Here is a 56,413-nt window from a genome sequence, read left to right as displayed (position 1 = left end):
CAGGCGTTCTTCATGTGCGGTGGCATTGAGGACCTCAAGGCCAACGCCAAGGAGCTCGGCGTCTCCTGAGTCTCCTGACTCGTGGAGGGGGGCGGGTGCGTCCCGCCCCCCCTCTGTACGCCCCGTAGAATTGACCCAACACCCGGCAGAACCGCCGGGTGGTGACCCGAGGAGCCAACCTTGGCTGCTGAGCTGCACGTCGAGCTGGTCGCCGCGGACCGGCAGGTCTGGTCCGGCGAGGCCACCCTGGTCGTCGCGCGCACCACGTCCGGCGACATCGGCGTCATGCCCGGTCACCAGCCGCTGCTCGGTGTGCTGGAGTCGGGCCCGGTGACCATCCGTACGAGCGAGGGCGAAACCGTCATCGCAGCGGTGCATGGTGGATTCATCTCGTTCGCCGACAACAAGCTGTCGCTGCTGGCGGAGATCGTCGAGCTGGCGGACGAGATCGACGCACAGCGCGCCGAGCGTGCGCTGGAGCGCGCCAAGTCGGACGAGGACGACGCCGCAGAGCGGCGCGCCGATGTCCGGCTGCGTGCGGTGGCGGTGCACTGAGCACCCCGCCGACAGTCGTAGCCCTCAGCCGCGGCCCGGGCTGGAATTCTCCAGACCGTGTCGCGGCTGAGGCAATGCAGGTGCAGGAGCAGGTGGGAATCCGTTTCGGGACGATGCGAGGAGGTCGGTGGACATGTTCCTCGCTCTGCTTGTGAGCGGCCTGGTCGTCGTCACACTGGTAGGGATCGGGCTGTTCGTCTTCGGTCTGCGCCGACGGCTGATTCAGCGCTCCGGCGGCACCTTCGACTGCAGTCTGCGCTGGAACGTCCCGGAGGAGACCGACCTCTCCGGCAAGGGCTGGGTGTACGGCGTCGCCCGCTACAGCGGTGACCGGATCATGTGGTTCCGGATCTTCTCGTACGCCCCCCGCCCCCGCCGTGTCCTTGAGCGCTCCGCCATCGAGGTCGTCGCACGCCGCACGCCCGAGGGCGAGGAGGAGCTGGCACTGCTCTCCGATGCGATCGTGCTCGGCTGTCACCACCGCGGGACGCGGCTGGAGCTGGCGATGAGCGAGGACGCGCTGACCGGTTTCCTCGCCTGGCTCGAGGCGGCGCCGCCCGGGCAACGAGTCAATGTGGCTTAAAAGAGGCGTCTCGTTGGGCGGGGGTCCCCCCGGACGAAGTCTGGGGGAGGGTCAACGTAGCTTGAGAGTGTGACAAAGCCCGGGAGAACGAATCTCCCGGGCTTCGCTGTCAGCGGGTGCTATCCAAGACCGCTGTTGATCGCGCCGACCAGCTCTCCGTTCGTCGTGTCACCGCTGAATTCCCAGAAGAACGCGCCTCCCAGGCCCTGCCCCTTCGCCCAGCTCATCTTCGAGGTGACCGTGGCGGGGGTGTCGTAACTCCACCAGTTGCTGCCGCACTTCGCGTACGCCGTACCGGCGATGGTCCCGGTGGACGGGCAGCTGGTCTTGAGGACCTTGTAGTCCTCGATGCCCTGCTCGTACGTCCCGGGTGCGGGCCCTGTCGCGGTGCCGCCCGGCGTCGCCTGGGTGACTCCGGTCCAGCCGCGTCCGTAGAAACCGATGCCCAGCAGCAGCTTCGCGGACGGCACGCCCTTCGCCTTGAACTTGGCGATCGCCTCGGCGGAGTTGAAGCCCGCCTGCGGGATGCCGGCGTACGAGGTGAGCGGGGAGTGCGGGGCGGTCGGGCCCTGAGCGGCCCAGGCGCCGAAGAAGTCGTACGTCATCACGTTGTACCAGTTGACGTACTGCGCCGCGCCGCCGTAGTCCGCCGCGTCGATCTTTCCGCCGGACGAGGCGTCCGCCGTGACGGCCGCGGTGACCAGGTTGTTCGTACCGAACTTGGTGCGCAGTGCGGAGGCCAGGTTCTTGAAGGCTGCGGCGCCGCTGGTGTCACAGGACAGACCGCAGGCGTTCGGGTACTCCCAGTCGATGTCGATGCCGTCGAAGACATCGGCCCAGCGCGGGTCCTCCACCAGGTCGTAGCAGGACTGGGCGAAGGCCGCCGGATTGGCTGCCGCCTGGCCGAAGCCGCCGGACCAGGTCCAGCCGCCGAAGGACCAGAGGACCTTGATGTTCGGGTACTTGGCCTTGAGCTTGCGCAGCTGGTTGAAGTTGCCGCGCAGCGGCTGGTCCCAGGTGTCGGCGACGCCGTCGACGGCCTGGTCGGCGGTGTACGCCTTGTCGTAGTCGGCGTAGGAGTCGCCGATGGCGCAGCGTCCGCCGGTGACATTGCCGAAGGCGTAGTTGATGTGGGTGATCTTGGAAGCGGAGCCGGAGGTCACCAGGTTCTTGACGTGGTAGTTGCGTCCGTAGACGCCCCACTCGGTGAAGTAGCCCAGCTTGACGGTGGAACCGGGGCCGGGGCCCGGGTCGCCGCCTCCGCCGGTGGTGCGCACTGCGCGGGCGCCGCTGACCGGTCCCGTCTGGTCGGCGGTGTCACGCGCCTGGACGGTGTACGAGTAGTCGGTGCCTGCGGTGAGGCCGGTGTTCGTGTACGTCGTGCCGGTCACTGTCGCGATCTTGGCGCCGTCGCGCAGTACGTCGTAGTTCTTGATGCCCTTGTCGTCGGTGGCGGCGGTCCAGCTCAGCGCCACCGATGTGTCGGTGATGCTGCTCGCGGACGGGGTGCCGGGGGCGGACGGCGGGTTGTCGCCGGGGACGCTGCCGCCGTCACAGGATGCGCCGTTGAGCTTGCAGCCGGAGGGGGCGCCGGGGCCCGCGCCGTTGAAGCCGAAGGAGACGGAGGCGCCGGGGGCGAGAGTGCCGTTCCAGCTCTTGTTCTTGGCGGTCCAGTGGGTGCCGGAGCTGGTGACGTCGGCGTCCCAGGCGGAGGTGACGGAGGTGCCGGAGGGGAAGTCCCACTCGACGGTCCAGGAGCCGAGGGAGGTGGTGCCGGTGTTCTTCACCGTCCACTTGCCCTCGAAGCCGGTGCCCCAGTCCTGGGTCTTGGCGTAGGAGGCCGTGGCGGATGTGGCTGCCTCGGCGGGGGCGGCGAGGCCGACCATCGCGGCCAGGGGGAGAAGCAGTGCGGTCAGTCCCGCGACGGCTCTGGATCTGACTCTGAATCTGGTTCTGTGCAGTGGGGGTTGCGTGTTCACGGGTGCTCCTCGAGGAGGTCCGGACGTTTCGGGGGTGGTCCGTGCGCTGCGCACCCTGCGTGGCTCACCGCAGTGTGTGTGTGCGGTGAGAGTAGGAAGGTCTGGACCAATCGTCAATAGGTCCAGACCATAGGTGTAGCGGGTGGGGGAGAAGGGAAAATCAGATGCCCAACTCCTGTGCCAGGACGGCCGCTTGGACCCTGCTGCGCAGCTCCAGCTTGCCGAGCAGCCGGCTCACATGGGTCTTCACGGTTGCCTCCGCCATGGCGAGGCGTCCGGCGATCTCGGCGTTCGACAAGCCCTCGCCGATGCACGAAAGCACCTCGCGCTCGCGCCGGGTGAGCACATCGAGGACCGCGGGGTCGGGCGCGTTCGGCTTCCGTACGGGCGTCGGCGCGGCGAACTCCGCGATAAGGCGGCGCGTGACGGCCGGTGCGATCAGACCCTCGCCGCGCGCCACTGTGCGTACCGCCTCCAGCAGATCCGCGGCGTCGGTGTTCTTCAGCAGAAAGCCGGCGGCACCTGCCCGCAACGCCCCGAAGACGTACTCGTCCAGATCGAACGTGGTCAGTACGAGAACGTCGGCGAGCTGTTCGGAGACGACCTGCCGGGTCGCCGACACCCCGTCCAGACGCGGCATCTGAACATCCATCAGCACCAGATCCGGGCGCAGTTCGCGGGCCAGCCGCACCGCTTCCTCGCCGTCCGCCGCCTCGCCCGCGACCTCGATGTCCGGTGCGCTGCGCAGGATGAGGACCAGACCGGCGCGTACGGCGCTCTGGTCCTCCGCGACCAGTACCCGGATCGTCATGCCCCGCCGTTCCCTTCGTCGACGGGCAGTTCGGCCCGTACCCGCCAGATCTTGCGGCGGCCGTCGACCTCGCCGTCGACCGCGCCCTCGCCGTCGGTCACCGGTCCCGACTCGAACTCCCCGCCCAGCAGCGCCACCCGCTCCCGCATCCCGACCAGACCGGCCCCCGAGCCGGGCGCGCGCGGGCCGGGCCGGTTGCCGAACGGGCTGGTCACCTGCACCGTCAGGGTCTGCTCGTGCTGGCCCAGGGTGACCCCGACCCTGCCGGGCGACGCGTGTTTGAGGGCGTTCGTCAGCGACTCCTGGATGATGCGGTACGCCGCGAGCTCGACCGGCGCGGGCAGCGCGAGGGCGTCCCCGCGGGTGTCGTCGAGCGTGAACTCAAGACCGCTGGACGATCCGTTCGTGCCCGCCTGGGCGAGCAGCGCGTCCACGCCGGCCAGCGTGGGCGCGGCCGCCGGCTGCGTGCCGCCGCCGCTGTCCCGCAGCAGCCCGATCAGCCGGCGCATCTCAGCCAGTCCGTCGACGCTGTTCTCGCGGATCACGCCCAGTGCGTCGCGCGAAGTCCTCGGGTCGTCGAGGGAGAGCGCGGCCGTGGAGTGGATGGCGATGGCCGAGAGATGGTTGGCGACCATGTCATGCAGCTCGCGGGCCATCCTGGCCCGCTCGGCGGTCACCGCCTGAGTGCGGTCGATCTCGGCGAGCAGAGCCGACTGCTCGGCGCGCAGCTGCGCCGCTTCGGCGGCGTCGCGATGGGTGCGTACGCTCACGCCGGTCCAGGCCGGGGCCACGGTGACCACCGCGAAGACCAGACCGAGCAGCACCGCCTGCGCGTCCTGGAACACGACGAGCGCGGTGACCGTCACGGCTGCCGTGGCCACCATCGACACGGCGGGGATACGGCGCGCGGCAGCGGGCGTGCCGTACAGAACGGCCGCGTAGACCAGATCCGTGAACATCGCGATGGTGGCGACATTCCCGTCGGTGAACTGGTCGGCGAGCATCGCCACACAGCCGATGGCCAGCGCGGTGTTCGGCATCGTCCGGCGCAGCAGCTCCGCCCCGCTCATCACCGCCAGCGGCAGCAGCAACACCGCACGCGGGTCCACGCCGTGCCCGGCGCGGGTGTCCAGACCCAGCGCCCACAGCACCAGGCCGCCGAGGAATCCGGCCACGGCGATGAGCACGTCGTCGCGGTGCGGGCGCGGGAGAGCGGTCACGGACCCATCAAACACGGCGTACGGCCCGCGGGCCTCCACGTCCCGGCTGATGGCCGGATACATCGAAGGATGCAGTGCCACTTCGTCACTGGCGACGACGATCGGCGGCCGTACGGACGGAAGGCTGGAGGGGAACCGAGAGGAGAGTGCCGTGATCGTCACGCTGATCGTGATCTGCGAGGTCGGCTTCTGGGTGCTGCTGGCGGCAGGGCTCACCGCCCGTTATCTGCTGAAGATGGCGCGGTTCGGCGCGGGCCTGCTGCTCCTGGAGCCGCTGCTGGAGGTCGTGCTGCTCGTCGTGACGGCGATCGACCTCAAGAACGGCGCCGAGCCGGACTGGAAGCACGGACTGGCCGCGCTCTACATCGGCTATACCGTCGCGTACGGCCACTACACAATCAAGTGGATCGACGGGCACGTGGCCCACCGCTTCGCGGGCGGCCCGCCCCCGCACAAGCCGCCGCGCTACGGCACGGCCCGCGCCAAGCACGAGGGCAAGCTGTGGCTGCGCACGTTGCTGGCCGCCGCGGTCGCCGTCGCCCTCCTCCAGATCGCGATCTGGTACGTCGGCGACGCGAGCCGGACCGGTTCGCTCAGCTCCTGGCAGCTCACGGCGCTCCGGGCGGCCGCAATCCACGGCCTGATCGCTCTCACCTACACGATCTGGCCGAAGAAGGGGCCGCGCGAGCCGGACGCGAATGCCGAGCGCGAACCGGTCCGGGTCGAGCGCTAGCGCTCCCCGCCCGGCACCCAGAGCACGTCCCCGACCTCCTTGTTCGCGGTCCTCGCGAGAATGAACAAGAGGTCGGAGAGACGGTTGAGATACGTCGCGGTGAGCGGGTTCATCGCCTCCCCGTGCACCTCCAGCGCGGCCCACGTCGAGCGCTCCGCCCGCCGTACGACCGTGCAGGCCTGGTGCAGCAGCGCCGCCCCCGGCGTACCGCCCGGCAGGATGAAGCTGCGCAGCTTCTCCAGCTCCTCGTTGAAGCGGTCGCAGTCCGCCTCGAGCCGGTCGATGTAGAACTGCTCGACCCGCAGCGGCGGATACTTCGGCTCCTCCGCCACCGGCGTCGACAGATCCGCGCCCACGTCGAAGAGATCGTTCTGCACGCGGACGAGGACCTTCACCACCTCCTGCGGAAGCTGCCCGAGCGCGATGGCGGTGCCGAGCACCGCATTGGCCTCATTGGCGTCGGCGTACGCGGCAATCCGCAGATCGGTCTTGGCGGTGCGGCTCATGTCGCCCAGGGCCGTTGTGCCCTGGTCGCCGGTACGGGTGTAGATACGCGTCAGATTGACCATGGAGCCGAGCCTACGCCTGGGGGAAATGGTGCTCAATTACGCGGTACGGGCCCCCTGATGAGCCGCACCGGTGTGATGTCCGTCATCTGAGACGTGACGCGCATCTCTTCACCGCCACACGGCACCTCACGAGCGCTAACCTCCGCCGGAGAGCAGAAATGTAAACAGGTGTTAAGGGGTGCCGCAGTGGCCAGGAAGCTCGCCGTCATCGGGGCCGGACTCATGGGGTCCGGTATCGCGCAGGTCTCGGCCCAGGCGGGCTGGGAGGTCGTGCTGCGTGATGTCACCGACGCGGCTCTGACCCGTGGCACCGACGGCATCAAGGCCTCGTACGACAAGTTCGTCGCCAAGGGCAAGCTCGAAGCGGCCGACGCCGAGGCGGCATTGGCGCGCATCACCACGACCACCGATCTGGACGCCGCCGCCGACGCTGACATCGTCGTCGAGGCGGTCTTCGAGAAGCTCGAGGTCAAGCACGAGATCTTCCGTACGCTCGACAAGCTCGTACGGGACGACGCCGTCCTCGCCTCCAACACCTCCGCCATCCCGATCACGAAGATCGCCGCGGTGACGGACCGTCCGGAGCGCGTCGTCGGCGCCCACTTCTTCTCGCCCGTGCCGATGATGCAGCTGTGCGAGCTGGTGCGCGGCTACAAGACGAGCGACGAAACCCTCGCCACCACGCGGGAGTTCGCCGAGTCCGTCGGCAAGACCTGCATTGTCGTCAACCGCGACGTCGCCGGGTTTGTCACCACCCGCCTCATCTCGGCGCTCGTCGTCGAGGCCGCGAAGCTGTACGAATCGGGCGTCGCGTCCGCCGAGGACATCGACATCGCCTGCAAGCTGGGCTTCGGCCACGCCATGGGGCCGCTCGCCACCGCCGACCTGACGGGCGTGGACATCCTGCTGCACGCCACGAGCAACATCTACACCGAGTCCCAGGACGAGAAGTTCGCACCGCCGGAGCTGATGCGCCGGATGGTGGACGCCGGTGACATCGGGCGCAAGAGCGGGCAGGGCTTCTACAAGCACTGACCCTCATCGACCGGTTTGGTATCACCCTGAGGGGTGAATTCGGTATCGGTTCGCTTACAAGGCGCAACTGCTCCGCCCATGCGGCAGTCAGTTGTTGCAATACAAGAGCAAACCAGCAGAGCAAACCAGAAGAGATCACAGGGCACTGACGCACTCACGGGGAGCGGATATGCACATCAGGGGCGACCACGCCGAGCTGGTCGTCGGGGGCCGCCTCGACGTCCGCAGCGCGGCGGACGCCCGTACGGTCCTGCACTCGGCCGTCGACGACGGAGACGGCGACCTCGTGCTCGACCTGACCGACCTCGACTCCTGGGACGCCACCGGTCTTGGGGTCATCATGGGCGCACACCGCCGGGCCGGCCGGTGCGGTCGCCGGCTGGTGCTGCGCGGCGTACCGCCACAGATGCAGAGACTGCTCGTCGCCACCAGGCTGCACCGGATTCTTGCCATCGAAGGCGGCATCGCGGCCGAATCGCTTCCTCGGGTGTGAACCGTACGACGCTCGCAATCCTCATGAGACTGTGACGTCACGGGCGGGGCAGCACCCCGCCCCTATGGAGATACTGAGCGAAGGTCTATGGTTCGGTCGCCCGCCGAATTGAAAGACCCATGCGGTGGGCACCGGACCGAAGCGACAGCGGGGCGTGCAGAAAGCCGGGAGGGACAATCCGCACGCGGCTCCGCCACCAGAACCCAAAAACACCTTGGCGGGGACGAAGCTAAGCGAATCGCATCTGGGGGGCTTGGACCATGGACAACGACAGTTTCGGGGAGGGCGCGGGCCAGGCCCGGCCCCCGCGCGACACCGGCGCCCCGGACTTGAAGAAGTCGGCACCGGCGCTCGCGCGCACCGTCCAGCTTGTGGCGGGCGACTTTCTGCTGACCGTCAATCCCGTCGACGGCAGCGAGATAGAGCCTTGCCCGCCGGGAGAGCAGCCCACGCGACCTGCCCGGCGGAGCGCCTCCGAGCGCGCCGAGCGGCAGCGTGCGGCGCAGCCTCCCGTACCGCCGGGGCCTCCCGCACCGCGGCTCCCGCTGCTGGAGCGCGGCGAGGAGCGTGAGCGGCTGGTACGGCTGCTCGGCCACGGGCGGTCGGTCCGGCTCACCGGACCCGCCGGCTCGGGGCGCAGTGCCCTGCTCGACATCGTCGCCGAGGACTGCGCGAACCTCGCACCCGACGGAGTCGTACGCCTCAACGGCCATCACCGCACCCCCACCGAGCTGCTCCACGAGCTCTTCGCCGTCGTCCACAGCGCACCGCTGCACCGGCCCGACCGTGCCGCGCTGCTCGCACACGTCCGGGACATCGGCGCGATCGTCGTCCTCGACGACCTGGAGTTCGGCGGCGCCGCCCTCGGCGAGCTGCTCGACGCAGCGCCCGAGTGTGCCTTCCTCGTCGCAGCCACTCCCGACGTCGCCGCTCCCGCGGCCGACTCGCACCTCGAAGAGGTCTTCCTTTCAGGACTCGGCCGCAGCGCCTCGCTGGAGCTGCTGCAGCGCACCGTGGAGCGGCCGCTCACCGAGGACGAGTCGAACTGGGCGGGCGACCTCTGGTTCGAGTCGGAGGGCCTGCCGCTGCGCTTCGTCCAGGCGGGCGCCCTGCTGCGGCAGTGCGACAGCCTGCGCGCGGACCCCGAGACCATCGACGACTACACGCCTTTCGACGGCGTCCAGGAAATCGACGTGCCGCTGCCGACGCTGGGGGAGGGGGCCGCGCCCGCGGCACTGCTCGCCTCCCGGCTGAGCGAGTCGGCCCGCGAGACCCTGCGCTTCGCCGTCGCGCTCGGCGGCGAGGTCCCGCACCAGGCCCATCTGCCTGCGCTCGTCGGGGACACCCACGCGGACGCCGCACTCGGCGAGCTGATGAGCTGTGGCCTGCTCTCCCCGGTCGGCTCCCGCTACCGGCTCGCGGCCGGTGTGATGGCGCAGCTGACGGAGAAGGGTTACGCCGACGACGCGGCCGCACACGCCCACACCGCCGCCCAGCACTACACCTGGTGGGCCGGGCACCCCTCCGTCACCCCCGAACGGGCCGTGGCCGAGGCGGGCGCCGTCCTCGTCGCGCTGTCCATGCTGCTGCCCGGGCTGGGGGCACCTCCCGGGCGGAGCTCCGGGGGCGAGGCCGGACACCCCAGCGCGGCCGTACTGCTCGCCCGCAGCGCCGCGCCCGCCTTCGCGGCGGGGCTGCACTGGGCCGCCTGGGAGCGGGCCCTGCGGGTCGGCTCCGAAGCGGCCCGACTCGCGGGCGAGGTCGCCGAAGAGGCGTACTTCCACCATGAGCTGGGCGTCCTCGCACTGTGCACCGGCAACGTGGAACGTGCGCGCGCCGAGCTCGAAGCGTCGATCGGCATGCGCGGTGCGCTCGCCGACAAGCGCGGCACCGTCGCGGGACGCAGGGCGCTCGCACTCGTCGAGGACCGCTCGGGCGGACCCGTCGCAGGCGGCCGCACCCCCGCGGGCGAGGAAGTTCCGGCCGCGCGGCACGAGGAGTCGGCGTCGCCGCCCGGGGGCGTACCGTCGCCCGTACTGCCGCTGGGCAGGAGCATCGGACCCGGCCCTGGGGCCGTGGGACAGCCCAGGGAGGCGGAGGAGCCCGCGACGCTGCTGGCACGGCAGACGCCGCACGCGGGCGGCGGGAATTCCGGCCGCCGCAACATCTTCGGCGGTGCACGGCGCAACCTGGTCGCCGCGGGCGCCGGCGCGCTGCTCGCCGCGGTGCTCGGCACGGTGGTGACGCTCGGAGCGACCTCGGACCACCAGGACCCGCCGGGCAGCAAGGTCAGGAACGGCCAGTCCGCGAACGAGGACGACGGCAGCGACGGCCTGGACGCGGACGTCCCCGCCGACGGCTCGACCAACAGCCCGGGCGGCGCACCCGCGGAGGACCCGAAGAACCCGGACCCGGTGACGCCGGGGGCGAGTTCGTCGACGGGTGGCGCGTCGACGCCGGGCGGGAAGCCGTCGTCGAGTTCGTCCACGCCGAGTAGGCCGACGACGTCCGGTAGGCCGACGACGCCGACGAAGCCACCGACGACCAAGCCGACGCCGACGAAGCCTCCGACGACTCCGCCGACCACGCCGCCGACGACCACCCCTCCGCCCAGTTCGCCGCCGCCGTCGACCTCGCCGCCGCCTGCCGGTGGCAGCGAGGGCACGGCCAGCGCCCCCATGACCACCAGCGCGGCCCCGTCGGACTCCAGCAGCGCACCGGTCATCTGACGGTCATCACCCAAAACGCCGGACGGGCTGCAATGTGCAGCCCGTCCGGCGTTTGAGGACTGGGGGTCCGGGGCGAAGCCCCAGGTTGCGCCAGTGTCAGAACAGCCTCAGCTTGTCGTCTTCAATGCCCCGCAGCGCGTCGTAGTCCAGCACCACGCACCCGATCCCGCGGTCTGTCGCCAGCACCCGTGCCTGAGGCTTGATCTCCTGCGCCGCGAACACGCCCTTCACCGGGGCCAGATGCGGGTCCCGGTTCAGCAGCTCCAGATAGCGCGTCAGCTGCTCGACCCCGTCGATCTCGCCGCGCCGCTTGATCTCGACGGCCACCGTCCCGCCGTCCGAGTCGCGGCACAGAATGTCCACCGGGCCGATGGCGGTGGGGTATTCGCGGCGGATCAGGCTGTAGCCCTCGCCCAGGGTTTCGATCCGGTCCGCGAGCAGCTCCTGCAGATGCGCTTCCACGCCGTCCTTGATCAGGCCGGGGTCCACGCCCAGTTCGTGCGAGGAGTCATGGAGGATTTCCTCCATCGTGATGATCAGTTTCTCGCCCGCTTTGTTGATGACCGTCCAGACGCTGTCGTCGCCCTCCTTGAGCGTGCAGGGAGGGGACATCCAGTTCAGTGGTTTGTACGCCCTGTCGTCCGCGTGGATCGAGACACTGCCGTCTGCCTTGACCAGGATCAGACGGGGGGCGGAGGGCAGGTGGGCCGTGAGCCGGCCCGCGTAGTCCACGGAGCAGCGGGCGATGACAAGACGCATGGTCGGCAACGCTACTCGACGCACGCCGGTGCGCGCGATTCGCCCACCCGGCGCCCACCGCCACCCTGCTCGAGGCCCTTCGGGCCGCCTGCCCCATTTTCGCCCTGTTCGTTATTGGCCGGTTGTGCTCCCAATCTCCTGGTGCGCTCCGGACGGCGCACTTACCGTGGAAGCAGGAGGTTGTCGGTCGTGCACTCTGCGTCGTCATACGTCGTTCGTATGTCGTCGTTGTCCGTCGTCCTCCTTCCCTGCCCGTAAGACCCCGTTCACGGGGTCGCGAGAGGAGAACCCATGTCGCTCGACGTCTCACCGGCGCTGTTGGAACAGGCCGAGCGAGGCGAGGTCGATGAAGCTGCATTCGTCGACTGCGTCCGGACCTCCCTGCCCTACGCATGGGAGATGATCAGTTCTCTGGTGGCTCAGCTGAAGGTGGACGGCGGCGACTTCGCCGACAACCAGACGCCTCCGCCGGACGAGCAGGCACGTGGTCAGCTGCTGCGCGCGCTCGCGAGTGACGCCATTCGCGGTGCGCTCCAGCGGCACTTCGGGGTGCGCCTGGCATTCCAGAACTGCCACCGCGTCGCGGTGTTCCCGCTGGACTCCTCGGTCGATGAGCGGCTTGGCCGCTTCACTTCCGTACGTGCCCAGTTGCTCAACCAGTCGCCCGGACTCCGCGACTGCTGACGTCTTTTGCTGCCGCTCCGCATCGCGGGAGGTGCTACAGATGTCGGAGCGGCAGCACCTCCCGTGCGGCAGTGATCGCCGCGTCAGCTCAGCAGGGGGAGCACTTCCGTGCCGAGCCGCCGCACGTTCTCCTCGGTGGCGGCGAGATCGCCGGAGCCCTCGGCGAGCAGGGCGAAGCGGGTGATGCCAGTACGTTCCGCGGTGGCCGCGATCCGGTCCGCGGCGAGCCGCGGCGGGCCCACCGGGTGCAGCCCGCACAGCAGTTCCGTGTATGCCACCGGGTCCCGCATGGTGCGGTGCCGTCCGTCGACCGTCACATGGGCGTCCAGGCCCCGCTTGAGCCAGCCCGGCATCGCCTTGACCAGAGTCTCCATGGCCTCGGCCCCGCGGTCCCCGATCTGGGCCACGCCGGCCGACACATGTCCCGCGTGCTCGACCTCTTCGGGTGAATGTCCTGCGGCGAGTGCGTGCGTACGCCAGAGTGCGACCATGTCCGCCTTTTCCTCGTCGCCGCAGTGCATCCCGAGCAGCATCGGCAGTCCGCGCCCGGCGGCGAGCTTCACGCTTTTCGGGGACGTACAGGCGACGATCACCTCGGGGCCGTCGGGCGGGCCGCCGATCAGCTCGTCCGGCCTTGGTACGACCGGGACTTCACGGAAGGTGAATCGTTCCCCCTCGGCGGCGACGCGGGGTTCGCGCAGCCAGCGCAGCAGCAGGTCCAGGGACTCGGGAAAGTCCTTCTCGTACGCCGCGAGACCGGTGCCGAAGACCTCCAGATCGACCCAGGGGCCGCCCCGGCCCACCCCCACGGAGAACCTGCCTCCGCTTGTGAGGTGCAGCAGCGCGGCCTGCTCGCCCAGCGCCACGGGATGGACGTTCGGCAGCACGCTCACGGCCGTGCCCACGCGGATGCGGCGGGTGCGGCCGAGCAGCAGCGCGGCGAGGGTCACAGCCGACGGGCACACGCCGTACGGCACGAAATGGTGCTCGGCGAGCCAGACCGAATCGAGCCCGGACTCCTCAGCGACCTCGGCGGACCGCACCGCTCGGTGCAGTGCCTCCCCCTGCCCCTGGCCCGGGAATTGGGCCGCCAGTACAAACGTTCCCACGCGCATCGCCTTTTGCCTCCTTGCGGCCGACGCGTCACTCCCCCTGCCGGCAACAACGTCTGACACGTGCCAAAGGCACGGCCGATCGTGAAGTTGTTGCGATTTTCCGGTAACTGCCCCCTGTGGGTGCCACGGTCTCACGCTGTGCGGTACGTGTACCCCCGGCCGCGGCCCGTAGGCTGGATGGGAACTGTCCTGACTTGCCCCGTGAGGTGTCACGTGTCCCCGCGCCGCAACCGCCCCCGAGGCGGCGAGAAGCCGACCGAGCAAGCCAGCGAGCCGGGCGAGAGGTACGGCGGCTTCGGAGGGAGCGAGTCCTGGCAGGGCGAGGAGTGGTCGGTCCGCCATGTCGCTGGCGCAAGTGCCGGGGGCAAGCGGTACCGCTGCCCCGGCTGCGATCAGGAGATCCCCTCAGGGGTGCCGCATGTGGTCGCCTGGCCGGAACACGGTGGCGTGGAGGACCGGCGGCACTGGCACAAGGCGTGCTGGAACGCGAAGGACCGCCGCACCACGCGGGTGCAGCGGTCCCGTAACGCGCCCAAGTACTGAAGAGCGCTCAGACGTCGCGCTTCTGGAGCGAGAAGAAGGCTCCCGCCATCGCCACGGCCGTCACCCCGAGCAGGATCCACATCGGGGTCCAGCCGGTCGGGCCCGTGTCGGTCAGCGCGGCCTCGCTGTAGAACGCGATGAGCAGGCTCGGGATCGCGTAGTCCAGAAGGGCCTGCTGCACGTCCTTGAGCGACTGCGAGAACATGAACATGGCGGCCACCAGCGGCAGCAGCATGACGCCGATCATGATGGTGATCGCGCCCGCCGAGTGCCGGATGATCGTGCCGACGGCGAGGGCCAGCAGCCCGAGCGTGGCGACGAACAGGCCCACGCCGACCGTCGCGCGGAACCACTCTTCACTGGTCGCGGCAGTGCCCGTGCTGACGATGCTGTTCTGCAGCGCGCCGACGAGCGCGGCCAGGACCGTGGTGAGGGTGAAGACGAGCCCGAAGAAGACGATCGACTTGGCGGCGAGCACGCGTGCGCGGCCGGGGCACGCCGTCAGGGTCGTACGGATCATGCCCGTGCCGAACTCGGACGCGATCGTGAGCACACCCAGCGTGACCACGCAGATGGAGCCGAGCAGGACACCGTAGAAGCCGAGGAAGAGAGGCGACTGGCTCTCCAGATCGGCGTCGGATGCCGACACGGCCCACGCGGCGAGCAGACCGATGCCGACCATCAGCACGATCATGACCCCGAGCGTCCACATCGTGGAGCGTACGGAGCGGATCTTGGTCCACTCGGAGGCGAGCGCGTCTCCGAGGTGGGCGCTGCGCACCGGGATCGGCGAGGAGTACGCCCCGGCGGGCGCGCCGTGCTGCTGGTACGTCGCCTGCTGCTGGTACGGGGTGCTCATCGGGCGTCCTCGGGCTTGGTCAGGTCGGCGGGGGCGGCGGCCGGGGGCATGGCAGGCGGAGCGGCGGGGGCGACAGGCCCGGCGGGCGCGCCGGGGGCCATGGGCGCGGCGTACGGGTTCTGGCCGGGCTGGGGCGGCGGCGGGGCGTACCAGCCCTGCTGCGGCACCTCGGGCATCTGCGGCATCGGCGGGGCGTACCCCATCGGCTGCTGCTGCATCAGGCCCGACTTCTCGTCGGCCGTCGAGCGGTAGTCGACCGCGCCCTGCGTCATCCGCATGTACGCCTCCTCCAGCGAGGCCTGGTGCGGCGAGAGCTCCCACAGCCTTACGTCCGCGGAGTGCGCGAGATCGCTGATCTGCGGCAGCGGCAGCCCGGTGACCCGCAGTGCGCCGTCCGGCTCCGGCATGACCTGCCCGCCGGCCTCGGTGAGTGCGGCGGAAAGCTTCTCGCGCTGCTGCGGCTCGGTCTGGGGCGTACGCACCCGGGCGAAGTCCGCCGAGTTGTGCGAGATGAAGTCCTTGACGCTCATGTCCGAGAGCAGCTGTCCGCGCCCGATCACGATCAAGTGGTCGGCGGTGAGCGCCATTTCGCTCATCAGGTGCGAGGAGACGAAGACGGTTCGGCCTTCGGCGGCGAGCTGCTTCATCAGATTGCGGACCCAGAGGATGCCTTCCGGGTCCAGGCCGTTGACCGGCTCGTCGAAGAGCAGTACCTGCGGGTCGCCGAGCAGCGCGGCCGCGATGCCGAGGCGCTGGCCCATGCCGAGCGAGAAGCCCTTGGAGCGCCTCTTGGCGACTTCCTGGAGACCGACGACACCGAGTACCTCGTCGACCCGGCGCGCGGGGATGCCGGAGAGCTGCGCCAGCGAGAGCAGATGGTTGCGCGCGCTGCGGCCGCCGTGCACCGCCTTGGCGTCGAGGAGGGCACCGACCTGGCGGGGAGCGTTCGGCAGCTGCCGGTAGGGGCGGCCACCGATCGTCACCTGGCCGGCGGTCGGCTGGTCGAGCCCGAGGATCATGCGCATGGTCGTCGACTTGCCCGCGCCGTTGGGGCCGAGGAACCCGGTGACGGCGCCGGGCCGCACCTGGAAGGAAAGGTTGTACACGGCCGTCTTGGCGCCGTAGCGCTTGGTCAGGCCGACTGCCTCGATCATTCTCCAGCCCCATCGACTTTCGGGTCGTCGGGGCAGAGGCCGCTTGGCCGTACGCCCCCGTAAGAGTTAGGAGGATATCCGGGCTTTGACGGTTCCGGCCAAGCCGTAACGCTACGGTCTCGGCGGAAGCGAGTCGTCGGCGTACGGCAGAAAGTCCGTCCGCGGCAGCACCCAGCCCTCTTCGGCGAAGATTCGCGTGCCCTCCTCACGCAGCGCCCGGTCCGCGCCCGCCTTCGTCACCCAGGCCGCCGGACCGGGTCCCAGCAGCTCACGCAGCCGGGGCGAGGCCGCAAGCAGCGCCGCGAGCAGTGCGGACTGGTCGCCGCCGCCGGGGCGGGGCGTGCCGTCCGGGTCCGCGAGGACGCCGTGCGCACTGAAGTAGATGTACGCGCCGTCCAGCCGCTCCCCGGACGGCATCGTCATCGCGAAGGCGTCACCCGGCAGCAACGCCCGCCGGTAGTTGGGGAATTCGGTGTCGTCGAAAGCTGCGAGCTGGGTGGAATCCAGCCATGTGACGACGAGGACCGTCTCCGCGTCCCGGTCTGCGTACGGCGTGCACGCCACATAGCCGGCCGCACTGATGTGGCCCGAGCAGCCGGCACGGATGCCGCGCACCCGCACCGGCACCATCGGCACGGTCGCGGGGATGCCGAGCCGGGTGAGCTTGTGGCCGACCTGTCCCGGCGAGGCGTTCGAGCCGACCGCGATGACGGGGTGACGGCGTCCCGTGACCACCTGGCCGAGGCCGGAGAGCACCTCGTCCACGCTCCGCTGCCGCGCCTGCTCCTCGCTCTCATCGACGTACCAGTCGCCGAGCCGAACCGGGCGTACGTACAGCCGCAGGAGCTCGCCGCCGCTGAGCAGCGAGGGCTCGGTGACGGGCCGGCCCGGATAGCTCAGGGGCTCCTTGAGCGGCACAGGGTCGGGGCCCAGCGCTTCGAGGCTTCGGTCCTTCACGGCAGACGTCCCTTGACCCGCGCGGTGATCGCTACGCATCCCTCTTCTTGAGCACCAGATAGCCGCCGATCAGCGCCGCGATCACCCACAGGACCATGATCCCCAGCCCGCCCCACGGCCCGTACGGTGCCTTGTCGCTGCCCATCGCGTCCGGAACCACCTGCATGATCTTGGACCCGGCCTGGTCGGGGAAGTAACGGGCGACCGTCTTCGCCTTCGGTACGGACGCGAGGATCTGCGAGACCAGGAAGAAGAACGGCATCAGGATGCCCAGCGACAGCATGGAGCTGCGCAGCATCGTCGCCACACCCATCGAGAACAGGGCGATCAGCCCCATGTACAGCCCGCCGCCGACGACCGCCCGCAGGACATTGTCCGCGCCGATCGTCGTGCGGTGATCGCCCAGCAGCGCCTGCCCCAGGAAGAAGGAGAGGAAGCTCGTCGCCAGACCGACCACCAGCGCCAGCGCGGTCGCCACCGCGATCTTGCTGAAGAGGAAGGTGGCGCGCTGCGGCACGGCGGCCAGCGAGGTGCGGATCATCCCGGAGCTGTACTCCGTGCCGACCACGAGCACCCCGAAGACCACCATCGCCAGCTGTCCGAGGACCATCCCGGAGAAGCTGATGAACGTCGGGTCGAAGGTGAGCTGCTCCTGGCGGCCCAGGTCGTCGAAGGTGGACTTCAGCAGCGCGCTGAGCGCCGCCCCCATCGCGACGGTGACGACGAGCGCGCTCACCAGGGTCCAGGTGGTCGAGGAGACCGTACGGATCTTGGTCCACTCGGACTGCAGGACCGCGGGTACCGAGGCCATGGGTCAGGCTCCCTTGCTGCTCTGGTAGCTCTGGCCCCACTGGGGAGCCGGGGGCTGCACCGGTGGCGGTGCCCCCTCGTGCGTGGAGTGCGCGTGGTACTCCACCGACCCTGCTGTCATCTGCATGAACGCCTCCTCCAACGAGGCGCGTTGCGCGCTCAGTTCATGGAGCACCAGCTGGTGCTGGGCGGCCAGCTCACCGAGCTGCTCGGCCGTGGCGCCGTCGACCTCCAGCATCCCGTTGCCCGACTCGACGGCGACGAATCCCGACTCGTGGAGCACATCGCGCAGCCGCTCCTGCTGGGGGGAGCGAAGCCGTACATAGCTCCTGGAGTTCTGGTGAATGAAATCCGCCATCGACGTGTCGGCCAGAAGTCGCCCCTGCCCGATCACGATCAAGTGGTCGGCGGTCAGCGCCATTTCGCTCATCAGATGGGAGGAGACGAAGATCGTGCGTCCTTCTGATGCCAGAGTCTTCATGAGATTGCGGATCCAGTGAATTCCTTCGGGATCCAGGCCATTGACCGGCTCGTCGAACATCAAGATCTCCGGATCGCCGAGCAGCGCGGAGGCGATTCCCAGCCGCTGGCCCATACCGAGCGAGAAGCCCTTGGACTTCTTCTTCGCCACCGACGTCAGCCCGACCGTGTCCAGGACCTCGGCGACACGGGAGGCGGGGATGCGGTTCGACTGGGCAAGACAGAGCAGGTTGTTGTACGCGCTGCGCCCGCCGTGCATCGCCTTGGCGTCGAGCAGCGCACCGATGTACTTCAGCGGCTCCTGGAGGTCGCGGTAGTGCTTGCCGTCGATCCTGACCGTTCCGCTGGTCGGGTTGTCGAGATCGAGCATCATCCGCATCGTCGTCGACTTGCCCGCGCCGTTGGGGCCGAGGAAGCCGGTCACCACACCCGGCCGGACCGTGAAGGAGAGCTGGTCGACCGCGGTCAGACTGCCGAAGCGTTTGGTGAGGCCCTCGAGCTCAATCATGCGGCCACGCTAAGCGCGCCCAGTGGCCTGCGCCACCGGAGTTCTTGTACGCGCGAGTGCCCGGCGCCGCAAGGGCACCGGGCACTCGGAGACGTACCGCAGAGGACGAGCCTTGCGGCTCGGAAACCCGGCGGGACCAGCGGGACTAGCGGGACTGCTGTGCCGGGACGCCGCGGGAGATCGGCTCGTCGTCGGCGGGGGTGCCGGCCGCGGCCACGGCCGCACCGGTCAGCGTGGCCAGCATCTCGCGGACGTTGGTCAGCTGCGCGTTGATCGAGTCGCGGCGGTTGGTGAGCGCCGCCAGCTCGCGCTCCGATTCGCTGCGGATCCGGTCGGCCTTGGCGTTCGCGTCGGCCACGATGTCCTCGGCCTGGCGCTGCGCGGTCTCCACCGTCTGACGGGCCCGGCGCTCCGCGTCCGTACGCAGCTTCTCGGCCTCCAGGCGCAGCTGCTCGGCGCGGTGCTCGATCTCCGCCAGGCGCTTCTCGGCCTTCGCCTGACGCGAAGCCAGGTCGCGCTCGGACTGCTCGCGGCGCTTGGCAAGGTTCGTCTCGAAGTCCGCGGCGGCCTGGGCGGCCTTGGCGCGGGTCTCCTCGAACAGTGCGTCAGCCTCTTCGCGCTTGGACTGCGCGTCCTTCTGCGCCTCGCCACGCAGTGTAGAGGCGTCGCTCTTCGCCTTCTCGACGATGCGGACGCCCTCGTCCTCGGCCTTGGACTTGCGCTCGGCGGCGAACGACTCGGCGTCGTTGCGCACCTGCTGGGCGGCGGACTCGGCGAGCTCACGGTGCTGCTCGGCCGCGCGACGGGCCTCCTCGCGCAGGTCCTTCGCCTCCTCCTCGGCGAGGCGGAGGATCTTCTCGACGCGGGCACCGAGACCGGCGTACGACGGCTCCGCGTCGTTGACCTGGGCCTGGGCGTTCTGCGTCTCGAGGTGGAGCTCCTCGATGCGCTTTTCCAGAGAGGTGATTCGGGCGAGAGCACTGTCACGGTCGGCGACGAGCTTGGTAATGCGGTCATCCACCTGACCGCGGTCGTAACCACGCCGCACGAGCTCGAAGCCGAAGGGGGAGGAAGTGTCGCTCATGGGGTTCCTGTCGAATGAGACCGGTGAGGTGTTAGGGGGAATCCTAGGGGTCAAAGCGGCGTGTCATCGAGCGGATGCCCGTTTGATCTGGAGAATGTCCAGCCTTTTGAGTGGCTAGCTCTCGGATGACTTGCCACTCGAACGTGTAACCCCTGCTGTCGCACCTGCTTTCACGCCGCCGCCCTCCTTGCTACCCCCGGACGGCGCCTCGAAAGACTCCAACGCTTCAAGCACGTCCTGGACACGCGAAATCTCCGCCTGAATGTCCTCGCGCCTGCGGACCAGGACATCGAGCTCGCGCTTGCCCTCGCCGACCAGTCGGTCCGCCTCGGCCTCGGCCTCGGTCCGCAGCCGCTCCGCCTCGCGGATCAGCTCGGCCTTCTTCTGCCCGGCCTCCTTGAGCAGGCCCTCCGCCTTCTTGACCGCGGCGATCCGGACCTTGCTCGCCTCCGAATTGGCGTCGGCCATCAGCTCCTTGGCCTTCGCCTCCGCCTCGGCCTGCTGCTCGGTCGCCGCCCTCACCAGCTGGTCGACGCGCTCGCCGGCCGTCCTCACCTGCTCGGAGGTCTCCCGGCGGGCACGCTCGTGCAGCTCCTCGATCTCGGCATCGACCCGGGCCCGCAGCTCCTCGCCGCGCTCCCTTATGGCGGTGGCGTCCCGGCGCGCGCCGACGAGCAGCTCGTCCGCGTCCGTACGGGCCTGCTCCACCAGGGTGTTGCCCTCGACCGTCGACTCGGCGATCAGCCGCTCGGCCTCCTTGCGGGCCGCGCCCACCATCGTGTCGGCCTGCTCCTCGGCCTCGGTGGCCGCGCGCAGCGCCTCCTCCTGGGCCTTGTTGATGAGCTGGTCGGCCTGCTCGGCGGCGTCCGCGCGGCGCTTGGCCGCGGCCACGCGTGCCTCGTCGAGCGTACGGTCGGCCTCCTCGCGGGCCTCCGCACGCATCCGCTCCGCCGCCGCCTCGGCCTCCGCCTTGACCTTCTGGGCCTCGGACTTGATGCGCTCGGCGGCCTGCTGGGCGGAGCCCACCGTGTCGGCGGCCTCGGCGCGCAGCCGCTCCGCCTCGCCGGTCGCCTCGCCGATCAGCTGGTCGGCCTGGGCTGCGGCGTCGGAGCGGCGCTTGTCGGCCGCCTCGCGGGCCTCGTCCAGGATCTGCTCGCCCTCGGCCCGGATTCCGGCGTGCAGCCGCTCGGCCTCGGCCTCGGCCTCCGCCTTGATCTGCTCGGCCTCGCTGCGCAGCCGGACCGACGCCGCCTCGGCGCCTGCCAGCGCCTCGGCAGCCTCCCTACGCAGCCGCTCGCTCTCGCTCGTCGCCTCCCCGATGAGCAGATCGGCCTGGGCCGCGGCGTCGGAGCGCATGCGGTTGGCGTCCTCGCGGGCCTCGGCGCGGGCGCGCGAGGCGTCATGCTCGGCCGATGCGAGGGCGTCCGACGCTTCGGTACGCATCCGTTGCGCGTACTCGGCGGTGTCGGCGCGCAGCCGTTCCGACTCGGTGATCGCGTCGGACATCGTCCGCTCGGCGAGCGCGTTGGCGGCCTCGGTCTCCTCCTGGGCCCGCACCCGCAGCCGGTTGGCGTCCTCGGTAGCCCGCTCCCGCTCGGCGTACGCGTCGGCGCGGACCCGGTCCGCCTCCTCCTGCGCCTCGGTCCTGGTGCGGTCGGCCGCGTGCTCGGCGGCGGACCGCAGCCCGGCGATCTCCTGCTCGGCCTGCTCATGGAGGCCGTTGACGGAGTCGCGTACCTGCTGGGCGGTCTGCTCGGCCGCGGCGACCATCTCGGTGGCGCGGCGGTCGGCCTCCTCGACAAGGCGGTGCGCCTCGGTCTGCGCCTCCTCGACCCGGTTGCGGGCGGAGGCGAGCAGCTCCTCGCTCTGCTCGCGGGCGAGCTCGCGCTCCTGATTCGCTTCCGTACGCGCGGAGTCCAGGATCTCCTCGGCCTCGCGGCGGCGGCGGTTCGCCTCCTCCTGGGCGGCGGCCAGCGCCTCGGCGGCCTCGACTCCGATCCGGTCGGCGGCGGCCGCGGCCTCCGCGCGGAGCCGGTCGGTGCTCTCCTGCGCCTCGTTCTTGAGCCGCTCGGCCTCGTTGGCGGCATCGCTGCGCAGCCGTACGGCGATGTTCTCCGCCTCGGCACGGGTGGCCGAAGCGTCCGACGCGGCCTCCGTGCGCAGCCGTTCGGCCTCCTGCTCGGCCTGCGCCTGGAGCGTACGGATCCGCTCGGCCGCCTCCGTACGCAGCCGCTCGGTCTCCTCGGCGGCCTCGCGGCGGATCCGCTCGCCCTCGCCACGGGACTCGGCCAGGTTCTGCTCGGCCGATGCGAGACGGGACTCGGCCTCGGTGTGCAGCCGGGTCAGCTCGTCGGCGGCCTCGGCCTGGCGGGCTGCGATGCCGCGCTCGGCCTCCTCGCGCAGCTCGGCCCCGGCCTCCTCGGCCGCGGACTTGACGGCCTCAGCCTGCTCCTCGGCCTCGGTGCGCAGCCGTTCGGCCTCGGCGCGGGTGCGCTCCAGCGTCTCCTCGGCCTGCTTGCGCAGGGAGGTGGCACGCTCGATCGCTTCGGTGCGGACCCGCTGGCTGTCGGTCGTTGCAGCCGAACGCATCTCGTCGGCGTCGGCGCGCGCCTTGGTCAGCAGCTCCTCGGCGGTGCTGGCCGCCTCCTCGATCTGCTGGACGGCCTCGCGGCGGGCCTCGCCGCGGATCCGCTCGCCCTCGGCGACCGCCTCGGCCCGCAGCTGCTCGGCCTCGCCGCGCAGCCTGCGTGCCTCCTCCTGCAGTTCGACCGTCTTGGCGCGGTACTCCTTGGTGTCGTCCTTGGCCGCGCCCTTGAGCTGGTCGGCCTGCTCGGCGGCCTCACCGCGCAGCCTGTCCGCCTCGGCCTCGGCCTCGCGCTTGATCCGCTCGGCCTCCTCGCTCGCCGCGCGCGTGGTGGCCTTCGCGTCCTCGGAGGCCCTGGTCAGGACCTCCTCGGCGGTACGGGCCGCCTTGGCGAGCTGGGCGGCCGAGTCCTCGGCGGCGACCGTCTTGGCCTTCTCCTCCGCAGCGGCGACCAGCTTCTCGGCATCCGCGCGGGCGTCGGCGAGCGCCTGCTCGGCCTCCGCCTTGACCGCCTCGGCCTCGGTGGTGGCCTCGCCGACCAGTCGCGCGATCTCCGCCTTGGCGGTACGGGTGCGCTGCTCGTTGACGGACTCGGCGGACGCCAGCTGCTTGGCCGCCGACTCCTTGGCCTCGGTCAGGACCTTCTCGGACTCCGCGCGGGCCTCGCGCAGCTTCTCCTCCGCCTCCTGGATCCGCTGCTCGGCGGCGCGGCTCAGCTCGGAGGCCTGCTGGCGGGCCTGGTCGGACTCGGCGGTGGTGGACGAGCGCAGCTGCTCGGCGTGGCTGGTGGCTTCGTGCGCCTGGTTCGACGCGGCGTTCAGGAGCCGTTCGGCGTCCTTGCGGGCGCGCAGAAGGATCGCTTCCGCTTCGGACCTGGCCGCCTCCGCCTCGGAGCCGAGCCGCCGGCGGGCCTCTTCCGCGACCCGGGTGGCTTCGGCGCGGGCCGCGGCCAGCGCCTTCTCGGCCTCGGCGCGGGACTCGTCGAGCAGCCGGCGGGCCTGTGCCTCGGTACGGGCCCGCAGCTGCTCGGCCCAGGCCACGTTCTCGTTGACGTGCGCCTCGACGGTCTGGCGGCGCTCGGCCAGTTCCTGGTCCAGGCGCTGGCGGCGCTGGTTCGCCTCGGAGTGCAGCTCGGCCTGGAGACGGGCCTGGTGCTCGGCATGCTCCTGGAGGATGCGCTGGGTCTGTGCGCGGGCCTCGCGCAGCTCGCGCTCGGCGTCGGTGCGCAGCTGATCGGCCTGGATCTGGGCGTTACGGAGCAGCTGTTCTGCCTGGTAGCCGATGTCGGCGTTGTCGTAGGCAGGACGGGAGGCGAGACTGCGCCGCGCCTCATGGAGCTTGGCGCGCAATACCTCGACCTGGTAGCCGAGGTCCTCGGCGTGCTGGACGGCCTTCTCCCGCTCGGTCTTCAGCCGGTCCATCTCGGCTTCGAACCGCGAGAGGTGGTCGTCGTCAGCTCGGTGGCTCTCCTGGCGTTCGTAGCCCCGCACTGCGCGGTCCCATCCGTCCCCTGGTCGCAACTGTCTCCGTACGAGCACCGTTCGCCGGCGAACGGCCCCCCGGGGAATGGTGACAGATCAACGGAGGGAACGCGGCGCGGCCCCGACCCGGCCCCGGCCCGGAATCGCCCACTCTACCGGGCCGGGAATCCTCAGGTCAGTGCTCCGTTGCAGAGGTGACGAGTTCGGTGAGAACGCCGTGGCAGTCCTTGGGGTGGAGAAAAGTGATACGGGAGCCCATGGAGCCGATACGCGGCTCGTCGTAGAGAACCCGCACGCCCTTGTCGCGGATCGACTGCGCGTCACCGTCGACGTCGGCGGTGCCGAAGGCGATGTGGTGGACCCCCTCACCGTTCTTGGCCAGCCACTTTCCGACCGCGGAGTCCTCGCGGGTGGGCTCGAGCAGCTGGAGGTAGGAGGCGCCGCCGTCGGACGTCTCATTGATCTTGAGCATGGCTTCCCTTACGCCCTGCTCTTCGTTGACCTCGGTGTGGAACACCTCGAAGCCGTACGTGGCCCGGTAGAACTCGACAGTCTTGTCGAGGTCGAAACAGGCGATCCCGATGTGGTCGATTCGCGTCAGCATTCCCCCAGTGCAGCGCCCCGGACGGTGGTTACGCAACGTGCGCGCGATCACACTCGTCGCCCGGTGACCTGGGGCCGTACCGCTCAGTACATTGAAGTAAACCCTCGTTCACTCCTCAGCTCCGCGCTGGAAGGGGATCGTGCCTCATGTCAGGAACGACCGGTACCACCTCAGTGATCGTCGCGGGCGCCCGTACGCCCATGGGACGCCTGCTCGGCTCGCTCAAGTCCTTCTCCGGCGCCGATCTCGGTGGCTTCGCCATCAAGGCGGCGCTGGACCGGGCGGGCATCGGCGGTGATCAGGTGCAGTACGTGATCATGGGCCAGGTGCTGCAGGCCGGGGCAGGGCAGATCCCGGCGCGCCAGGCCGCCGTCAAGGCGGGCATCCCGATGAACGTGCCCGCACTCACCGTCAACAAGGTCTGTCTGTCCGGCCTCGATGCCATCGCGCTGGCCGACCAGCTGATCCGCGCCGGCGAGTTCGACATCGTCGTCGCAGGCGGCCAGGAGTCCATGACCAACGCGCCGCACCTGCTGCCGAAGTCGCGTGAGGGCTTCAAGTACGGCGCGATCGAGATGCTCGACTCGATGGCGTACGACGGACTCACCGACGCCTTCGAGAACGTCGCCATGGGCGAGTCCACGGAGAAGCACAACACCCGGCTCGGCATCGCCCGCCCCGAGCAGGACGAGATCGCAGCGCTCTCCCACCAGAGGGCCGCGGCCGCGCAGAAGAACGGCATCTTCGAGGCCGAGATCACGCCCGTCGAGATCCCGCAGCGCAAGGGTGAGCCGGTCGTCTTCAGCAAGGACGAGGGCATTCGCGCCGACACCACGGCCGAGTCGCTGGGCAAGCTGCGCCCCGCCTTCGCCAAGGACGGCACCATCACCGCCGGTACGTCCTCGCAGATCTCCGACGGCGCCGCGGCGGTCGTCGTGATGAGCAAGGCCAAGGCCCAGGAACTGGGCCTGGAGTGGATCGCGGAGATCGGCGCGCACGGCAACGTCGCCGGGCCCGACAACTCCCTCCAGTCGCAGCCGTCCAACGCCATCCAGCACGCGCTGCGCAAGGAGGGCATCGGCGTCGACGACCTCGACCTCATCGAGATCAACGAGGCATTCGCCGCGGTCGCCGTGCAGTCAATGAAGGATCTGGGGGTATCCCCGGAAAAGGTGAATGTCAACGGCGGTGCGATCGCACTCGGCCACCCCATCGGCATGTCCGGCGCGCGGGTGGTCCTCCACCTGGCGCTGGAGCTGAAGCGCCGGGGCGGCGGCGTGGGTGCGGCCGCGCTGTGCGGTGGCGGCGGACAGGGAGACGCGCTGATCGTCCGCGTCCCGGGCAACGGCAAGTAAGCCAAGTAAGCAAGGAGCGCTCACATGGTGGACGTCCCCCAACTGGTTGCCCAGGCGAGGGAGGGCCGGCCGCGGGCCGTGGCCCGGCTGATCTCACTCGTCGAGGGGGCGTCCCCGCAGTTGCGCGAGGTGATGGCGGCGCTGGCTCCGCTGGCCGGAGGTGCATACGTGGTGGGCCTGACAGGCTCGCCCGGCGTCGGCAAATCCACCTCCACGTCGGCGCTGGTGAGCGCGTACCGGCGGATGGGCAAGCGGGTCGGCGTCCTGGCCGTCGACCCGTCCTCGCCCTTCTCCGGCGGGGCGCTGCTCGGCGACCGGGTCCGGATGTCGGAGCACGCGTCCGACCCCGGCGTCTACATCCGCTCGATGGCGACGCGCGGGCATCTGGGCGGCCTCGCCTGGGCCGCCCCGCAGGCGATCCGCGTCCTGGACGCCGCGGGCTGCGACGTGATCCTCGTCGAGACGGTCGGCGTGGGTCAGTCCGAGGTCGAGATCGCCTCCCAGGCGGACACCTCGGTCGTCCTGCTCGCCCCCGGCATGGGCGACGGAATCCAGGCCGCCAAGGCGGGCATCCTCGAGATCGGCGACGTGTACGTCGTCAACAAGGCGGACCGGGACGGCGCGGACGCGACTGCCCGCGAGCTGAACCACATGCTGGGCCTGGGCGAGGCGAGGGGCCCCGGCGACTGGCGGCCGCCGATCGTGAAGACGGTGGCGGCGCGGGGCGAGGGCATCGACGAGGTGGTCGAGGCGCTGGAGAAGCATCGCGCGTGGATGGAGGAACACGGCGTCCTCACGGAACGCCGCGCGCTGCGCGCGGCGGGCGAGGTGGAGACGATCGCGGTGACGGCCCTGCGCGAACGGATCGGAGACCTGCACGGCGACCGCAGGCTTGGGGCACTGGCGCAGCGGATCGTGGCGGGCGAGCTGGACCCGTACCGGGCGGCGGACGAACTGGTGGCGAGCCTGACGGAGTCGTAGCGGGGGTTGGCCCCCACCCCGCCCCTTCCCGAAACCGGGGGAACCCCCCGGCCCCCCGTCCAGGAGGGCAGCTTCGCGCCCTCCCCCCTGTCGGCGGCAGCTTCGCGCCGACAGGGGGTACGAGCGGCCCGCTCGGGTTTGCGGCGGCTTCGCGCCGCTCCGGGGTTTGCGGCGGCGTCGCGCCGCGAGGGGGTACGCACCGTCCGTTTCAGGCGGCAGCTTCGTGCCGCGAGGCCGCGTACGAGCGGCCCGCTCGGGTTTGCGGCACCTTCGTGCCGCCGGAGTCTGCGGCGCGGGGCCGACGGCCGGCGCCCTCGCGGCCTCCGCCGCCAGGCCCGTCGGGCCCCGCAATCGAGCCGGGTCCCGCCCGCCGCGTGACCCGGCGTCAGAGCGTTACGGCTTGCCCCGGCGTCCCCGCAGGTGCTCCGCCACCGGGGACAGGGACTCCCGCAGGTCCGCGAGCGCCTCCGGTGTCAGCAGGTCGATGAAGTGCTTGCGTACGGACGCGACATGCTGCGGCGCGACCTTCTGCATCGTCTCCATGCCCTGCTCTGTCAGCACCGCGTACAGCCCGCGCCGGTCCGACTCGCAGTTCTCCCGGCGGACAAGGCCCGCGTTCTCCATCCGGGTGATCTGATGCGAGAGGCGGCTCTTGGACTGCAGCGTGGCCGTGGCGAGGTCGCTCATCCGCATGCGCCGGTCCGCCGACTCCGAGAGGTTGACCAGGATCTCGTAGTCGTTGTTGGTCAGGCCGAACGGCTGGAGGTCCTTCTCGAGCTGGTGCATCAGCAGCCTGCTGACGTCCAGGTGAGTGCGCCAGGCGCACTGCTCGTCATCGGTCAGCCAGCGGGTGGCCGTCTCGGTCTCCATATATGCATTCTACCTAAGAAGTTGAAAGGCGGACGAAGTCGGGGAATGTGACGCCCGGCACCCGGCGCGCACAAGGCACCGCGCGCACAAGGGTGCAGACGTTCGACGTCACACTCCGCAGACTACCGCTCACAGGCCGAAGCGACGCTGGAGGTCCCCCAGCTGACCGGGGAGACGAGGGGTGGACCCGTGTTGACCTGGGCCTCCGGCACCGGCGTGACCCCCGGGAACCCCCGCCTGCGCGGGCACCGCTCCGGTCGCCGTCTCGGCCATCAGTACCTCGGTCGACTGCAGCAGCACCGTCCCCGCGCCCACGAACTCGAACTGGTGCTCCTCACCGGACGCCCCGCCGATCCCGGTCATCGCCCGCAGACCGCCCATCAGTCCGGTCATGTAGCCGTGGTCGTAGTGGTGGCAGGGGGAGGGGCAGTCCGCCCAGCCCACGAGCGCCTGCGGATCCACCCGGATCGGGGGTTCCATGAACACCACGGGACCGTTCGACGCGGCCACGAACTTCCCCGTACCGATCAGTGTGAGAAAGCCCGGCACGATCGACTGCTTCAGCGCCAGCGTCGGCTGGTACGCCAGCAGATTCCCGGACCGGATCGTCAGGTTCCCGTTGTCCAGGTCGAACGAGTTGACGTCGAAGGCACGGTCGGCGAGCAGCATCTTCCCGCTGCCCTCCGCCACCACCCAGTCACTGGCGTGCAGCGGCGAGTGGAACGAGGTCCGCAGCAGCCGGTCCAGCCGGCCGTGGCCGATGCCGTTGAAGTCGATGCGCCCGTAATAGGCGATCATCTTCCCCTTCTGCAGGAACCACTGACTGCCCTTGAGTTCCACACAGAAGGTGTACGCGTTGACGTTGTCGTCGCTCGGCAGCGTCATCGGGTCGAAGACCACGGGACCGGTCACAGCTTCTCCTCCGAGGCCTGTACATACACCGCGCCACTGCCGCTCAGCTCCAGCTGGAACGCCTCGCCCGAGCCGCGCCCCACCATGTCGCGCCAGCCCAGCGCCGTGGAGAGCTTGTTGCGTACGTCGCCGTGGTGCGCGACGTACGCCTGCGGGTCCACATGGACCGCCCGCCCCGGAGTGATCGGCAACTCGATCACGCCGCCGTGCGCCATGACCGCCACCGCGCCATGGCCCTTGAGCGTCGTCGTGAAGAGCCCCTGGCCGGTGACCTGGCCGCGCACCATACCCATGACCCCGCCCTGCGAGCCCATGAACATCGTGCCCTGCTGCAGTGTCCCGTCGAAGGCGAGCAGCCGGTCCGCCTCGACGTACAGGGTGTCGCCGGTCAGCTGGATCACCTGGATGTGATGGCCGCCGTGGCCGAACATCACGGTGCCGTTGCCCTCGACGGTCATCAGCGGCGTCGCCTCATTGGCCACCCGCCGCCCGATCATCGACGCCAGGCCGCCCTGGCCGCCCTGGATGTTCGGCGTGAAGGAGACCTCGCCGCGGTACGCGAGCATCGCGCCGCGCTGACTGAACATCTTCTGGCCGGGAACCACCGTCGCCTCGACCATCTTCGAGTTGACTTCACGGAACGGCATCAGACGTCGCCTCCGATGGTGTTCCGCTCGCTCGGCTGTACGTACACCAGACCGTCGCCCTCGAAGCGGATCTGGAACGCCTCGCCGCCGCCCTCGCCGAGGAAGGTCCGGAAGGTCACGCCTGACTGGAAGTCCTGGCGCAGATTGCCCTGGTGCGCGATGTACGCGCCGGGGTCGACGGAGAGCGGGTACTGGGGCGTCACCCGCAGCACCACGGCAGGGCCGTCCGACATGATCGCCGCCTGGCCGGTGCCCTCGACGGTCGTGGTGAACAGGCCGTTGCCCGTCGCCCCGCCGCGCAGCCCGGTGAAGGTGGTCCCGGTGCGCAGCCCGGCGTCGGTGCAGAGCAGATTGCTCGCTTCGACATAGAGCTTGTCGCCGTGCAGGTTCACCAGGTTGATCTCGGACGCACGGTCGGCGAAGAAGCAGGTGCCCTGCCCCTTCACTTCCATCATCACCATCTGCTCGCCGGTGAGGCGGCGGGTGACCATCCCGCGGATGCCCTCACCGCCGCCGGACATCTTTTTGAACGCCATCTGGCCGTCGTAGGCGACCATCGAGCCGTTCTTCGCTTTGACGGCGTCGCCTGTCATGTCGACGGCGAGCACCTTGCTGCCTTGGAGTCGGAACGTTGCCACGGAGTGACGTTATCGGGCGGTACCCGGCGCGAACAGGGTCCTTGAGGAGGATCTGCACCCTGATGCTGTGCCTTTTCCGGGGACACCCCGGACCCCGGGACCCAAACGCGGCTGCCACAATGGACCGAAGTTTGTGCATGCGTTCACAAGAGCCATGCCCGTCAAAGTCCCCCTCCCACCGAAGGTGCCCCCGTGGACATCAAGACCGCCTCATCCCTCCACCGCCTCCGCCTGGTCTCCGCTCCGGAGGCCGTCTCCTTCCTCCTGCTGCTGGTCTGCTCGGTGCTCAAGCGCACCACGGAGTTCAACGCGGTCCCGGTCATGGGCGCGGTCCACGGCGTGCTCTTCATCCTGTACGTCCTGTTCTGGCTGGACGCCTGGAACCGCACCAAGTGGAACGCGAAGACCGCGGCCATCTACTTCGTGCTCTCCGTCCTGCCCTTCGGCGGCTTCGTCGCCGAGCGCAAGCTCAAGCGCGCGGCCGAGGACGAGGTCATCGCCTCCCGCGCCCGCCGCGAGGGCAAGGTGAACGCATGATCGTCGCCTTCTCGGTCACGCCTCTGGGGGTCGGCGAGGACGTCGGGGAGTACGTCGCCGACGCCGTCAGGGTCGTCCGCGAGTCGGGCCTGCCCAACCGTACGGACGCGATGTTCACCTCGATCGAGGGCGAATGGGACGAGGTGATGGACGTCGTCAAACGCGCCGTCGCCGCGGTCGAGGCCCGGGCCCCGCGCGTCTCGGTCGTCCTGAAGGCCGACATCAGACAGGGCGTCACGGACGGCCTCACCTCGAAGGTCGAGACGGTGGAGCGCCACCTGTCCGCCTGACGTCGCTCTGTCCGCCCGAACCTCGCTCCGGCCGACTCCGCGGTCAGGGCGCGTTTCTTCGTGAGCGCCGTCGTCGTGGGCGCCGGCGTGATCGGCACCGGCACCTGTCTCGTACACGTCGCAGAGGCCAGGAAGACCGAAGAGCGAGACGGGGCTGACCGCCATATGACCAGTCGGTAGGGTCGGTGCCGTGCCGAAGCCGCTCAGCCTTCCCTTCGACCCCATCGCCCGAGCCGACGAACTGTGGCAGCAGCGATGGGGCCCCGTGCCCTCGATGGGCGCGATCACCTCGATCATGCGCGCGCACCAGATCCTGCTCGCAGAGGTCGACGCCGTCGTCAAGCCGTACGGACTGACCTTCGCGCGCTACGAGGCACTCGTTCTGCTCACCTTCTCCAAGGCCGGTGAGCTGCCCATGTCCAAGATCGGCGAGCGTCTGATGGTCCACCCGACCTCGGTCACGAACACCGTGGACCGGCTGGTGCGCTCCGGCCTGGTCGACAAGCGGCCCAACCCGAACGACGGCCGCGGCACCCTCGCCTCCATCACCGAGAAGGGCCGGGAAGTCGTCGAGGCGGCCACCCGCGATCTGATGGAGATGGACTTCGGGCTCGGTGCGTACGACGCCGAGGAGTGCGGGGAAATCTTCGCGATGCTGCGCCCGCTGCGGGTCTCGGCGCACGACTTCGACGAGAAGTAGACGAGAAGTAGACGAGAAGTAGGCGAGAGGTCGGACCCCGGACCCGGGCGAAGATCGCCCGTTGCGTCCGGTTACGCTCGTTGCCATGAAGTCGAATGTGCTCTCCCGTTACCGGGTGATGGCGTACGTCACCGCCGTCTGGCTGCTGGTCTTCACCGCGGCGATCATCCTGAAGTACGGGTTCCATGTCGGCGACACCATGCTGATCTCGCAGATCCACGGTGTGCTGTTCATCATCTACGTCGTCTTCGCCTTCGATCTCGGCTCCAGGGCGAAGTGGCCGTTCGGCAAGCTCCTGTGGGTGCTGGCCGCCGGCTGCATCCCTGTGGCCTCCTTCTTTGTCGAGCCGAAGGTCACCCGCGAGATCCGTCCGCTGATCGCGGACGCCGACGCGGCGACCGCCCAGGCGTAAGCGGCACTGACGTTCCCACGGCCGCGAGCACGGCTCGCGGTCGTCTGCCATCGACATTTACTAGGACGTCCTAGTAAATTGGTGAGCATGGACGCTGACGCCATCGAGGAAGGCCGCCGACGCTGGCAGGCCCGTTATGACAAGGCCCGCAAGCGGGACGCCGACTTCACCACGCTCTCCGGCGACCCGGTCGAGCCGGTCTACGGGCCACGGCCCGGGGACACCTACGACGGCTTCGAGCGGATCGGCTGGCCGGGGGAGTACCCCTTCACCCGCGGCCTGTACCCGACCGGCTACCGCGGCCGCACCTGGACCATCCGGCAGTTCGCCGGCTTCGGCAATGCCGAGCAGACGAACGAGCGCTACAAGATGATCCTCGCCAACGGCGGCGGCGGGCTCTCCGTCGCCTTCGACATGCCGACCCTCATGGGCCGCGACTCCGACGATCCGCGCTCGCTCGGCGAGGTCGGCCACTGCGGCGTGGCCATCGACTCCGCCGCCGACATGGAGGTCCTGTTCAAGGACATCCCCCTCGGCGATGTCACCACCTCGATGACGATCTCCGGACCCGCCGTCCCCGTCTTCTGCATGTACCTCGTCGCAGCCGAGCGCCAGGGCATCGACCCGGCCGTCCTCAACGGCACGCTCCAGACCGACATCTTCAAGGAGTACATCGCGCAGAAGGAGTGGCTGTTCCAGCCCGAGCCACATCTGCGCCTCATCGGCGACCTGATGGAGCACTGCGCGCAGAGCATCCCCGCGTACAAGCCGCTCTCGGTCTCCGGCTACCACATCCGTGAGGCGGGCGCGACGGCCGCTCAGGAGCTCGCGTACACCCTCGCCGACGGCTTCGGCTACGTCGAACTGGGCCTGAGCCGCGGCCTGGACGTCGACACCTTCGCCCCCGGGCTCTCCTTCTTCTTCGACGCGCACCTCGACTTCTTCGAGGAGATCGCCAAGTTCCGCGCGGCACGCCGGATCTGGGCGCGCTGGACGAAGGAGGTGTACGGCGCGAAGACCGACAAGGCGCAGTGGCTGCGCTTCCACACCCAGACCGCGGGCGTCTCACTCACCGCCCAGCAGCCGTACAACAACGTCGTACGCACGGCGGTCGAGGCGCTCTCCGCGGTCCTCGGCGGCACCAACTCCCTGCACACCAACGCCCTGGACGAGACGCTCGCGCTGCCCAGCGAGCAGGCAGCGGAGATCGCGCTGCGCACGCAGCAGGTGCTGATGGAGGAGACCGGCGTCGCCAACGTCGCCGACCCGCTGGGCGGTTCCTGGTACGTCGAGCAGCTCACCGACCGCATCGAGGCGGACGCCGAGAAGATCTTCGACCAGATCAAGGAGCGCGGCCGCCGGGCGCACGCCGACGGTCAGCACCCCATCGGCCCCATCACCTCCGGCATCCTGCGCGGTATCGAGGACGGCTGGTTCACCGGCGAGATCGCCGAATCTGCCTTCCGCTACCAGCAGTCCCTGGAGAAGGGCGACAAGCGCGTCGTGGGCGTCAATGTCCACCACGGCTCGGTCACCGGAGACCTGGAGATCCTGCGGGTCAGCCACGAGGTCGAGCGCGAGCAGGTACGGGTCCTGGCGGGCCGCAAGGCCGGTCGCGAGGAGGCCCGCGTACGGTCCGCGCTGGAGGCGATGCTGACCGCGGCCCGGGACGGCTCGAACATGATCGGGCCGATGCTGGACGCCGTCCGCGCGGAAGCCACGCTCGGCGAGATCTGCGATGCGCTGCGGGACGAGTGGGGGACGTACACCGAGCCCCCCGGCTTCTGACCGTACGCAGACGGTGGGGGCGGGACGTCCCGCCCCCACCTCCTGGGCTTCGGCCCTCGCCCGGGCTTCAGCCCTGGAGCGAGCCCAGCCCCGACACCAGCAGCAGCGCAAAGCTGCGCGCCCACTCCTCGTCCACCGGCTCCGCGCTGACCAGCGCCCGGTGCACGACGGCTCCCGCGATCACATCGAAGATCAGGTCCGCGCTGCGGGCCGCCGCCTCCGCGTTCTCCTCGTACGGCAGCTCACCGCGGGCCTGCGCGCGCGCCCGGCCCTCCAGGACCAGCCGCTTCTGCCGGTCGACGATCGCCGAGCGGATACGGCTGCGCAGCGCGTCGTCGCGTGTCGACTCCGCGACCACCGCCATCAGCGCGGTCTTGGCCTCGGGCCGCGCAAGGAGCGCGGCGAACTGCAGCACCACGCCCTCCACATCGGCCATCAGGCTGCCGAGGTCGGGGAGTTCGAGCTCGTCGAAGAGAACGGCGACGGCGTCGACGACAAGCTCGTTCTTGTTGGTCCAGCGGCGGTAGAGCGTGGTTTTCGCGACTCCCGCGCGGGTGGCCACATCGCCCATCGTCAGCTTCGACCAGCCCAGCTCGACGAGCGCCGCACGGGTCGCGTCGAGGATCGCGGCGTCGGCCTCGGCACTGCGGGGGCGTCCCGTACGACCCGTACGCACGGTTTTGGGGCGGGTGTGGCTGCACATGACGGCGACCATACCGGCGGGTAGGCGATCTGCTGTGAGGCAGTTCACCGGAGGTTTCTCACACGCGGCAGAGCTGATGCAGTTACGCTACGACTCGTAGCGAAAGCCTTGACCGGCTCGAGCGACAACCACAGGCGCGGGTGGGGACCCGCGCCGATCTTCAGGAACGCTTTTCACATGCGCGCGCGGAGGGGGGAGGATGTACTCATGCAGCCTAGGAACATGTCCATGAGCGGCGTCGTCGACCTCGCCGCGTTGAAGGCGGCCGGTGAGGCCAAGGCGAAGGCGGAGCAGGCCCGTGCCGAGGCCGCCCGCCAGGGCGGCGGCGGTGCCGTAGCCCCCTCCAGCCTGGTGATTGACGTCGATGAGGCGGGCTTCGAGCGCGATGTCCTCCAGCGCTCCGCCGAGGTCCCGGTCGTCATCGACTTCTGGGCCGAGTGGTGCGAGCCGTGCAAGCAGCTCAGCCCGCTGCTGGAGCGGCTGGCGCAGGAGTACAGCGGCCGGTTCGTCCTCGCCAAGATCGACGTCGACGCCAACCAGATGCTGATGCAGCAGTTCGGGATCCAGGGCATCCCCGCGGTCTTCGCGGTGGTGGCCGGCCAGGCGCTGCCGCTCTTCCAGGGCGCGGCCCCGGAGGCGCAGATCCGCCAGACGCTGGACCAGCTGATCCAGGTCGCCGAGGAGCGCTTCGGCCTGACGGGCATCACGGTCGACCAGGACGCGGCGGACGCTTCGGGCGAGGCCGCGGCCCCCGCAGCGGTGCCGGAGGGGCCGTACGACGCCCTGCTGGAGGCGGCCGTCCAGGCACTGGACGCGGGCGACTTCGGCGGCGCCGTCCAGGCGTACAAGAACGTGCTGTCCGACGACCCCGGCAACACCGAGGCCAAGCTGGGCCTCGCCCAGGCCGAACTGCTGGGGCGCGTTCAGGACATGGACCCGCAGAAGGTCCGCCAGGAAGCGGCCGGGAACCCGGCCGATGTGACCACGCAGATCGCCGCGGCAGACCTGGACCTGGTCGGCGGCCATGTCGAGGACGCGTTCGGCCGACTGGTCGAGACGGTCCGCCGCACGGCGGGCGAGGACCGCGACGCGGCACGGATCCGGCTGCTTGAGCTCTTCGAGGTCGTCGGGCCGGACGACCCGCGGGTGACGGCGGCGCGTTCGGCGCTGGCGCGAGTCCTGTTCTGAGCCATGTTTGAAATACCTGCGTGGAACGCACCGTTCCGCCTGGTGTGACGGATTTGCGGCGGCGGCGCCGGTGAGGCGCCGTCGCCGTTTTGGCGACACAGTGACAAAACGCGTTCGTGCTTTACCAAAACTTGGTAAACGTACGGGCTGTTACTCGCAGTAAATCAACCCGCTTGTTCTGTCCGCTTATTAGCGACAATCTCCCCTTCTGGCTCACCCCTTGGCTGCACCCTGCGTGCCCGGTCGACATCACCCGGTCGTTGCGTGGTTATCAGGCCGTTACTAGTGGGTAACGAAGCCTCTTGTGCCGCGGCCTGGAATGGACCACGATCGGCCACGCTCGGTCCGATTCCGCACCAGCCCGGCCCCCAGTCGCGCCGCGGAACTTTGGGTCCCCACCGAGTGGACCGGCGGCAGTGGCGCCGGTCGTGGACAGGGGGGTTCCTGCCGAACGGCAGGGCCTGTCCAGCAGGTTGTGCGTGATGTGCGTCAGGCGCGACCAGTGGTTGTCGCTCGGGGGTGATCGCCGGTGTTTCGGACGCAGCTCGCGCCTGAAAGTGCAGGCGCTCTCCTTCCCGAGGACGTAGCACTTCTCCCATCCCAGGACGGACTTGAGGGTCCGGACCGGAGATGTACGTCCGAGAAGGAGGAAAGTCATGGAGTCAGCGACTCGGGGCGGAACCAGATGGAAGCGGTTCGCTCTTGTCATGGTGCCCAGCGTGGCCGCAACGGCCGCGATAGGCGTCGGTCTGGCACAGGGCGCGCTCGCCGCGTCGTTCGCTGTGTCCGGCCAGGAGTTCAAGGTCACCGCCGGATACCTTGACGGGCATGGGTTCGCCCAATACGGCGGCGTCGACATGGGGTACAAGGACCTCAAGGGCGACGAGAAGGTGGCGCGACCCGTCGCGATCTCGACCTTCAGGAACGCCTCGATCACCGACATGTGTCAGTCGGTCGTCACCGACGTGCCATTTGTCGGCAAGGTCACGCTGCGGCTGAAGGCGGGCGACAAGGGCACTGCAGTCCAGGCCAAGAACCTCTACCTGGACGTGTCCGAGCTGGACGCGAACGCCAAGTTCACCAACATCGACATCGGCGTCGCGGCCAAGGACACCGACGAGGGCAGTGGTGGCAAGGGTCCGGCCGTCAAGGACAAGTCCATCCTGCCGAACGGATTCGCCCAGCAGGCCGAGCGGGCCGAGCTGACCGGCGTCAAGCAGAAGGCGTGGGCGACCACCGCCGGCACCTTCGAGCTGAGCGGTCTGAGCATGCGTCTGCTCAGGGGCTCCGGCGACGGGATCGAGTGCTACTGACGGTCATCCCGTCCGGGCGGGCGGGGAAAGCCTTCACGGCTTCGCCCGCCCGCCCAACTCTTCACATAGCAACGCCAGTTCCAGGGAGCTGTTTTCCATGAGCGCCGAGTCTGCAGTGTCACCGGGGCGGGACGAGCACTACATCCGAGCCTTTCGACGGGGTTTCCGTAACTGGCGGGGTCAGCGACCCTTCTGGGCGGGTCTGTTCACCCTGCTCGGCGGAATTCCCATCGCCTACCTCCCGTACGCGAGCCTAAAGCTCGGTCACATGACGCTCTCGATGGCGACGACCGCGGGGGCCGGATCGCTGATCATCGGCGTACTGCTGATCACGCTCGGCTTCACGATGTGGTTCCAGGCCGCCGTCAGGGTGTTCGCGGGTGTCGCAGCGATTCTGCTGGCACTGATCTCCATTCCGGTCGCCAACCTGGGTGGCTTCCTCATCGGCTTCCTGCTCGCCCTCATGGGCGGTGCGCTCGCTGTCTCCTGGGCACCGGGGAAGTCCGTCGCACAGCCCGCTCCGGCGGAGGAACCGACGCTCGCGCCCGAACCTGCTGAGGCACCTGTGGCGGACCAGTGGGACGACTACGGCGTGGCCGCGTACGACACAAACAACGAAGCCAACGGCGGGAGGAACAGTGCCGGGTGATGTCACACCGCTGACCGCGGCTGGAGGCGATGGGACGCAGGCCAGAAGGGGGCCGCGCCACGCGGCTCCCAAGAAGCCCCTGCTGAACAAGCTCCAGATGCCGGCCGGCAAGGCGATAGCCCTGGCAGCGATGCCCACCGCCGTTTTCCTCGGCATGGGCCTCACCCCCAAGCTGGCGCTCGCCGATGACAAGGACATTCCGTTCGCCCCCGGCCCGTGCGTGACCCGCTCGGACGAGCCTGCGGCGTCCGAGTCGCCCAAGCCGTCGGACTCGGCGAAGCCGTCCGAGTCGCCGTCGGAGAAGCCCGACCCGAGTGCCAGCGAGTCGGCGAGCGACAAGCCCGCCGATGAGCCGACGCCCGGCGCGACGCCGTCCGCGTCCAAGTCTGCGGACCCGAAGACAGTTCCGACTCCGACTCCGACGCCCAGCGCGACGAAGACGACGAACCCGCTCGACCCGCTGGGTGTCGGCGACGCGATCAAGGACCTGCTCGACGGCCCCGACAAGGAGCCCACGGCAACAGCGACGCCGAGCGCGCCCGCGACCACCAAGCCCGCCGCTGAGCCGACGCCTTCGACGAAGCCGACCACCGCTCCGTCCGAGAAGCCGTCGACCAACCCCGTCGACAAGGTGAACGAGACGGCGGACAAGGCCAAGGACGCCATCAAGGACGCGGCGGACAAGGCCGGAGCGACGACCGAGGAGCTGGACGACGCGGTCAAGGGCCTCGACCCCAAGACGGACGAGGACATCCCGGACGGCGCCAAGCCGCGCTTCCCGTGTCCGACCGCCGACCCGAAGGCGATGGCCGCCGCGGACCTGGAGCCGGGCCTCCCGCTGCTCCCGGACGACCCGTGGATCCTCGAGAGCTCGATGCTCACCCTGAAGGGCCTGGACTACAAGGGCATCGTCAAGGTGAAGACGGGCAGTGGCAAGGTCAAGAAGGTGCTGAAGTTCACGGCTTCGGGCGTCGACATCAAGGACCTCCACCAGCTGGTGGTCGGCCCGAACGGCACGACCGCGCACGTCGAGGCGGACAAGGGCTCCACGTCGACGATCACCAACGGCACGGTGACGATGTACACGGAGGAGCTGAAGGGCAACCTCTTCGGCCTCATCCCGATCACGTTCAGCCCTCAGACGCCTCCGCCGCTGAATGTTCCCTTCGCCTTCTTCACCAACGTGAAGGTGACGCAGGCGGGCCAGTTCGGCGGGACGCTGACGGTACCCGGGCTGCACAACTACTTCACCGGTGGCCAGAACTAAGACCCATCCGGGAGCCGCACAAAGGCTGTGGGCCGTACCCCTTGTCGGGGGGTGCGGCCCACGGTCGTGTCGGCCTCCAGGGCTGCTTCTCCGGCGGCCTGGCGGGGAAAGGTGGACCGCTGCGGCCCGACGGCGGCACGGTCGGTGGAGAAAGAGTGTGTGCGCCTGCATGAATACTCCTGAAAACCTTCCAAGTTGAGGAGTTCATGTCTAGGGTGATCAAGCTGTGGTCGCGTGACCCGGCGCGCGGGCGTCGGGGGGCGGCCGTTTTCAGCGGAGCACTCCCATGCGCGTCCGTGCAGGTGACACCTGTGAGGACACCCCACACTCATGTTCGGACAACTCAGCCGCTCGATGCGCCGGGCGGTGGTGTGTGCCGTGGCCCTTGCGGCCGCCGCGCTGGCCGTCGGGTCGGCAACGGCTCTGCCGAATGCGCCATGGGCCTCCGAGCCCGCCGCTTCCGGTACGAACGCGGCGAGCGGGACGGCGGCCGCGGCCGCTGCACCCGAGCCCACGCTTTCGCTCTTCGGCCGCAAGGCCAACGGCCATCTCTATGACTACGAGCCCAATGGCACCGGCGGCCTGAAGGCCTCCGTGGACCTGGGAGGCGGCTTCGACGATGCCACTGCCCTTGTGCAGGCCGGGCATTCGGAGAGCGGTGCAGGCACTGACCTGTACTTCCGCATGGGCAAGACGCTGTACTACACCGCCGAGCGCGGCAACGACACCAAGGTCGTCGGCGGTGGCTGGGACACGTACAACCTCCTGATGTCGCCGGGCAATCTGGGCGGCACCGGCCACGACGACATCATCGGCCGCGACGCCGCGGGCGCCCTGTGGCTGTACCAGGGCAAGGCGGACGGCATGCTCGCCGCACGCATCCGGATCGGCTCCGCGGGGTGGAACGGGATGGACGCCCTTGCCGGACGCGGGGACTACACCGGCGACGGCAAGGCGGATCTCATCGCCCGGGCCACCAACGGCACGCTCTACATCTACCCGGGCACCGGAAACGCCACGGCCGACGCAGCGCTGGGCGCACGCGTCACCGTCGGCACGGGCTGGGGCACAGCCACGTACAAGACCCTCGTCTCCGCGGGCGACAGCAATGGCGACGGCAAGGCCGACCTGATCGCCGTGGACGCCGCGGGCGCGCTGTGGCTGTTCAAGGGCACCGGCAAGTCGGCCGCCCCGTTCGAGGCCCGGGTGCAGATCGGCACCAGTGGCTGGACGGCCTTCAACGCCCTCTTCTGAGCGCCCTCTTCTGAGCGCCCTCTTCTGAGCGCCCTCTTCTGAGTTCTCCCTCTTCTTTCTGCAACGGATGGACTGACCTGCCATGCGTACGAACGCACCACCGCGAAGACACCGCGCCCTCGGCCGAGTGTCGCGGCTGCTCACCACCACCGCTTTGACCACCGCCCTCGCGGTGACGATCACCGGCAACCAACTCCCGCAGCTGCCACAGCAGATGGAGCTTGCCGCAGCCGCAGATGAGCCCGCCGGCTTCGACTTGGCCGGCGCGGCCAAGACCCGTGCCGAGCAGTGCCTGCTCAATCTGATGCTCCGCAAGGGTGGCCAGGACCTCAAGGCCGTATCCCGCAAGGGACTGAACGGCACCGAGGCCGAACTCCACGAGGCCGCAAACAGCGAGCTGTGGTACGACGGCAAGACCCCGCTCGCCGTCGCCTTCGCCAAGGACAAGGCGTGGGCGGACGCCAAGGGCGACGAGCTGTGGGGCCGGGACGCGGTGTGGGAGAAGTCCCTCGCCATCCCGGCGCAGACAACGCCGCCGGGCTACACCGTGACCGGCTTCGAATGGGTCGAGGCCAAGGACAACCCGTTCAACACGACCGGGCTGCTGACCTGGCTCAATGGCCAGTACTGGAAGTCCGAGTACGACCTGTACCACGAGGACCAGACTCCCGTCGCGAGCCCGGAGTCGGTGAACGCGGTCAAGGCCATTGCCGCGTCCCGGTACTCCGAGGACCGGCACGAGGACTACGAAGACCGCATGGCGTTGCAGGACATGACGTTCATGCACCCCATGTACGCCGACGACGCGCGGATCTTCCTTCAGCACGGCGGATTCCCGACTACTGCCCCGGCGCCCGACTCCATGGAGTTCCGCATCGACGTCGAGGCGCTGAAGTCGCGGTTCTCGTCCTGTGCGACCCAGACCCCGCCGGACCCGCACAAGGTCCTGACCGACGAGGTCGTCACCGCGTCGACCGAGTGGCAGGCCGAGCTGACCGGGCAGCGGACGCAGCGTGAAGCGATCATGACTGCCGAGGCGAAGGCCTCACAGCAGCTGACGTTGGCCTCGCAGGCCATGGGTGAGGCGCTCGGCCAGTCGATCATCGCCAGCCGGCTCACGGACTGGCAGGCGTACTGGCTCAAGCAGTCGCCCAGCAGCACTATGTTCTATCCGACCGCCGCCGAGTTCGCGAAGGCCAAGACCGACATCGAGAACGCGCAGGCCCGCGCGCAGGGCCGGGTTTTCGTGGCCGGGCGGGCCGCGCTGGCCGCGCAGGTCGAGGCGGCGAAGGCCGAGACGGCGAAGCAGGCGGCGTACGCGATCGCGGACGCCGCAGGTCAGCCGCGTGGCCGCGGACTGATGTACGGGCAGCAGGCCGTGCAGGTCGCGAAGGCCTCCGCTGCCGCCGCCCAGGCGGTGTTCAAGGCGGCGGAGACGGCGTCGAACGCCACCCGCGCCTCGGCGGCCGACAGCAAGACGCTGATGGCGCTCGCCGAGACTCAGGCGCACGCCTCCAAGGCGGAGTTCCGCCGCAAGGCCGCGGAGGAGGCCGAGGCGCAGGCCAAGGCGGCCGCGGAGGGTGCGGCGCTGCAGGCCAAGCTGGCCGCGGAGAACGCGGCCAAGGCGAAGGCTGCGCAGGCCAAGGCCGAATCGGCGGAGGCGACCGCGAAGACCGCTGCCGCCGACGCCAAGGCTCAGCGGATAACGGCGGAGAAGCAGCGCGACATCGCAGCCGCCGCGCGGCAGACCGCGGACAGCGAGCGGGCGAAGGCCAACGCCGCCGAGACCCGTGCCGTGCAGGAGCGTACGGCTGCGGCCAACGCTCTCTCGGCGGCCCAGACCGCGGGCGCGACCGCCGATACCAAGAGTGATGCCGCAGTTCAGGCTTCGGTGCGTGCCAAGGAGGCGCGTGACGCGGCGCTGACCGCGGAACGGAACAAGAAGGCGGCGGAGGCGCGGGCGCGTGCGATGGAGGCCGCCGCAGCGGCGGCCGAGGGCACAAGTGCCGCCGCGGAGACGCGGCAGGCCGCGACCGAGGCTCGTACGGCCGCGAACGCGGCGGCCGGGCACGCCTCGTCGGCGCGTTCCGCCGCGGACGAGGCGACGACCGCGTCGGTCGCCGCCCGTGCCGCCGCCACCAAGGCGGAGGGCGCCGCAGCCCGGTCGCAGGCCGCTGCGGACGGTGCTGCAGCCGCTGCTGCGGTGACAGGCGCGGCGGTGAAGAAGGCACACGCGGCAGCGGCCGAGGCCATCGACGCCTCGGAGGCCGCCGCGCAGAACGTGAAGAACGCCGAGGTATTGGCGAAGGAGGCTGCAGCCAAGGCGGTGAAGGCCCGTCAAGACGCTGCGGTGGCCAGGAGCGAGGCCGTTCTCGCCCAGGCTGCGGCGATCCGCACCGCGGGATTCGCCTTCGCCACTGCCCAGGCTGCCGTCGCCGCGCGTGACTCCGCGGCGCAGGTCGTCAAGCCGGCCAACGACGCGATCGAGCTCGGCTCGCCCTACAAGGACACCGATTCCTCGGCCGGTCTGGCCGTCCTGACGGGTCAGGCGTCCAAGTCGCTCGCCGAGCAGCAGGCCGCGCTGGCTCAGGCCAAGGCGGACCAGGCCGCCAAAGCGGCCGTCGAGGCGAAGGCGCTGGCCGCCAAGGCGTCCGCCGACGCGAAGGCCGCCGCGGAGGCAGCTGCCCGGGCGGCGGACTACGCGGCCCAGGCCGCCGCATCCCTCGCCAAGGCGCGAACTTCGGCTGCCGAGGCCGAGACCGCGAAGGATGCCACGCTGCGTTCCGAGGCCCGGACGGTCGAGTACGACCGCCAGGCCAATGAGGACGCGCTCACCGCGAAGGTAGCGGCCGGCCAGGCCGCGACCGAGGCCCAAGCGGCCGGCGCGTCGGCCACCGAGGCGGAGAAGGACGCCGCCGGCGCCCGCAGTGCCGCCACGGCGGCCGAGGGGGACGCCACCACGGCGAACGGCGTCGCCACGGCGGCCGAGGCCGACGCGGTCGTCGCAGAAACCGCTGCGGCGGACGCGCACAACTACGCCACCGAGGCGGACCAGGCCGCCGACCGCGCGGAGGAAGAGCAGCGTCAGCAGGACGCCGCCGACCGCAAGGTCAGATCCGACGCCGGCTCGGTGGACACCGGACCGGAGCTGAGCGGGGACGAAGAGGCACTCCTGCTGGCTGCTTGCGGCCAGCAGTGTGTGGACGACTTCCGAGCCGCCAAGGCCCTTGCCGGCCAGGACGTCATGGACTGGGTCATCGCCAACGGCGGCCAGGTCCTCGTCGACCTGGTGGGCTGGACCGACGCCAAGGCGTGCTTCACCCAGGGGGACGTCGAGGCGTGCCTGTGGACCCTGGTCAACGCCGCGAGCTTCGTCGCTCTCATCGGCAAGATTCCGGCCGTCACCAGCGCGATCATCAAGATCGGCGGCGGTATCGCCAGGTTCCTGGACAAGTCCCTCACCGCCAAGCGCACGCTCGACCGGCTGCGGAAGGTCATCGAGGCCACGAAGAAGGCGGGCGCCGCGGCTTCCTGCCTGGTCAGCATCGCCGAGAACTATGGCGTTACGGCGATGAGTTCGAGGGCAAGCTCGACATCGGACACGTCCGTGAAGACCGCGCCGACGCGCCGGGTCATGGCCTCTGCCGCGGCGAGCAATGCGGCCAAGAAGTGCATGCGTTCGGCCATCCATGACGACAAGGGTCTGGTCAAGGCGGCGAAGGAGGCCACCGAGGATCCGAGGCTCCAGACCGACTTCGACAACATGTTCGATACCCTGAAGAACGGCGGTATGCCTGGGGACGAGTACAAGAGCCTGACCGGCACGGGCATCATTTACTTCAGGACGAGGAAGGGTGCCCGACTCTTCGTCAAGAACGTCGAAGGGGGCTGGATGATCGTCGGCAAGTCCAACAAGAAGAACGAGGACTTCGTCATCAACCGTCTGAAGAAGCTCTATGGGTGATCCGCTGCACACCGTCAGGACTCCGCACTTCGACGCCGTCTTCATGCTCGGCGGCGAGGACGACGCGGAGACGGTCGACAACGTCGACGTCTTGGTCACGCTCCGGGACGGAACGCGCTACAGCGCCACGTTCCTCACCCTTGAAGCGATCCAGCGATGGATGGACAGCGAGCCGGAGGAGTACGAACGCCTCCAGTTCCAATGTCCTGACCTGGTGATCACCCGGCACGCGGGCGTACCGGCGATGATGCGCATCCTCGAGATGGCATACGCGGCGGACGATCTGCGATCGCTGCTGGTCGAGGTGGGCCCCGCGTCTTCGTACGACGAAGACTGACGACTGACGGCAGGCATGTTGCACGGCTGTGGGCCGTACCCCTCGACCAGAGGGGTACGGCCCACAGCGCACACCACACCGCCTCACCCTGTAGGGCATGTGAGATTCCGGTTCATCAACGGCAGGACGCCCCAGCTGCACCTCGTACTGGGCTGACAACGTACCGAGGGCGGTACCCCGGTCAATCCGGGGTACCGCCCTCGCCATCTCTGCAGGCGCGTGGCCCTACTTGGCGTCCACCCCGCCCAAGTGATGCACCCGCACCATGTTCGTCGTTCCCGGCACACCCGGCGGGGACCCCGCCGTGATGATCATGATGTCGCCTTCGTTGTACCGGTGGAGCTTCAGCAGCGCCGCGTCCACCAGGTCGACCATCGCGTCCGTCGTCTCCACGAACGGTGCCAGGAAGGACTCCACGCCCCAGCTCAGCGTCAGCTGGTTGCGCGTCGAGGCGTCCGTCGTGAAGGCCAGGATCTGCTGCTCCGCGCGGTAGCGGGACAGCCGGCGGGCCGTGTCGCCGGACTGGGTGAAGGCCACCAGGGACTTGGCGCCCAGGAAGTCCGCGATCTCGCAGGCCGCACGGGCCACCGAACCGCCCTGTGTGCGGGGCTTCTTGCCCGGGACCAGGGGCTGGAGGCCCTTCGACAGGAGCTCCTCCTCGGCCGCGACGACGATCTTCGACATCGTCTTGACCGTCTCGATCGGGTACGCGCCGACCGAGGACTCGGCCGACAGCATGACCGCGTCCGCCCCGTCCAGGATCGCGTTCGCGACGTCGGAGGCCTCGGCGCGCGTCGGGCGGGAGTTGGTGATCATCGACTCCATCATCTGGGTCGCCACGATCACCGGCTTGGCGTTGCGGCGACACAGCTCGATGAGGCGCTTCTGCACCATCGGGACCTTCTCGAGCGGGTACTCGACGGCCAGGTCGCCGCGCGCCACCATCACGCCGTCGAACGCCATCACGACGTCCTGCATGTTGGCGACCGCCTGCGGCTTCTCCACCTTGGCGATGACCGGGACCCTGCGGCCCTCCTCGTCCATCACCTTGTGGACGTCGTTGACGTCGCTCGCGTCCCGTACGAAGGAGAGCGCCACCAGGTCGCAGCCCATACGGAGGGCGAAACGGAGGTCCTCGACGTCCTTCTCGGAGAGCGCGGGGACATTGACCGCCGCGCCGGGCAGGTTGATGCCCTTGTGGTCGGAGATCACACCGCCCTCGACGACGATCGTCTTGACCTGCTGGCCCACGACCTCGACGACCCGCAGTTCGACGTTTCCGTCATTGATCAGGACCTGGTCGCCCTTGGACACATCGCCCGGCAGACCCTTGTACGTGGTGCCGCAGATCGACTTGTCGCCGGCGACGTCCTCGGTAGTGATGGTGAATTCGTCACCGCGGACCAGTTCGACCGGCCCCTCGGCGAAGGTTTCCAGACGGATCTTGGGGCCCTGGAGGTCGGCGAGCACGCCGACCGCGTGGCCGGTGTCCTCGGACGCCTGGCGCACGCGGTGGTACCGCTCCTCGTGCTCAGCGTGGGTCCCGTGGCTCATGTTGAATCGGGCCACGTTCATGCCGGCCTCGATGAGCGTCTTCAGCTGCTCGTAGGAGTCGACGGCGGGGCCCAGTGTGCAAACGATTTTGGAACGGCGCATAAGGCGGATCCTATCGGTTTGTTTCGATGCGGAATATTCCGTCTGGTGGAAAGTACAAATGGGCGGTGTTCCGCTCAGGCGTTGCCCGCTTCGGAAACGCCCGTGACCAGGGCGAATGTCTGCTGGGCGATCTCCAGCTCCTCATCGGTCGGGACAACGGCCACCGCAACTCGGGCATACGGCGCCGAAATAAATCGCGCTTCGTCGGACCGTACGGCGTTCAGCTCGGCATCCAGCGCCAGCCCCAGCTCCTCCAGGCCCGCGACGGCAGCCTCGCGCACCGGCGCCGCGTTCTCGCCGACCCCGGCCGTGAACGCGATCGCGTCCACCCTGCCGAGTACCGCGTAGTACGCGCCGATGTACTTCTTCAGACGATGGATGTAGATGTCGAAGGCGAGCCGCGCGCGCTCGTCGCCCTCGTCGATCCGGCGGCGGATCTCCCGCATGTCGTTGTCGCCGCAGAGCCCCACCAGACCGCTCTTCTTGTTGAGCAGTTCGTCGATGTCATCCGCCGACATTCCCGCGACCCGCTTGAGGTGGAACGTAACCGCGGGGTCAATGTCACCGGAGCGGGTGCCCATCACCAGACCCTCCAGCGGCGTCAGCCCCATCGAGGTGTCCACGCACCGGCCGCCCGCGACCGCCGAGGCGGAGGCTCCGTTGCCCAGGTGCAGCACGATGACGTTCACCTCCGAAGGGTCCTTGCCCAGCAGGGCCGCCGTCCTGCGGGAGACGTACGCGTGCGAGGTGCCGTGGAATCCGTAGCGGCGGATCCGGTGGGCGTCCGCCGTCTCCGTGTCGATCGCGTAGCGGGCGGCCGACTCCGGCATCGTCGTGTGGAAGGCGGTGTCGAAGACCGCGACCTGCGGGAGGTCCGGACGCAGCGCCTGGGCGGTACGGATGCCGGTGATGTTCGCCGGGTTGTGCAGCGGCGCCACCGGGACCAGCCGCTCGATCTCCGCCATCACCTCGTCGGTGATGACCGTCGGCGCGGTGAACTTCAGTCCGCCGTGCACGACCCGGTGGCCGATCGCAGCGAGCTCGGGGGAGTCCAGACCGAGCCCGTCGTGCGCCAGCTCGTCCGCGACCGCCTTCAGCGCCGTGTCGTGGTCGGCGATCGGCCCGGTGCGCTCGCGCTTCTCGCCGCCGCCGGCCAGCGGGGTGTGCACCAGACGCGAGGTCTCCTCGCCGATCCGCTCGACGAGACCGACCGCCAGGCGCGAGCTGTCGCGCATGTCCAGCAGCTGGTACTTCACCGACGAGGAGCCGGAGTTGAGGACGAGAACGCGGGTGGCGGTCATGCCGGGAGCTCCTGACCCTGGGACTGGATCGCGGTGATGGCGACCGTGTTCACGATGTCGCTGACAAGGGCGCCGCGCGACAGATCGTTCACCGGCTTGCGCAGACCCTGCAGCACAGGCCCGACCGCCACGGCTCCGGCCGAGCGCTGCACGGCCTTGTAGGTGTTGTTGCCGGTGTTGAGGTCCGGGAAGATCAGCACGGTCGCCCGGCCCGCCACCTCGGAGTCCGGCATTTTCGTCGCAGCGACGGACGGCGCAACGGCCGCGTCGTACTGGATCGGGCCCTCGATCCGCAGATCCGGACGTGACTCGCGCACCAGCTTGGTCGCCTCGCGCACCTTGTCGACGTCCGCGCCCGATCCCGAGGTGCCCGTGGAGTACGAGAGCATCGCGATCCGCGGCTCCACGCCGAAGCGGGCCGCCGTCACCGCCGACTGGACGGCGATGTCCGCGAGCTGCTCGGCGTTGGGGTCCGGGTTGACCGCGCAGTCGCCGTACACGAGCACCTTGTCGGCCAGGCACATGAAGAAGACGGAGGAGACGATCGAGGCGTCCGGCTTCGCCCTCCCGTCGCCCGCCACCGCCCTACCTGACGCGCTTCGCGCGGTCCCCTTTGTTCTTATGATCTCGAAGGCCGGGCGGATCGTCGCGGCCGTGGAGTGCACCGAGCCCGACACCATGCCGTCGGCCAGGCCCTCCTGGACCATCAGTGTGCCGAAGTAGTTCACGTCCGCCACGACGTCGTATGCCAGCTCCACCGTCACGCCCTTGTGGGCCCGCAGCTGCGCGTACCGCTCGGCGAAGCGCTGGCGCAGCTCGGAGGTCGCCGGGTCGATCAGCTGGGTGGAGCTGAGGTCGATGCCCAGGTCGGCGGCCTTCTTGCGGATGACTTCGGTGTCGCCGAGCAGGGTCAGATCGCAGACGTCGCGTCGCACCAGTACGTCGGCGGCGCGCAGTACCCGCTCCTCGGTGCCTTCGGGCAGGACGACTCGGCGGCGGTCGGCGCGTGCCTGCTCCAGCAGGTCGTGCTCGAACATCATCGGAGTGACGCGGCCGCTGCGGGCCACCGAGATCCTGGCCAGCAGGTCGCCGGTGTCGACGTGGCGCTCGAAGAGGCCGAGCGCGGTTTCGGCCTTGCGCGGGGTGGAGGCGTTCAACTTGCCCTCCAGACCGAAGAGTTCGGCCGCCGTCGGGAAGCTGGTGCCGGGGACCAGGACAACCGGGGTGCCCGGCGCGAGCCGGGAAGCCAGCGTGAGGATCTCCTCGCTGGGCCGCTCGTTCAGCGTCAGCAGTACGCCCGCGATGGGCGGGGTGCCCGCCGAGTGCGCGGCCAGCGCGCCCACCACCAGATCGGCGCGGTCGCCGGGGGTGACCACCATGCAGCCGGGGGTCAGGGCGTTCAGGAAGTTCGGCAGCATCGCACCGCCGAAGACGAAGTCGAGCGCGTCCCTGGCCAGACCGGCGTCGTCACCGAGGAGCACGGTGGCGCCGAGCGCGTGGGTGATCTGGGCGACGGTGGGGGCCGCGAGCGCGGGCTCGTCGGGCAGGGCGTAACAGGGGACCGGGAGGCGGGCCGCAAGCCGCTCGGCTATCGACTCACGCTCCTCGGGCCGGACCCGGTTGACGACCATGGCGAGGACATTGCAGCCCAGGGCCTCGTACGCCCGGTAGGCATTGCGCGTCTCGGCCCGTACCGACTCGGCGGTCTGGCCCTTGCCACCGACCACCGGGATCACCGAGGCGCCGAATTCGTTCGCGAGCCGGGCATTGAGCGCCAGCTCGTCGGGGAGCTGGGTGCCCGCGTAGTCCGTGCCGAGGACGAGCACGACCTCGTACTCCCGGGCCACCTGGAGGAAGCGCTCGACGATCCGGGAGACCAGCTCGTCGGTGCCCTTCTCGGCCTGCAGCGCGGAGGCGTCGTGGTAGTCCATGCCGTACGCGGTCTCGGGGTCCTGCGAGAGCCGGTAGCGGGCGCGCAGCAGGTCGAAGAGCCGGTCTGGGCCGTCGTGCACCAGTGGGCGGAAGACACCCACCCGGTCCACCTGGCGGGTCAGGAGCTCCATGACTCCCAGCTCCACGACCTGCCGGCCGTCCGAGCGGTCGATCCCGGTCACGTACACGCTGCGCGTCACGCGTGCTCTCCCGTCCATGCTGTCGAGTACACGAAGTACAAAAGGTGGTACTTACAAAAAAGCCGCTCGGGGCGGCATTGCCCTCTTGACAATACCTCTGGCGATAGGTAGGGCGCCCGCCGGACCAGGGCCGGTCCACAGGCCCGCGAGCCGGGTCCAAGTGGCATACGGCGGAGTAGCTGGGAGCGCGGGGTTCCCCGCGCGCGTGGAACAATCGAACTTGGGCTCACATGTATCACTGACGAGCAGGAGACACAGCACAATGCGCATCGGAGTTCTCACCGCAGGCGGCGACTGCCCGGGCCTGAACGCAGTGATCCGGTCGGTTGTGCACCGTGCTCTGACCGGCCACGGCGATGAAGTCATCGGTTTCGAGGACGGGTTCAAGGGTCTCCTCGACGGCCACTACCGTCCGCTCGACCTCAATGCGGTCAGCGGCATTCTCGCCCGGGGCGGCACGATCCTCGGCTCGGCGCGCCTGGAGCGCGGCCGGCTGCGCGAAGCCGCCGAGAACGCAGCGGAGTTGGCGAAGCAGTTCGGTATCGACGCGCTCATCCCGATCGGCGGCGAGGGAACGCTCACCGCGTCCCGGATGCTCGCCGACGCGGGGATGCCCGTCGTCGGCGTACCGAAGACGATCGACAACGACATCTCCTCCACCGACCGCACCTTCGGCTTCGACACCGCCGTCACGGTCGCCACCGAGGCCATCGACCGTCTGAAGACCACCGCCGAGTCGCACCAGCGCGTGATGGTCGTCGAGGTGATGGGACGGCACGCGGGCTGGATCGCGCTGGAGTCCGGCATGGCGGGCGGCGCACACGGCATCTGTCTGCCGGAGCGGCCCTTCCAGGTCGAGGACGTGGTGAAGATGGTCGAGGAGCGCTTCTCGCGCGGCAAGAAGTTCGCGGTCATCTGTGTCGCGGAGGGCGCGCACCCGGCCGAGGGCTCGATGGAATACAAGAAGGGCGAGATCGACCAGTTCGGCCATGAGCGCTTCCTGGGTATCGGCAACCGGCTCGCCGCGGAGCTGGAGCACCGGCTCGGCAAGGAGGCCAAGCCGGTCATCCTCGGGCATGTGCAGCGCGGCGGCACGCCCACCGCGTACGACAGGGTGCTCGCGACGCGCTTCGGCTGGCACGCGGTGGAGGCGGTGCACCGCGGCGAGTTCGGCATGATGACGGCGCTGCGCGGCACGGAGGTGGTGATGGTGCCGCTGGCGGATGCGGTCACCCGGCTCAAGACCGTGCCCCATAACCGCATGTACGAGGCGGAGTCGGTCTTCTGAGTCCCTGAACGGGCCGTCCGCCGACCGCAGTTGAAGCGTGGCCGGCGGACGTGGAGCATGGTTCAGGACAGCTTGCCGTCGTAGTCGGGCAGCTTGAAGGTCTTCTCGGCGTGACCGCCGACGAGGTCGCCGGTGTTGTTGCCGACGTTGGCGATGATCGTGTAGCCCTTGGCCTCGATCTCCGCGCGCTTCGCGGTCTTGTACGCGCTGACCTCGTCGAACAGGTCGGGCAGATCGCGTACGTACAGACCGTCGACCGGGTAGCCGGCCTTCTTGAGGTTGTACGCGGTGGGCGAGTAGATGATTCCGGGGCGGGCCGTGACGAAGAAGATGTCCACGCCGCGGGAGTCGGCGTAGCGGACCAGATCGAGCACCGGCTTGACCGCGGGGGTCGGGTACTCCCAGAAGTAGTGGAAGTCCGTCTCCAGCGAGGTGTTGTCGATGTCGAGGACCATCGCGAGCCGCTGCCCCGAAGCGGCGGCGGTGCGCTGCTCGATGTAGGGGCGGGCGGTGGAGACGACCGCCGAGACATCACGCTGCCAGGTCGCGTAGTCGACGTCGGCGAGGAAGGCGCGGCTGGTGCCCGTCGGCTGCGCCGTGGCGGCGGGGGTCGCGGCGGTCGCGGTGGCGGTCACGGATGAGGTGAGGGCCAGCGCGGCGACCGTCACCGCCGCCCGGGTGGTCCATCTGCGTGCATGCATGGGGGGTCACTCCTGAGGGGTCCGGTTCAGGGCGCAAAAGCGCAGGGGCCCCGGCATGCTCGCGGCCTTCGGTGGACGGAACGCTTCGTTCCCACTACCGGCTGGTAGCTTCCTTGTTACGGAAGGGGCGCCGGACGCCACACCTAGGTCCTGTCCGGCCGGTCTTGCCGGGCTCGCGTGCCCTGGCACGGCACTCCCCCGTAGCCCTTCGGGCACGGGAGGTGCCCCCACGCTGCGTTGTCGTCAGTCGCCGACGCTCCGCGTCGGCTCTCCCCCTGCCTTCGGCGGGGGGACCCCCATCCTCCGGCCTGCGATGCTCCCCCGTAGCCCTTCGGGCACGGGAGGTGCCCCCATCGCCAGACCCGCTCACTGATCCAGCCTGATCGACCGGACAGGACCTAGACGCGGGCGAGTTCCCAGAAGTGGTCCACGATCCGGTCCAGGAAGTCCCGGCCCGGCTCCCCGGTGTCGTGTGTCGTCGCACCCCAGGCGAGCGTCGCCACCATCCGCGACTGGTACTCGGAGTGCAGCTCCTCCAGTACGTCCTCGAGATGCTCCCGCTGCATCGGCATCATCTTCCCCACCGGGCGTACGTATGCCTGCCAGCGTGCCTTCACCGCGTCCCGCAGCAGCTCCCCGAGCTCGGAGTCCCGGCCAGTCGCCACCAGCAGCTCGCGGGAGCCGAGGTCCAGCACCTCGGCGAGCGCGGCGGTCTGGCGCTCATTGCCGCGCCAGCGCGCCGACTCCTCCATCCGCAGATACGAACCCACGTCCATGCCCACCAGGCGCGCCAGGTCCTCGGGGGCGAAGCCGCGAGCCATCCGGTGCTCGCGCAGGGTGGTCGCCTCGGTGAGCAGATCGTGCGGCGCGCACCACAACACCCCGGCGAGCGCGGTCAGTTCGCGCGAACCGGGGCTGGAGAGCCCCCGCTCCCACTGGACCACGACATCGGGTGAGACATGGAGCCCGTACTGGGCGCGCAGGCCGTAGGCGACATGGCCCGGGGCCATGCCGAGGGCCTCGCGCAGCCGGCGCGCGGCGGGAGCGTTGAAGGGTGGGGCCGGATTGTGGTGCACGCCGACACGCTAGGGGGCCGGAGGGGCCCCCGACTACGGTGTGTTCACCCAGAGCGACTTATCGTAGGAACATCCGAGCTGATCGTTACGTCTTGGTAACGTCACGTGACGATACACGTTGGCCCATCACCCCTTGACGGCCCCGCCCAGGGCGAAGCCGCCGCCCAGCCTGCGGGCGATCAGGACGTACAGCACCAGCACAGGCGCCGAGTACAGGATCGAGAAGGCCGCGAGCTGGCCGTAGATCACTGAACCGTAGTTGCCGAAGAAAGTGAAGATCGAGACGGACGCGGGCATCTGCTCGGGGGACAGAATCAGCATGAACGGGACGAAGAAGTTCCCCCAGAGCTGGATGAAGGTGTAGATCGTCACCACGGTCAGACCCGGGCCCATGAGCGGCAGGACGACCCTGGTCAGCGTCTGCAGATACGACGCGCCGTCCGTCCACGCCGCCTCCTCCAGGACCACTGGGACGCCGTCCATGAAGTTCTTCATCAGCCAGATGGAAAAGGGCAGTTGGGACGTGGCGAGGAAGAGGCCCGTGCCGTACATCGTGTCGATCAGATTGACCTGTACGAACAGTCCGTAGACCGGGACCATGACCGCCGTGATCGGCAGACATGTCGTGAACAGGATCGTCAGCAGATAGGGGCGGCTGAAGCGCGAGCGGTGGCGCGAGAGCGGATACGCGGCGAGTGCGGCGCACACCACCGTCAGCAGCGTCGCACCGCCGCACAGCAGCAGGCTGTTGAGCATCGGCGTGAAGGTGATCTCGTCGGTGAGCACCGCGTCGAAGTTGTCCGCGGTGAACGACGAGGGCGCCCGCACCCGCAGGTCCGCCTCCGTGTCCACCGAGGACAGCACCAGCCACACCAGCGGCAGCGCGAAGGCCGCCGCGGTCAGCAGCAGGGAGGCGTCGGCGGCGAGCCGGGCGCGGGTGGTCCGGCGCATCACACCTCCACCCTCATCAGCCGCAGATAGACGACCGAGAAGAGCGAGCCCACCAGCAGAAGCAGCAGCGCCACCGCCGTTCCGTAGCCGATCAGGCTCTTCTGGAAGGCCTGGTCGTACATGAACACCGGCAGAGTCTGGCTGCGACTGCCGGGCCCGCCGCGCGTCATCGCCCAGATCAGGCCGAACACCGACAGCGTGGAGAGCGTGTTCAGCATCAGATTGGTGCCGATCGAGCGGCGGATCATCGGCAGCGTGATGTGCCAGACCCGGCGCGGGCCGCTCGCCCCGTCGACCTCCGCCGCCTCCGTGATGTCGCGGGGGATCTCGGCCAGCGCGGCGGAGTAGATCAGCATCGAGAACGCGGTGCCGCGCCACACATTGGCGAATGACACCGCCAGGATCGGCAGCGTGAACAGCCAGTTCTGGGACGGCAGATGGAGCCAGTCGAGCAGGGCGTTGAGTGTGCCCTCGCGGCGGAAGAAGGTGTACAGCAGGAAGGCCGCGACGATCTCCGGCAGCACCCAGGCGGTGATCACCAGAGTGGCGGTGAGGGTACGGACCGGGCGGGACGCCGCGCGCATCAGTCCCGCGAGCGCCAGCCCGAGGGTGTTCTGGCCGACGATCGCCGAGACGAAGGTGAAGACGAGCGTGAGCCAGACGGCGTTACGGAAGTCGGCGTCGGCGAAGGCCCGGCGGAAGTTGTCCAGGCCGACGAAGTCGGAACCCGACGCACCCGTCAGCTGGGTGTCGGTGAACGCGATCCAGACGCAGTAGCCGATCGGTCCCGCCAGGAAGAGCAGCAGCAGGAGCGTGGCGGGGGCGATCGGCGCCCACCGCCACAACCCTCGTTTGGCGCTGCTCACTTGGTGGTGACCGCGTCGTCGACGATGGTCTTCAGCTGCTGGTCGTAATCCTTCGCCGCGTCCGCCGCCGAGGCATCACCCGTCGTCACCTTCTCCATCGCCTCGCCTATCGCCGTCGAGACCTGCGGATAGACCGGCAGCGCGGGGCGGTAGTCGGTGTACTGCACCAGAGAGGTGAAGAAGTCGATGCCCGGCATGGACTTCAGATAGCGGGCGTTCGCGGCGACGTCCTTGCGTACGGCGATCTGCGCGTCGACGATCGTCCACTCGACCGCGTTCGCCGGGGTCTGCATCGACGTGATGAACTCCCAGGCCAGATCGGGGTTCTTGGCCTTCTGCGGGATCGCCCAGGTCCAGCCGCCCGACATGGAGACCTTGCCCGGCGCCTGCCCGTTCTGCGTCGGCATCGGCGCCTGGCCCAGCTTCTTGTCCCACTCCGGCCACGGCTTGGCGCCCGATGCGAGCCACTGCTGGCCCATCCAGGAGCCGTCCAGGTCGATCGCCAGTTTGCCCTCGGGGAGCCACTCGGTCGCCACACGTGTACCGATATTGGGGTCGAGGGCGTCGGAGACGTCCGGGCCGAGCTTCTCCCCGTACACCGTGCGTACGAAGCCGAGCGCGTCCTGGAATCCCTTGCCGCCCGCGACCCACTTCTTGGCGGACGGGTCGTACAGGGGGTCGGCGCCGGTGCCGTAAAGGAGCATCTCGAAGCCCTGCATCACCGCGGCCTCGCCGGGTCCCTTGCCGGTGTAGACGTTGAGCGGGATGACGCCCGGCACCTTCTGCTTGATCGTGCGGGCCGCGGTCAGGATCTCCGCCCAGTTCTTCGGCTGCCAGTCGGCGGGCAGACCGGCCTTCGCGAAGATCTCTTTGTTGAACCAGAGGGCCCGGGTGTCGGTGCCGTCAGGGACGCCGTACGTCTTGCCGTCCTCGGCCTTGGCCGCGGCCTTTGCCGTGTCGACGAACTGGCTCCACTGGTCCCACTTGGGGAGGTAGTCGTCCAGCGGCTTCAAGTACCCGGCCTTGATGTCGGAGTTGATGCGGAACGTGTCCTCGTAGACCAGATCCGGGGCGGTCTTGGGGGAGCGCATCATCTGCTGCGCCTTGGTGGCGTAGTCGTTGTCCGGGGCCTGGATCGGGACGAGTTTGACCTTCTTGCCCGGGTGGTCCTTCTCGAACTGCTTCTTCACCGACTCGAGGAAGTTGTCCTTGAAACGGACCTTGTTGTCGGTGGAACGGTTGTAGGCGACCTTGATGGTGTCCGAGTCGCTGCCGGAGCTGCCGCCGCAGGCAGTGAGGGAGGCGGCGGCGATGACAGCGGCTAACGGGACGAGGATGAGCGGGGCGGTGGGGCGCACGGGCACGACCTCCTCAAGCCACGGCGGGCTGCCCGGTGACCGTAGATCCGGCCCGTCAGCAAGGTCAATCCCCGTGCAGGGCACACCGGTTCAGCGGCTGGAAGTGATCCATCGGTACTGCAGCTCGGGACGCCCGATCTGTCCGTACTGCGGGCTGCGCGCCGCGCGTCCCTCGGTGACCAGGTGCTCCAGATAGCGGCGCGCGGTGATCCGCGAGATACCGACGGCGGTGCCGGCCTCGGTGGCGGTGAGCCCGTTGGCGGAATCGCGCAGGGTGCGGGTGACCGCGGCGAGCGTCGGTGCGCTGAGGCCTTTGGGGAGCCCGCCGCCCTGGGGCGCGCGCAGGACGCCGAGCGCCCGGTCCACCTCGTCCTGACCGCTGGCCTCCCCGGCCGCGGCACGGAACTCGGCGTACCGGGTGAGCCGGTCGCGGAGCGTGGCGAAGGTGAAGGGCTTCAGGACGTACTGGACGACTCCGAGGGACACCCCTTCGCGCACGATCGCGAGGTCACGGGCGGACGTGACGGCGATGACGTCGGCGGAGTGGCCGGCGGCGCGCAGCGACCGTAGGAGATGGAGCCCGTGCCCGTCGGGCAGATACAGGTCGAGCAGCAGCAGATCGACCGCTGTGCGCTCCAGGATGCGAACGGCTTCCCCGCGGGAGTGCGCGACCCCGGCGACGGCGAAGCCGGAGACGCGGCCGACGTAGAGGGCGTGCGCGTCGGCGGCGACGGGGTCGTCTTCGACGACGAGGACGCGGATGGGGTCAGTGGTCATCGGTCGCCTCCTTGGGGGTGACGCCCATGGGGGTGCGAGTGCGGGTCGCCTGCGGCGGGCTTGTCCCCTACCCACCCCTTCCCGAATCGGGGCTCCGCCCCGAACCCCCTACGCGCTTCGCGCGTGTCCTCAAACGCCGGACGGGCTGGATGTGCGGCTCGGCCGCACATCCA

At 69.5% G+C, this 56,413-nt stretch carries 52 protein-coding genes (1 of these 52 cut by a window edge); 24 read left to right on the top strand and 28 right to left on the bottom strand.

What is annotated here, in order from left to right:
- The 3 genes from atpD to ABZS64_RS25285 all read left to right on the top strand — a co-directional run.
- Positions 1-69 carry the 3' portion of a F0F1 ATP synthase subunit beta gene (gene atpD / locus ABZS64_RS25295; RefSeq protein WP_355833888.1) on the top strand. 1,374 nt of this gene lie to the left of the window's left edge, so the window shows 69 of its 1,443 coding nt (coding positions 1,375-1,443); the start codon falls outside the window, past its left edge; it ends in the stop codon at positions 67-69.
- 111 nt (positions 70-180) lie between these two features.
- Positions 181-555 (top strand): F0F1 ATP synthase subunit epsilon, encoded by a 375-nt coding sequence (locus tag ABZS64_RS25290; protein WP_355833885.1) that lies wholly within the window; start codon positions 181-183, stop codon positions 553-555.
- Between the two features lie 133 nt (positions 556-688).
- Positions 689-1,138 (top strand): DUF2550 domain-containing protein, encoded by a 450-nt coding sequence (locus ABZS64_RS25285; protein WP_355833882.1) that lies wholly within the window; start codon positions 689-691, stop codon positions 1,136-1,138.
- Positions 1,139-1,257: 119 nt separating this feature from the next.
- On the opposite strand, the gene ABZS64_RS25280 is transcribed toward ABZS64_RS25285, so the two are convergent.
- The 3 genes from ABZS64_RS25280 to ABZS64_RS25270 form a co-directional block, all read right to left on the bottom strand.
- Entirely contained in the window at positions 1,258-3,117 is a 1,860-nt protein-coding gene (locus ABZS64_RS25280) for a glycoside hydrolase family 18 chitinase (RefSeq protein WP_355833879.1), read from the bottom strand.
- A 160-nt stretch (positions 3,118-3,277) separates the two neighbouring features.
- Complete coding sequence (locus ABZS64_RS25275; protein ID WP_355833876.1) at positions 3,278-3,928, bottom strand: response regulator transcription factor; 651 nt, start codon at positions 3,926-3,928, stop codon at positions 3,278-3,280.
- On the bottom strand, positions 3,925-5,310 hold the full coding sequence (locus tag ABZS64_RS25270; protein WP_355833873.1) for a histidine kinase: 1,386 nt from the start codon (positions 5,308-5,310) through the stop codon (positions 3,925-3,927). The genes ABZS64_RS25275 and ABZS64_RS25270 overlap by 4 nt, the downstream gene beginning before the upstream one ends.
- Here ABZS64_RS25270 and ABZS64_RS25265 point away from each other — a divergent pair.
- Positions 5,300-5,881 (top strand): hypothetical protein, encoded by a 582-nt coding sequence (locus ABZS64_RS25265; protein ID WP_355833870.1) that lies wholly within the window; start codon positions 5,300-5,302, stop codon positions 5,879-5,881. The genes ABZS64_RS25270 and ABZS64_RS25265 overlap by 11 nt on opposite strands.
- Here the strand turns inward: ABZS64_RS25265 and ABZS64_RS25260 are convergent.
- The gene (locus ABZS64_RS25260; protein WP_355833867.1) at positions 5,878-6,450 is read right to left on the bottom strand and encodes a cob(I)yrinic acid a,c-diamide adenosyltransferase; all 573 of its coding nucleotides are present in this window, start codon (positions 6,448-6,450) and stop codon (positions 5,878-5,880) included. The two genes, ABZS64_RS25265 and ABZS64_RS25260, sit on opposite strands and share 4 nt — an antisense overlap.
- Before the next feature lie 186 nt (positions 6,451-6,636).
- Here ABZS64_RS25260 and ABZS64_RS25255 point away from each other — a divergent pair, with 186 nt between their 5' ends.
- The 3 genes from ABZS64_RS25255 to ABZS64_RS25245 all read left to right on the top strand — a co-directional run bounded on the left by ABZS64_RS25255 (position 6,637) and on the right by ABZS64_RS25245 (position 10,707).
- Positions 6,637-7,485, top strand: coding sequence for a 3-hydroxyacyl-CoA dehydrogenase family protein (locus ABZS64_RS25255; protein WP_355833865.1), 849 nt, complete (start codon positions 6,637-6,639; stop codon positions 7,483-7,485).
- Positions 7,486-7,654: 169 nt separating this feature from the next.
- Complete coding sequence (locus ABZS64_RS25250) at positions 7,655-7,978, top strand: STAS domain-containing protein (protein WP_266487487.1); 324 nt, start codon at positions 7,655-7,657, stop codon at positions 7,976-7,978.
- 260 nt (positions 7,979-8,238) lie between these two features.
- On the top strand, positions 8,239-10,707 hold the full coding sequence (locus tag ABZS64_RS25245; RefSeq protein ID WP_355833862.1) for an ATP-binding protein: 2,469 nt from the start codon (positions 8,239-8,241) through the stop codon (positions 10,705-10,707).
- 96 nt (positions 10,708-10,803) lie between these two features.
- On the opposite strand, the gene nucS is transcribed toward ABZS64_RS25245, so the two are convergent.
- Complete coding sequence (gene nucS / locus ABZS64_RS25240) at positions 10,804-11,466, bottom strand: endonuclease NucS (protein ID WP_355833860.1); 663 nt, start codon at positions 11,464-11,466, stop codon at positions 10,804-10,806.
- A gap of 291 nt (positions 11,467-11,757) precedes the next feature.
- On the opposite strand from nucS, the gene ABZS64_RS25235 reads away from it, so the two are divergent.
- Positions 11,758-12,150: an SCO5389 family protein gene (locus ABZS64_RS25235; RefSeq protein WP_355833857.1), complete on the top strand. Its 393-nt coding sequence runs from the start codon at positions 11,758-11,760 to the stop codon at positions 12,148-12,150.
- Positions 12,151-12,233: 83 nt separating this feature from the next.
- On the opposite strand, the gene ABZS64_RS25230 is transcribed toward ABZS64_RS25235, so the two are convergent.
- Positions 12,234-13,265 carry an LLM class flavin-dependent oxidoreductase gene (locus ABZS64_RS25230; protein ID WP_355833856.1) on the bottom strand — a complete coding sequence of 344 codons (1,032 nt, stop codon included), beginning with the start codon at positions 13,263-13,265 and terminating at the stop codon, positions 12,234-12,236.
- A gap of 213 nt (positions 13,266-13,478) precedes the next feature.
- On the opposite strand from ABZS64_RS25230, the gene ABZS64_RS25225 reads away from it, so the two are divergent.
- Complete coding sequence (locus ABZS64_RS25225; RefSeq protein WP_355833853.1) at positions 13,479-13,808, top strand: ATP/GTP-binding protein; 330 nt, start codon at positions 13,479-13,481, stop codon at positions 13,806-13,808.
- Positions 13,809-13,815: 7 nt separating this feature from the next.
- On the opposite strand, the gene ABZS64_RS25220 is transcribed toward ABZS64_RS25225, so the two are convergent.
- From ABZS64_RS25220 to mce, 8 genes are all read right to left on the bottom strand, one after another.
- Positions 13,816-14,667 carry an ABC transporter permease subunit gene (locus ABZS64_RS25220; RefSeq protein WP_355833850.1) on the bottom strand — a complete coding sequence of 284 codons (852 nt, stop codon included), beginning with the start codon at positions 14,665-14,667 and terminating at the stop codon, positions 13,816-13,818.
- The gene (locus ABZS64_RS25215) at positions 14,664-15,821 is read right to left on the bottom strand and encodes an ABC transporter ATP-binding protein (protein WP_355833847.1); all 1,158 of its coding nucleotides are present in this window, start codon (positions 15,819-15,821) and stop codon (positions 14,664-14,666) included. The genes ABZS64_RS25220 and ABZS64_RS25215 overlap by 4 nt, the downstream gene beginning before the upstream one ends.
- Positions 15,822-15,932: 111 nt before the next feature.
- Positions 15,933-16,778, bottom strand: a complete 846-nt coding sequence (locus ABZS64_RS25210) for a hypothetical protein (protein ID WP_355833844.1) — start codon at positions 16,776-16,778, stop codon at positions 15,933-15,935.
- A gap of 31 nt (positions 16,779-16,809) precedes the next feature.
- Positions 16,810-17,589 (bottom strand): ABC transporter permease, encoded by a 780-nt coding sequence (locus tag ABZS64_RS25205; protein ID WP_355833841.1) that lies wholly within the window; start codon positions 17,587-17,589, stop codon positions 16,810-16,812.
- A 3-nt stretch (positions 17,590-17,592) separates the two neighbouring features.
- Positions 17,593-18,576 carry an ATP-binding cassette domain-containing protein gene (locus ABZS64_RS25200; protein ID WP_355833838.1) on the bottom strand — a complete coding sequence of 328 codons (984 nt, stop codon included), beginning with the start codon at positions 18,574-18,576 and terminating at the stop codon, positions 17,593-17,595.
- 145 nt (positions 18,577-18,721) lie between these two features.
- Positions 18,722-19,660 (bottom strand): cellulose-binding protein, encoded by a 939-nt coding sequence (locus ABZS64_RS25195; RefSeq protein WP_355833835.1) that lies wholly within the window; start codon positions 19,658-19,660, stop codon positions 18,722-18,724.
- Positions 19,661-19,774: 114 nt separating this feature from the next.
- Positions 19,775-23,734: a polarized growth protein Scy gene (scy, locus tag ABZS64_RS25190; RefSeq protein ID WP_355833832.1), complete on the bottom strand. Its 3,960-nt coding sequence runs from the start codon at positions 23,732-23,734 to the stop codon at positions 19,775-19,777.
- A 166-nt stretch (positions 23,735-23,900) separates the two neighbouring features.
- A complete protein-coding gene (gene mce / locus ABZS64_RS25185) occupies positions 23,901-24,329 on the bottom strand; it encodes a methylmalonyl-CoA epimerase (RefSeq protein ID WP_266535898.1) in 429 nt (142 codons plus the stop codon).
- Between the two features lie 146 nt (positions 24,330-24,475).
- Between mce and ABZS64_RS25180 the strand changes: the two genes are divergently transcribed.
- Both ABZS64_RS25180 and meaB read left to right on the top strand, forming a co-directional pair.
- Positions 24,476-25,684 carry an acetyl-CoA C-acetyltransferase gene (locus ABZS64_RS25180; protein ID WP_355833827.1) on the top strand — a complete coding sequence of 403 codons (1,209 nt, stop codon included), beginning with the start codon at positions 24,476-24,478 and terminating at the stop codon, positions 25,682-25,684.
- A gap of 24 nt (positions 25,685-25,708) precedes the next feature.
- Positions 25,709-26,665, top strand: a complete 957-nt coding sequence (gene meaB, locus ABZS64_RS25175; protein ID WP_355833824.1) for a methylmalonyl Co-A mutase-associated GTPase MeaB — start codon at positions 25,709-25,711, stop codon at positions 26,663-26,665.
- Positions 26,666-27,058: 393 nt separating this feature from the next.
- Here the strand turns inward: meaB and ABZS64_RS25170 are convergent, their stop codons facing one another.
- The 4 genes from ABZS64_RS25170 to ABZS64_RS25155 all read right to left on the bottom strand — a co-directional run bounded on the left by ABZS64_RS25170 (position 27,059) and on the right by ABZS64_RS25155 (position 29,732).
- On the bottom strand, positions 27,059-27,535 hold the full coding sequence (locus tag ABZS64_RS25170; RefSeq protein WP_355833821.1) for a MarR family transcriptional regulator: 477 nt from the start codon (positions 27,533-27,535) through the stop codon (positions 27,059-27,061).
- A gap of 129 nt (positions 27,536-27,664) precedes the next feature.
- On the bottom strand, positions 27,665-28,447 hold the full coding sequence (locus ABZS64_RS25165) for an AIM24 family protein (RefSeq protein WP_355833818.1): 783 nt from the start codon (positions 28,445-28,447) through the stop codon (positions 27,665-27,667).
- Positions 28,444-29,094, bottom strand: coding sequence for an AIM24 family protein (locus ABZS64_RS25160; protein WP_355833815.1), 651 nt, complete (start codon positions 29,092-29,094; stop codon positions 28,444-28,446). Before ABZS64_RS25160 ends, ABZS64_RS25165 begins: the two co-directional genes overlap by 4 nt.
- Entirely contained in the window at positions 29,094-29,732 is a 639-nt protein-coding gene (locus ABZS64_RS25155) for an AIM24 family protein (protein ID WP_355833813.1), read from the bottom strand. Before ABZS64_RS25155 ends, ABZS64_RS25160 begins: the two co-directional genes overlap by 1 nt.
- Positions 29,733-29,924: 192 nt before the next feature.
- Between ABZS64_RS25155 and ABZS64_RS25150 the strand changes: the two genes are divergently transcribed.
- From ABZS64_RS25150 to ABZS64_RS25130, 5 genes are all read left to right on the top strand, one after another.
- Complete coding sequence (locus ABZS64_RS25150; RefSeq protein ID WP_355833810.1) at positions 29,925-30,269, top strand: DUF3817 domain-containing protein; 345 nt, start codon at positions 29,925-29,927, stop codon at positions 30,267-30,269.
- The gene (locus ABZS64_RS25145) at positions 30,266-30,559 is read left to right on the top strand and encodes an MTH1187 family thiamine-binding protein (protein ID WP_266487512.1); all 294 of its coding nucleotides are present in this window, start codon (positions 30,266-30,268) and stop codon (positions 30,557-30,559) included. The genes ABZS64_RS25150 and ABZS64_RS25145 overlap by 4 nt, the downstream gene beginning before the upstream one ends.
- 190 nt (positions 30,560-30,749) lie before the next feature.
- A complete protein-coding gene (locus ABZS64_RS25140) occupies positions 30,750-31,259 on the top strand; it encodes a MarR family transcriptional regulator (RefSeq protein WP_355833806.1) in 510 nt (169 codons plus the stop codon).
- An 85-nt stretch (positions 31,260-31,344) separates the two neighbouring features.
- Positions 31,345-31,671 carry a DUF3817 domain-containing protein gene (locus ABZS64_RS25135; RefSeq protein ID WP_355833803.1) on the top strand — a complete coding sequence of 109 codons (327 nt, stop codon included), beginning with the start codon at positions 31,345-31,347 and terminating at the stop codon, positions 31,669-31,671.
- 87 nt (positions 31,672-31,758) lie between these two features.
- On the top strand, positions 31,759-33,459 hold the full coding sequence (locus ABZS64_RS25130) for a methylmalonyl-CoA mutase family protein (protein WP_355833801.1): 1,701 nt from the start codon (positions 31,759-31,761) through the stop codon (positions 33,457-33,459).
- A gap of 67 nt (positions 33,460-33,526) precedes the next feature.
- On the opposite strand, the gene ABZS64_RS25125 is transcribed toward ABZS64_RS25130, so the two are convergent.
- Complete coding sequence (locus ABZS64_RS25125; RefSeq protein ID WP_355833798.1) at positions 33,527-34,162, bottom strand: TetR/AcrR family transcriptional regulator; 636 nt, start codon at positions 34,160-34,162, stop codon at positions 33,527-33,529.
- A gap of 207 nt (positions 34,163-34,369) precedes the next feature.
- On the opposite strand from ABZS64_RS25125, the gene ABZS64_RS25120 reads away from it, so the two are divergent.
- The 7 genes from ABZS64_RS25120 to ABZS64_RS25090 all read left to right on the top strand — a co-directional run bounded on the left by ABZS64_RS25120 (position 34,370) and on the right by ABZS64_RS25090 (position 44,134).
- On the top strand, positions 34,370-35,350 hold the full coding sequence (locus tag ABZS64_RS25120) for a tetratricopeptide repeat protein (RefSeq protein WP_355833795.1): 981 nt from the start codon (positions 34,370-34,372) through the stop codon (positions 35,348-35,350).
- A gap of 656 nt (positions 35,351-36,006) precedes the next feature.
- Positions 36,007-36,663: a DUF6230 family protein gene (locus ABZS64_RS25115; RefSeq protein WP_355833792.1), complete on the top strand. Its 657-nt coding sequence runs from the start codon at positions 36,007-36,009 to the stop codon at positions 36,661-36,663.
- Between the two features lie 97 nt (positions 36,664-36,760).
- Positions 36,761-37,312, top strand: coding sequence for a DUF6114 domain-containing protein (locus ABZS64_RS25110; RefSeq protein ID WP_355833790.1), 552 nt, complete (start codon positions 36,761-36,763; stop codon positions 37,310-37,312).
- Positions 37,302-38,579, top strand: coding sequence for a hypothetical protein (locus ABZS64_RS25105; protein WP_355833787.1), 1,278 nt, complete (start codon positions 37,302-37,304; stop codon positions 38,577-38,579). The genes ABZS64_RS25110 and ABZS64_RS25105 overlap by 11 nt, the downstream gene beginning before the upstream one ends.
- Before the next feature lie 330 nt (positions 38,580-38,909).
- Positions 38,910-39,833 (top strand): VCBS repeat-containing protein, encoded by a 924-nt coding sequence (locus tag ABZS64_RS25100; protein WP_355833784.1) that lies wholly within the window; start codon positions 38,910-38,912, stop codon positions 39,831-39,833.
- An 82-nt stretch (positions 39,834-39,915) separates the two neighbouring features.
- Positions 39,916-43,797, top strand: a complete 3,882-nt coding sequence (locus ABZS64_RS25095; RefSeq protein WP_355833781.1) for a hypothetical protein — start codon at positions 39,916-39,918, stop codon at positions 43,795-43,797.
- Positions 43,790-44,134 (top strand): hypothetical protein, encoded by a 345-nt coding sequence (locus ABZS64_RS25090; protein ID WP_355833778.1) that lies wholly within the window; start codon positions 43,790-43,792, stop codon positions 44,132-44,134. Before ABZS64_RS25095 ends, ABZS64_RS25090 begins: the two co-directional genes overlap by 8 nt.
- Positions 44,135-44,359: 225 nt before the next feature.
- On the opposite strand, the gene pyk is transcribed toward ABZS64_RS25090, so the two are convergent.
- The 3 genes from pyk to pta form a co-directional block, all read right to left on the bottom strand.
- Positions 44,360-45,790 carry a pyruvate kinase gene (pyk, locus tag ABZS64_RS25085; RefSeq protein WP_355833774.1) on the bottom strand — a complete coding sequence of 477 codons (1,431 nt, stop codon included), beginning with the start codon at positions 45,788-45,790 and terminating at the stop codon, positions 44,360-44,362.
- A gap of 74 nt (positions 45,791-45,864) precedes the next feature.
- Complete coding sequence (locus tag ABZS64_RS25080) at positions 45,865-47,091, bottom strand: acetate kinase (protein WP_355833771.1); 1,227 nt, start codon at positions 47,089-47,091, stop codon at positions 45,865-45,867.
- The gene (gene pta, locus ABZS64_RS25075) at positions 47,088-49,223 is read right to left on the bottom strand and encodes a phosphate acetyltransferase (protein ID WP_355833769.1); all 2,136 of its coding nucleotides are present in this window, start codon (positions 49,221-49,223) and stop codon (positions 47,088-47,090) included. The genes ABZS64_RS25080 and pta overlap by 4 nt, the downstream gene beginning before the upstream one ends.
- A gap of 262 nt (positions 49,224-49,485) precedes the next feature.
- Here pta and ABZS64_RS25070 point away from each other — a divergent pair, with 262 nt between their 5' ends.
- Entirely contained in the window at positions 49,486-50,511 is a 1,026-nt protein-coding gene (locus ABZS64_RS25070) for an ATP-dependent 6-phosphofructokinase (protein WP_355833766.1), read from the top strand.
- Positions 50,512-50,573: 62 nt separating this feature from the next.
- Here ABZS64_RS25070 and ABZS64_RS25065 read toward each other — a convergent pair whose 3' ends face one another.
- From ABZS64_RS25065 to ABZS64_RS25040, 6 genes are all read right to left on the bottom strand, one after another.
- Positions 50,574-51,212, bottom strand: coding sequence for an HAD family acid phosphatase (locus tag ABZS64_RS25065; RefSeq protein ID WP_355833763.1), 639 nt, complete (start codon positions 51,210-51,212; stop codon positions 50,574-50,576).
- Positions 51,213-51,610: 398 nt separating this feature from the next.
- Positions 51,611-52,222: an XRE family transcriptional regulator gene (locus tag ABZS64_RS25060; RefSeq protein WP_355834001.1), complete on the bottom strand. Its 612-nt coding sequence runs from the start codon at positions 52,220-52,222 to the stop codon at positions 51,611-51,613.
- 192 nt (positions 52,223-52,414) lie between these two features.
- The gene (locus tag ABZS64_RS25055) at positions 52,415-53,239 is read right to left on the bottom strand and encodes a carbohydrate ABC transporter permease (protein ID WP_355833760.1); all 825 of its coding nucleotides are present in this window, start codon (positions 53,237-53,239) and stop codon (positions 52,415-52,417) included.
- The gene (locus tag ABZS64_RS25050) at positions 53,239-54,105 is read right to left on the bottom strand and encodes a sugar ABC transporter permease (protein ID WP_355833757.1); all 867 of its coding nucleotides are present in this window, start codon (positions 54,103-54,105) and stop codon (positions 53,239-53,241) included. The genes ABZS64_RS25055 and ABZS64_RS25050 overlap by 1 nt, the downstream gene beginning before the upstream one ends.
- On the bottom strand, positions 54,102-55,463 hold the full coding sequence (locus ABZS64_RS25045; RefSeq protein WP_355833755.1) for an extracellular solute-binding protein: 1,362 nt from the start codon (positions 55,461-55,463) through the stop codon (positions 54,102-54,104). Before ABZS64_RS25045 ends, ABZS64_RS25050 begins: the two co-directional genes overlap by 4 nt.
- Before the next feature lie 90 nt (positions 55,464-55,553).
- Entirely contained in the window at positions 55,554-56,240 is a 687-nt protein-coding gene (locus tag ABZS64_RS25040) for a response regulator (protein WP_355833753.1), read from the bottom strand.
- Positions 56,241-56,413: the final 173 nt, after the last annotated feature.

Source organism: Streptomyces sp. NPDC005408 (assembly GCF_040606445.1).
GTDB lineage: Bacteria > Actinomycetota > Actinomycetes > Streptomycetales > Streptomycetaceae > Streptomyces.
Note: the sequence above shows the minus strand (reverse complement) of the source record. Positions and strands in the feature narration are given on the sequence as shown.

Excerpts from the sequence above, each read along its gene's own strand:
- ABZS64_RS25200 (WP_355833838.1), bottom strand. The coding sequence starts at position 18,576 with ATGATTGAGCTCGAGGGCCTCACCAAACGCTTCGGCAGTCTGACCGCG.
- ABZS64_RS25130 (WP_355833801.1), top strand. The coding sequence starts at position 31,759 with ATGGACGCTGACGCCATCGAGGAAGGCCGCCGACGCTGGCAGGCCCGT.
- ABZS64_RS25245 (WP_355833862.1), top strand. The coding sequence starts at position 8,239 with ATGGACAACGACAGTTTCGGGGAGGGCGCGGGCCAGGCCCGGCCCCCG.
- ABZS64_RS25205 (WP_355833841.1), bottom strand. The coding sequence starts at position 17,589 with ATGGCCTCGGTACCCGCGGTCCTGCAGTCCGAGTGGACCAAGATCCGT.
- ABZS64_RS25080 (WP_355833771.1), bottom strand. The coding sequence starts at position 47,091 with ATGACCGCCACCCGCGTTCTCGTCCTCAACTCCGGCTCCTCGTCGGTG.
- ABZS64_RS25060 (WP_355834001.1), bottom strand. The coding sequence starts at position 52,222 with ATGGCCCCGGGCCATGTCGCCTACGGCCTGCGCGCCCAGTACGGGCTC.
- ABZS64_RS25220 (WP_355833850.1), bottom strand. The coding sequence starts at position 14,667 with ATGAGCACCCCGTACCAGCAGCAGGCGACGTACCAGCAGCACGGCGCG.
- ABZS64_RS25090 (WP_355833778.1), top strand. The coding sequence starts at position 43,790 with ATGGGTGATCCGCTGCACACCGTCAGGACTCCGCACTTCGACGCCGTC.
- ABZS64_RS25055 (WP_355833760.1), bottom strand. The coding sequence starts at position 53,239 with ATGCGCCGGACCACCCGCGCCCGGCTCGCCGCCGACGCCTCCCTGCTG.
- ABZS64_RS25065 (WP_355833763.1), bottom strand. The coding sequence starts at position 51,212 with ATGCATGCACGCAGATGGACCACCCGGGCGGCGGTGACGGTCGCCGCG.
- ABZS64_RS25215 (WP_355833847.1), bottom strand. The coding sequence starts at position 15,821 with ATGATCGAGGCAGTCGGCCTGACCAAGCGCTACGGCGCCAAGACGGCC.
- ABZS64_RS25145 (WP_266487512.1), top strand. The coding sequence starts at position 30,266 with ATGATCGTCGCCTTCTCGGTCACGCCTCTGGGGGTCGGCGAGGACGTC.
- ABZS64_RS25110 (WP_355833790.1), top strand. The coding sequence starts at position 36,761 with ATGAGCGCCGAGTCTGCAGTGTCACCGGGGCGGGACGAGCACTACATC.
- ABZS64_RS25125 (WP_355833798.1), bottom strand. The coding sequence starts at position 34,162 with ATGTGCAGCCACACCCGCCCCAAAACCGTGCGTACGGGTCGTACGGGA.
- ABZS64_RS25285 (WP_355833882.1), top strand. The coding sequence starts at position 689 with ATGTTCCTCGCTCTGCTTGTGAGCGGCCTGGTCGTCGTCACACTGGTA.
- ABZS64_RS25120 (WP_355833795.1), top strand. The coding sequence starts at position 34,370 with ATGCAGCCTAGGAACATGTCCATGAGCGGCGTCGTCGACCTCGCCGCG.
- ABZS64_RS25070 (WP_355833766.1), top strand. The coding sequence starts at position 49,486 with ATGCGCATCGGAGTTCTCACCGCAGGCGGCGACTGCCCGGGCCTGAAC.
- ABZS64_RS25250 (WP_266487487.1), top strand. The coding sequence starts at position 7,655 with ATGCACATCAGGGGCGACCACGCCGAGCTGGTCGTCGGGGGCCGCCTC.
- ABZS64_RS25040 (WP_355833753.1), bottom strand. The coding sequence starts at position 56,240 with ATGACCACTGACCCCATCCGCGTCCTCGTCGTCGAAGACGACCCCGTC.
- ABZS64_RS25275 (WP_355833876.1), bottom strand. The coding sequence starts at position 3,928 with ATGACGATCCGGGTACTGGTCGCGGAGGACCAGAGCGCCGTACGCGCC.
- ABZS64_RS25115 (WP_355833792.1), top strand. The coding sequence starts at position 36,007 with ATGGAGTCAGCGACTCGGGGCGGAACCAGATGGAAGCGGTTCGCTCTT.
- ABZS64_RS25135 (WP_355833803.1), top strand. The coding sequence starts at position 31,345 with ATGAAGTCGAATGTGCTCTCCCGTTACCGGGTGATGGCGTACGTCACC.
- ABZS64_RS25170 (WP_355833821.1), bottom strand. The coding sequence starts at position 27,535 with ATGGAGACCGAGACGGCCACCCGCTGGCTGACCGATGACGAGCAGTGC.
- ABZS64_RS25100 (WP_355833784.1), top strand. The coding sequence starts at position 38,910 with ATGTTCGGACAACTCAGCCGCTCGATGCGCCGGGCGGTGGTGTGTGCC.
- ABZS64_RS25180 (WP_355833827.1), top strand. The coding sequence starts at position 24,476 with ATGTCAGGAACGACCGGTACCACCTCAGTGATCGTCGCGGGCGCCCGT.
- ABZS64_RS25260 (WP_355833867.1), bottom strand. The coding sequence starts at position 6,450 with ATGGTCAATCTGACGCGTATCTACACCCGTACCGGCGACCAGGGCACA.
- pyk (WP_355833774.1), bottom strand. The coding sequence starts at position 45,790 with ATGCGCCGTTCCAAAATCGTTTGCACACTGGGCCCCGCCGTCGACTCC.
- ABZS64_RS25195 (WP_355833835.1), bottom strand. The coding sequence starts at position 19,660 with ATGAGCGACACTTCCTCCCCCTTCGGCTTCGAGCTCGTGCGGCGTGGT.
- ABZS64_RS25235 (WP_355833857.1), top strand. The coding sequence starts at position 11,758 with ATGTCGCTCGACGTCTCACCGGCGCTGTTGGAACAGGCCGAGCGAGGC.
- mce (WP_266535898.1), bottom strand. The coding sequence starts at position 24,329 with ATGCTGACGCGAATCGACCACATCGGGATCGCCTGTTTCGACCTCGAC.
- ABZS64_RS25160 (WP_355833815.1), bottom strand. The coding sequence starts at position 29,094 with ATGCCGTTCCGTGAAGTCAACTCGAAGATGGTCGAGGCGACGGTGGTT.
- ABZS64_RS25095 (WP_355833781.1), top strand. The coding sequence starts at position 39,916 with ATGCGTACGAACGCACCACCGCGAAGACACCGCGCCCTCGGCCGAGTG.
- nucS (WP_355833860.1), bottom strand. The coding sequence starts at position 11,466 with ATGCGTCTTGTCATCGCCCGCTGCTCCGTGGACTACGCGGGCCGGCTC.
- meaB (WP_355833824.1), top strand. The coding sequence starts at position 25,709 with ATGGTGGACGTCCCCCAACTGGTTGCCCAGGCGAGGGAGGGCCGGCCG.
- ABZS64_RS25230 (WP_355833856.1), bottom strand. The coding sequence starts at position 13,265 with ATGCGCGTGGGAACGTTTGTACTGGCGGCCCAATTCCCGGGCCAGGGG.